Source organism: Collinsella aerofaciens (assembly GCF_020181355.1).
Lineage (GTDB): Bacteria > Actinomycetota > Coriobacteriia > Coriobacteriales > Coriobacteriaceae > Collinsella.
In genome coordinates this window covers 2,071,898-2,129,568 of the sequence record NZ_CP084004.1, presented here as the reverse complement: position 1 = coordinate 2,129,568, position 57,671 = coordinate 2,071,898, and the positions used below count along the sequence as shown (strand labels likewise).

Below are 57,671 nucleotides of genomic sequence, written 5' to 3'. Positions count from 1 at the left end.
ATGACGGTTCCACTGATAGCTCGCCGAATATCATCCGCGAGTACATGGAGCGCGACCCCCGTGTAAAGATGATCGACAAAGCCAACAGCGGCTACGGCGACTCGATGAACCGCGGCCTGGAGATGGCATGCGGCGAATACGTGGGCATTCTGGAGTCCGACGACTTTATGTTTGAGGATTCGCTCCAAAAGCTGGTCGCCAAGGCCGATGCTGAGCATGCCGATGTGGTGAAGGGCGACTTTTACCAGTATTGGTCCACGCCCAGCGAGCGCCGTGAGCTGTTTGGGATTATCGACGAGCATATGACGGGCGCCGCGTATCGCCCTGTCGATCGCCCGGGCATCTTCTACCGCAAACCTTCCATTTGGTCGGCTATCTATCGGCGCGAGTTCCTCAACGACAATCAGATTCGGTTCCTTCCCACGCCGGGTGCCTCGTATCAGGACGCAGGCTTTAACTTTAAGGTTTGGGCTTGCGCCGAGCGCGCCGCGTTTATTGCGGACCCCATTTTGTGCTATCGCCAGGATAACGAGAAGAGCTCCGTTAATTCGCCCAACAAGGTGTTTTGCGTGTGCGACGAATATGCCGAGATGCAACGTTTTTTGGACGAGCGTCCCGAGCTCAAGGCTCAGCTCCAGGGCATTTTAATGCGCATGAAGGTCGATACGTACCGTTGGAATGATGAGCGCCTGGTCGATGAGCTGCGTGGGCAGTTTTGGGAGAAGGCTTCACCCGAGCTCAAGGCCGACTGGGATGCCGGTCGCTTTGACCTGTCGCTGTTTGATCCACGCGGCGAGACCGATTTGCGCCTGATGGTCAAGTCGCCCCGCGCCTATATCGATTCGCGCTTTGACTTTAAGAAGCCGGGCAAGCTCAATACGTTTAAGCACTACTTTAAGATTGGCGGCCTGCCGCTGGTCTGGCGCGTGCTGACGTATCAGCGCACCTACGGCGACAACCCGCACCCTGATGACGTTCCGGCCGCACTGTAGGAGCGAGTGATTATGGTTACCCCCAAGATTTCCGTTGTCGTTCCCATCTATAAAGTGGAGGAGTGCCTGGCCTGGTGCCTGGACTCCCTGCTTGCGCAGGATATGCTCGATTGGGAGGGCGTGCTGGTCAACGATGGCTCACCGGATGGCTCGCGCGATATTGCGGCCGCTTATTGCGAAAAGGATGCGCGCTTTACGCTGGTCGATAAGGAGAACGGTGGCCTGTCGAGTGCACGTAATGCAGGCATCGCTGCGTCCACGGCGCCTATCGTCGCGTTCTTGGATTCCGACGACCGCTTTACGCCCGATGCATGCCGCGTGATCGTCGATACCTTTGAGTGCGAGGACTGCGACGTTTTGACCTTTGGCGCGAATCCGTATCCGCTGGAGGCGGGGTATCCGTGGCTTAACTATGTGCTGAGCCCGCGCGATGTGTCGTTTGAAGGCTATAGCTCCGACCTGCTGTTTAAGGAAGCTTCTCGCCCCTTTGCATGGCGCACTGCCTGCAAGCGTGAGTTTTTGCTGGGTAACGGGATCGTGTTCGACGAAACCGTTAAGTATGGCGAGGACCAGGTCTTCGATTTTGCCGTGTACGGTCGTTCGCGTAAGACCGCGCTTATCTCGAACAAGCTGTATGACTACCGCGTAGCGCGCAAGGGTTCGCTCATGGACACCATGCGCTACGACGACGAGACACGTCTGCTGGAGCACGTGAAGATTTACTCCGCGGTGCTGGCTGACTGGCAGCGCGACGGTCTCGATGCTCAGCATGCCGATGACCTGGCGTACTTCCTCTGCGATCTGGTGCTGTACGATGCGCTCAGGCTGTTGAGTACGGACTGCGGTAAGGTGTTTGCTGCCGTTGCCACGGCGCTTGCCGGTTCTGCCGCGGGCAGCGATGCTGCGCTCGCACAATGCGCTCCTTCTGTTGCTGCTATGGTGCGTGCGGCGCTTACCAGCAAGGCCCCCAATGCCCGTGAGTGCAAAAAGCTCATGTTCGATTACGACGTCTTGAGGTTTGGGCGCCTGGGTGCCTGCAAACGCATGGCAGCGAACGCCCTGGGAAAGCGAGAAGTGTAGATGAGTATCAAGCGTTTGGCGCTTTGCCGCAGTCAGGGCCGTCTGTTTGTGCTGCTTCGTTTTGCCGGTCAGGATGTCGCCGCGCTTATCGAGCGGGAGGGTTCTCAAGCGTTTGCCCATGCGACGACGAGCGGCTCTTGTGTGCCGTCGCTGGTGCTCCCGGTCGATCACGGCCGCGTGCTGGCGCTTTGCCCTTCCGTTTCCGATTACGAGCGCGAGCTCGCCGTCTTGGTGCTTCCGTTTTTGGATGGCTCGTCGATGGATGTCGTTTTTGCATCCGGTGGCCAAAGGTTGGGCTCCATTCGCCTCGATAGCCGCGTGGCCAAGCTGGAATCCAAGATTAACTACAAAGCAAAGCCTGCGCTGTGTGCGCTTATCCGCGATGCGCAGCGTGGCGAACACTGCGGCTTCTACGAGATCGATGCCACTCGCTATTTGCCGGCAGACGCCGGCGCGGTGTGGCGCTATGAGGTTACTTGGGCGGGAGACCTCCAGTGCGCGCCTGAGCTCCAGATCTTCGATGCGCATATGAATGCCATCGATGCTACCGTGCATGTGTTTGAGTCGCAGATCGATGTGCCGCAGCGCAACGGATGCCGCGTCAATAAAACGTATCTGAGCGTTGAGATGCCTCAGGATATACGAGATTTTGTCGCGATTGTGAGCGACCCCACAGAGCAGATCCAGAGCGGGTTTTGCGCCATGGATGGTCGCCTGTACAACGGCATGGTCGATGACAGTTGGAACCGCATGAAGGACGCGCGTGCAGACGACGCAGCTTATCGACGTTGGTTTGAGCGACATCGCGCAAAGCCGGGCGATTTGGCGTGCCAGCGTGTCGCTTCGGCGGCCTTTGCCTATAGACCGCTCGTGAGCATTGTGGTGCCGTGCTACAAGACTGATCGGGAATACCTGCGCGAGCTGCTGAACTCGGTGCTAGCCCAGAGCTATGACAACTGGGAACTGCTCCTTATGGATGCCTCGCCTGAATGGGATGCGGTGGCCGCCCTTGTGGCAGGTGCCAACGACGAGCGCATCCGTCGCATCGAGCTTCCCGGCAACGGCGGCATTGTGGTCAACACCAACGCAGGTATCGAGCAAGCGACGGGCGACTACATCGCGTTCTTGGACCACGATGACATTCTGGAGCCGGACGCGTTATTCCAGTATGTTTCCGCGCTGAATAAGGCGGCCGAGGGCGAGCGCCCCCAGGTCCTGTTCTGCGACGAGGACATGTTCCAGAAAACGGGGGAGTGGGGTCAGCCTGTCTTTAAGACGCAGCTCAACGTCGATCTGCTCTATAGCCATAACTGCGTGACGCATTTCCTGATGGTGGAGAAGGCGCTAATCGATCGTATTGGCACGTCCCCAGAAGACGTTGCGGGTGCCCAGGACTACGACTTGACGCTTCGCTGCCTTGCAGCCGGCGCGCGCTTTGAGCACGTTGCGCATGTGCTGTATCACTGGCGCGTGCATCCGGGATCGACCGCCGACGGCTCTGCCGATAGCAAGCCGTATGCTATCGAAGCCGGCCGTCTTGCGCTGCAGCGCCACTTTAACGCGCTGGGCATTTGCGGAACGGTCGAGGAGACCGAGACGCCGTTTGTCTATCGCATGCGTTATGCGCTGCCGGAGTCTGCGCCGCTGGTGAGTATTGTGATTCCCACCAAGGATCACATTGAGACGCTCGATGCCTGCGTGATGTCGATCGCTCAGAAGGCAACGTATGCCAATTACGAGATCGTCTTGGTGGAGAACAACAGCAAAGCCCCGGAGACGTTTGCGTATTACGAAACCCTGCCAGAGCGCGTGGCTGTAGTATCCGAAGGCAAGGGTAACGCACGTGTTGTGTACTGGCCGGGCGAGTTCAATTACTCTCAGATCATCAATTTTGGTGTGAAGCACGCCAGGGGCGACTACCTGCTGCTGCTCAACAACGATACCGAGGTCATAAGCCCCGACTTTATCGAAGAGACGATGGGCTATCTGCAGCGTCCCGATGCGGGCGTGGTGGGCGCCAAACTCTACTTTGCCGATCATCTGGTGCAGCATGCCGGCATTTTGGTTGGCGTGCGCGGCGCACTTGCCCATGCCAACCAGGACTTCTCGGCAAAGCGCGAGGGCTATCTTGCCCGTGCTGTGCGACCGGGCAACTTTAGCGCCGTGACGGGCGCCTGCCAGATGGTGCGACGCGACGTATTTGAGCAGGTCGGAGGCTATAACGAGGAATTCGCCGTCGGCTTTAACGACGCAGACTTTTGCCTGCGCGTGTGGGAGGCGGGCTACCGCACCATCTTTACGCCCTATGCCGAGCTGTACCACTACGAGTTCACCTCGCGCGGCAGGGAAGAGGCCAACGAGGAAAAGCTGCGCCGTTGGAAGCGCGAGCAGGCGCTGTTCATGCAACGCTGGCCGGAGTTCTTCCTGACGGGTGATCCGTGGCTCGGGCCGAACTTATCCTCCGACAGTGAGTACTTCTCGCTTTAGTGCGAGGTGACGTGAAAATCCAGCATAGGGTGCTCAAGGGCTGTGAGGGCGTTGGGTTTTTGCTAAATTTCTGGAGTTTGATTCGTGGAGCCTACGCTTAGCTTTTCTTATACGTGTCGATGCGATTATTGGAATTTCAAGTGCAGTCCGCTTGTCTAAGGGTGAAACAGCATGAGATTATCGAGAACGATCGTAATAGCGTCATCCATCGTTGCGGCTATCTCGTTTATTTTCTATATTTGCCCTCTAAACGCGGTCATTTTAACGGATGAACAGATGAACGAGGTTTTGTTGGCGGTTTTAGGCGCAGGAATATCATCTTTGTTTGTCGGCACAATTGAATACTGCGATCGCTGTCGGGAGCTTGAAGATCGTTTTTTATTTGGCATTCAGCCGTTATTGTCTGAGCTGGGCGGAATGGATGAATGCTACATTGAGCATCTACCTCGATGCGAAGACACCTTGGGACTTCTTTTGGCTTATTACGAGGAGGAAGAGTCATGCGTCTCCCAATTGCTTTGCATATCGGATGATAGGCATGAACAAAGGGATTCTTTAATTCAGGCAATTGAACATTGCGAAAGGGCTGAATGCGAGCGCTACTACTCAGATGAAGATTCTCATACGCGACGATATCTGCTTCATTTGGAGAATAGAATTCGAAAGTCAGTAGGATCCTATCTTCGATTGGAGGCTAAATTTCCCTCTGAAGACGACGTTTACGTTCTGAAATCGAAATTCGCCTACTTTCCTGGTTCATGGAAACTTAAACAGATATCTGCTATCGCTAGGAAAATTAATGCAGTTCGCGGTGATTATCAGGATGTTATCGGGAAATGTAATCTTTTTGACTCCGGTGATTGCGGCTACTTCGAGTTACTCGACGCTGTCAAAAAGTGTGAAAAGGAACAGACGCGATACGACCGAGAAGGAATGGCGTGGATAGATCGCGACGCATATGAACTCTATCTATTGGTTTATGAATTTGCTAGTAGGTGTCGTTCTCCCTATGCAGAAAAGTATGAAGAGGAGCCTTGGTGGGTGTAAGTGCGATAAAAAACTTCTTTCTTGGGGGAGGGTTTCTGCACCGTGTGCTGGACAGTGGCTCAGGTCGGGTCAATTTACGATGTTACTCGACTCAAAATGAGATAGCGAGAGGATACTCCTCCTAATTCTGTGGAAGCTAATGCAAATGTTGTAACGAGCTCAAGGCAAGATGGACGGCGGCGTGCCATGATGTATTTGCATGAGCGTCCGGCTGTTTAATAGGAATTTAAAGTTAGGATAAAATCAATCTGTTATTTCATCAAATACGCTGGAGAGCGCAATGAATAGTCCTATTCGTCAACAAGATATGTGCGATCAAAAGCCTTGGCTTACTCCTTGGGAACAAGTCTCCCATCTTAAGAGCAGGGGTGTCCGTTTCCGCTATATGAGCGAGGCAGAGGCAGTCGAGTATCTGACGAAGAACAACAATTACTTTCGCTTGCGCTCGTACCGCACCGGATTTCCAAAGGTTTCTGATGGAAAACGCAAGGGTGAATATGTCAACTTGGATTTCAAGATGCTTGTTGACCTTTCGATTATTGATATGTTGCTTCGAAACGAGATGATTTCACTCACTCTTGATATCGAGCACTTCTGCAAAGTTGACTTGCTGGGCAGGATAGAGCAGCATGCCGAGGACGGTTACGAAATCGTTCAAGACTATTTGAGCGAGCAGGATACATTTGATAGCAAGGGGAATGTGACCAACTGGGTTAAAAAAGAGATTTCACGTTGTGAGTCGAGTGCCTATTCTGCAGGCATTCTTGCAAAATACAGTGGTTTTAATATGCCTGTCTGGGCCTTTCTGGAAGTTATTACCTTTGGCGCCTTTAATTCATTCATTTTGTTTTGCGCCAAACGGTTTGACGATGATGAGCTTCGCGATAGGTTTTATTTGCTTCGCGCGGCAAAAGATCTCCGCAACGCGTGTGCTCACAATAGTTGCATTCTTAATGGTCTTGCTTCGGGCGAGAATGCCCGAAGGGCAAATAACGGCGTTATGAAGGCATTGAGCAAAATAGATGGGGTTGGCTCTTATCAGCGTAAGGCAAGGATGAGCAATGAGCGAATACGTCAGATTGTCACAACGCTATATCTGCACAAAGAGGTGTCGTCTAAAGGCGTTATTAAACACAAAGCACGATCGCTTTCCAAGTTTATTTCTAGGGCAAATCGCAACATCAACTATTATAAAGGTGCGGAGGTCATCACTTCCTCCTTCTCGTTTTTGTCGAAAGTGATCGGCGCATGGTATTTGTGTGACGCTGAAGATATGCCTTCTTGCGATTCCTAGGCATCTGGTGCAAAATATTTCCACTTCGAAAAGCGGTTCGGCCGTTTTGCAAGGGGGCTTCTCTTTATGGGACGCCCTCTATTTTTATGCCGCGCCAATCGGAAGATATTTCATTTTCGGCTACTGCATTTATTCTATCTCCAACGGTACTTGCGGAACTGCGTAGATCGACATTGATGATGTACTAAAAACCAGTGTTTTTGCCGCCGGTTACCACCGTTCATGTGTTCCTTGTACTCCGTTTGCTTAGTCGATCTTTACTGGCTCAAAGCTCCTATATGCCAATGCTGTTTGCTGCAAGCGATACCCTTATTTTTGACCCTCGCAATTTAGATGTCGTTCATCGGGCGGCCTTTGCGGAACCTTATATAGGAGGAGTATTGAAACATTGTTAGGGCGACTACCTACACCATCTTTACGCCCTATGCCGAGCTGTGTCACTACGAGTTCACCTCGCGCGGCAGGGAAGAGGCTAACGAGGAAAAGCTGCGCCGCTGGAAGCGCGAGCAAACGCTGTTCATGCAGCGCTGGCCGGAGTTCTTCCTCAGCGGCGATCCGTGGTTGGGGCCGAACTTATCCGATGAGAGTGAGTATTTCTCGGTCTAAGGCAATGGTATTTAGGAAGTCCTTAACTTTCTTTCGCTTTGAGCTTGGAAGAAAGCAATGGTGGGCTACTAACTAAGACAAATTACGAAAGCTCGATACTTCCGCGATAAGTTTATACAGGCTTATATAACTCGATATTATCCGATATAGTCTAGATTTCGAATGGTGTGTCAGGAGTTCTCCCTTAGGCATTTTGCGGCTATAGGGACAAGGTCGAACATCGTGTGAACGACATCACCCGTGTTTGCAATGGTTGCCGTGAACTTGCCGTTTCCAAAATCCATCAGATGGTAGAGGTTGATCGTCAGATCATGCTGTGCGGCGATTCTTAGAATCCAGTAAGCGCAATTGTCGCTACAGGTTGTGGCGTTGTATATGTTCTGAGGCATGAAGTACATGAGCAGCAGCGTCTTAGTTCCGCCCGATAGCCTTTCCGGTGGGATAATGCCAAGGATCTTGGTGTTTATTGCGCCGGGTCCAACCACGTCGCCCTTATCAATGGATTTAATAATTCTCTGCGCAAAAGCATCTTGAAACCATTCGGGCGAATAGATGTTATCGAAGTAAACCGACGTATTATAGATAACGTTTTCCATATCACCATAGTGAATTGTTAGCACGTTGGTCCCTTCGACTTACTGGTTAAGCATTTGGTGAGATTGATTGTATCGCAGCGTATGAGACGGACGATATTTGCTGGTAACGCATTTGATTGATAACTATTGATAAACAAGTCTTGTATTCAGTGCCTGTTTTGTTTGTCCGTGCTTGAACCCAAGTTGCTTTGAAGGTCTATATTTTAGAAAAGAGTCCACGAGCTAAGCTTCGTGTGGCGGCACGTAAAAGCTGTACTGTGCTTGGGCAGGTTAAAGTCCAAGACGATTAGATATTCGAGAGGATATCGAGCCCGCACCGGGGAGATAAGGTGAGTCCGCGCCGAGGACTATAATTCCGGCGACAACTAGGTTTCCGTGAGGATGCCGCGGCTGACAGCCACCAGAAAACCGCCTCTTTGATTATCAGCCGGGGTTATCTCGGCTTTTTTGATTGGGACGGTTGTTATATTGCTGAATCTTTAGGGGATGAAGACTGTCTTTCAAAGGCTCACGATGTGCATCTGGTCACTCATATCTTTTCGAGACAGAACGATAAGAAGCTATATGATTCTCTCTTGTTTAAAGATGGTGAGTTCGATGATTCCCAGATTCCAAGAACTATTAGGTCTCTCCTAGATCCCTCTCTTCTTGCTCATTAGAAGATTCAAAGACGCGCGCGAGCGTTGCTTACTGGTGTTTGATTCATGAAGACCACGCTCTACTTTTCTTGAATGCGTAAGCCAGGTTACTCTGTCGATGAAGCCCCAGACGCCTCTGATGTAAGCGAAACATTGGGGCATTTTGCTGTATTTCGCGGCTGTGTACACGCTTTCGTCGTCCGCCGCGTACTTAAACGAATTGCGTGTTTCAGTGGATTTTCGTGTCACTGGCGCTTGCGCTGTTTGGGGCGCCGCTAATTGCTTCAAAAACTAGAGCTAACACTGTGTTCATGGAAGGACGAAAAGACAAAAGTTTGCTGAGACGTAACCTGCTTTTCATAAGAGGATGTTTCCATCTGCCTTTATAACAATTCCCGTGCTTCGAATAACTGGACTTCCGATGCACAGGAGATTGTAAGATAATCTTCTCTTAGTAACATTATTTGTGACGGGGGATCCGATATGAAAAAGGCATTGCGTGCCTCAACAGCTTTTTCTCTTGCTGGTCTTTTGACCATTTCATCCTTGATGGGTCCTGTGGCTGCTGCCTACGCTGCGAGCAATGTCCCGTCTGCGGACGCTGCCGTGGACGCTGCTACTGCAGACGATGGTGGCGCGGCCTCGCGTGATGCGGGTTCTGTCGATGTCGACGCTGCTGATGATTCATCGCCGGCAACGAACGTTGACGAATCGGCTGATGAGGATTTTGGCGTTGATGTATATGAGAACCATCAGCAGGCTGAACCGGTCGATTCCTCTTTCCAATATGTATATCTTGCCTACCCGAGCCTTCCCAGCGGGACTGATCAAGTTGTCGCCTTTGCTACTCCCGATGACGGCGACATCCTTGCTTCCGCAACGCTTAACTATGTAAGTGCCAATGGAGTACAGGGAACCACGGTTGCATCTGAATCCGCTGGTAATTCGGCTGCTTTTGTATTCGGCTCGACGTTGAAATCCAATACTTACTTTCTGACTTCGATAACCTATGTTTTGCAGGATGATGGCACTGAACATGTAGTGGATCTCACTGACAGGGATTATTCGTTTACGATTATCGATAGCTCCATGAATTCTGAGAGCACTTCTGTTTACTATGCGGACGGCGATGGCAATGCCGTTGAAGCCCAGTCGATTCAGCAGGCATTGGAATGCGCCGATTCGCCCGATGGCATTTCCACCTATGCTGAGCGCTCCGCGCGTAATGTGGGGGTTATTGCACTTGACGCGGGACATGGCGGGGTGGATTCTGGCGCTCAGGGTAATGGCAAGAGTGAAGCCGATCTTACCTGGAAGATCATGACAGCCTGCAAAAATAAACTTGAAGCTTACGGCTTTAAGATCGTTCTTGCGCGCGAGCAGTCTGGCTACTATCCCAGCAATGATTATCTTTATCGCGTACAGCGCTGCATTGATCAGGGCGCGCAGGCCTTTGTTAGCTTTCACATCAACTCTGGGTCTTCTGGAGCTCACGGCGCAGAAGTTTATGCTCCTACCGCAAATGGCACCGACTACACGCAGGTCTCTGTTGAGCTTGCCAACAAGGTTATGAACAACCTTGCTGCTATGGGACTAACATACCGCGGCGTATTTCAAATGGAGGTAGGCGACGAGTTCGCCGTTATCCGCTGCGCTCGCGAGCAGGGAATTCCAGGTATTCTTATCGAGCATGGTTTCATTTCGAATTACGGTGATGTGGCCAACTATTTCTCGGACGATGGTTGCCGTCGTCTGGGAGAGGCTGACGCTGCTGCTATCATCGCGCAGTTCCCGCATCCCTACTCCGTCAATGGAATTTCCTTCTCGGAAGAACTGGGACATGCGGGGTCAACGGTAAAAATCGGTGTAAATGTTAGCGGCAAGACTGATGGCCTTAGATATAAGTTTGTTTGGCATAGGGCTGGGTCTGATTGGAGTGATTCCAATTGGGGTGTAATCGGTCAAGACTTAACTTCGCCGTCGATTTCTTGGACCCTGCCCCAGGCTGGTGAATATGAGATCTATGCTGATGTCATTGACTCCAATGGGTATGTGACTAGCACTTCTAAATACAAAGTTGTTAATTGGTCTCTTGAGTCGCTCGAAGTCTCGGGCTCCGCCCTCTGCGGCAAGCCGGTCAAGCTGCAGGCCAAGGTGTCCGGCGACGCCTCCGGCCTCAAGTACAAGTTCGTCTGGGAGAAGGGCGGCTGGGCCAAGTGGGGCGTCGCCCAGCAGCCCTCCGCTTCCTCCTCCTGCGAGTGGACCCCGACCGAGCCGGGCGAGTACACCGTCTACCTCGACGTGATCGACGGCTCCGCCGAGAGGCACCTGACCCGCAAGGTCACGGTCGGCGAGCGCTACTCCGTCGAGTCGCTCGAAGTCTCGGGCTCCGCCCTCTGCGGCAAGCCGGTCAAGCTGCAGGCCAAGGTGTCCGGCGACGCCTCCGGCCTCAAGTACAAGTTCGTCTGGGAGAAGGGCGGCTGGGCCAAGTGGGGCGTCGCCCAGCAGCCCTCCGCTTCCTCCTCCTGCGAGTGGACCCCGACCGAGCCGGGCGAGTACACCGTCTACCTCGACGTGATCGACGGCTCCGCCGAGAGGCACCTGACCCGCAAGGTCACGGTCGGCGAGCGCTACTCCGTCGAGTCGCTCGAAGTCTCGGGCTCCGCCCTCTGCGGCAAGCCGGTCAAGCTGCAGGCCAAGGTGTCCGGCGACGCCTCCGGCCTCAAGTACAAGTTCGTCTGGGAGAAGGGCGGCTGGGCCAAGTGGGGCGTCGCCCAGCAGCCCTCCGCTTCCTCCTCCTGCGAGTGGACCCCGACCGAGCCGGGCGAGTACACCGTCTACCTCGACGTGATCGACGGCTCCGCCGAGAGGCACCTGACCCGCAAGGTCACGGTCGGCGAGCGCTACTCCGTCGAGTCGCTCGAAGTCTCGGGCTCCGCCCTCTGCGGCAAGCCGGTCAAGCTGCAGGCCAAGGTGTCCGGCGACGCCTCCGGCCTCAAGTACAAGTTCGTCTGGGAGAAGGGCGGCTGGGCCAAGTGGGGCGTCGCCCAGCAGCCCTCCGCTTCCTCCTCCTGCGAGTGGACCCCGACCGAGCCGGGCGAGTACACCGTCTACCTCGACGTGATCGACGGCTCCGCCGAGAGGCACCTGACCCGCAAGGTCACGGTCGGCGAGCGCTACTCCGTCGAGTCGCTCGAAGTCTCGGGCTCCGCCCTCTGCGGCAAGCCGGTCAAGCTGCAGGCCAAGGTGTCCGGCGACGCCTCCGGCCTCAAGTACAAGTTCGTCTGGGAGAAGGGCGGCTGGGCCAAGTGGGGCGTCGCCCAGCAGCCCTCCGCTTCCTCCTCCTGCGAGTGGACCCCGACCGAGCCGGGCGAGTACACCGTCTACCTCGACGTGATCGACGGCTCCGCCGAGAGGCACCTGACCCGCAAGGTCACGGTCGGCGAGCGCTACTCCGTCGAGTCGCTCGAAGTCTCGGGCTCCGCCCTCTGCGGCAAGCCGGTCAAGCTGCAGGCCAAGGTGTCCGGCGACGCCTCCGGCCTCAAGTACAAGTTCGTCTGGGAGAAGGGCGGCTGGGCCAAGTGGGGCGTCGCCCAGCAGCCCTCCGCTTCCTCCTCCTGCGAGTGGACCCCGACCGAGCCGGGCGAGTACACCGTCTACCTCGACGTGATCGACGGCTCCGCCGAGAGGCACCTGACCCGCAAGGTCACGGTCGGCGAGCGCTACTCCGTCGAGTCGCTCGAAGTCTCGGGCTCCGCCCTCTGCGGCAAGCCGGTCAAGCTGCAGGCCAAGGTGTCCGGCGACGCCTCCGGCCTCAAGTACAAGTTCGTCTGGGAGAAGGGCGGCTGGGCCAAGTGGGGCGTCGCCCAGCAGCCCTCCGCTTCCTCCTCCTGCGAGTGGACCCCGACCGAGCCGGGCGAGTACACCGTCTACCTCGACGTGATCGACGGCTCCGCCGAGAGGCACCTGACCCGCAAGGTCACGGTGGAGGGTACTCCAATTATGGGAAGTCTGCAGACTTCAGTTGATGCTATGGTGAACTTATATGAATCAACAGGACATACATATCCCTCAGACGCATTTGTTTCAAAGGGAGCACCTACTATTCGTGATTTTTGTTCATTAATTGTCGAAGCCGCTGTTTCTGAAGGGGTTCGCCCGGAAGTTGTTTTTGCTCAGGCCATGCTTGAGACTGGATGGTTGCAATTTGGAGGTTCCGTAAAGCCGAATCAGTGCAATTTCGCCGGACTGGGCGCCGTCAATCAACAATCGGGAGGCGCTAGATTTGACGATGTATATCAGGGCTTGCTTGCCCAAGTCCAGCATCTTAAAGGATATGCTACTGGTGCGGCGTTGAATAACACTTGTGTGGATCCTCGATATGAAGTCCTTCAGTCTAAGGGTTTTCTCGGAGTTGCGCCATATTTGGAAGATTTAAATGGCCGCTGGGCTGTTCCGGGTGACACGTATGGTCAGAATATTGCGCGCATTATTTCTTTAATTGGCTAATATCAATATGAATTCTCTAGGTCGACTGCGCTGGTTGTAGTCGACCTTACTTGTATGGTAAATCTTGGCCTTAAATTGTTACTTGCTAGCAATATTATGTTGGAGTGAACTATCGGGGAGGTTCTATATGCATTTCTTTAGAAGTAAGGCTGTCCGTGTCGCTTTTTTCTTCTTTTATTTCTGTTTGGCCGTAACTCCTTGCTTTGGTTTGAGTGAAGCGGGCCTGTCTCCATCACAGATTGAAGATTCAACACGGGCCGATGATTTAAGTGCAACTTCGCCGGTTTCAGAGGACTACTCTGTCGACGGCCTCTCGGCAAAGGCGTCCGATGGAGGGTCTCCTCTCCTGGGCGACCGCTGCTCGCTCGGCCTGACCGCGTCCGGCAACTCGGGCTCGGTCCGCTATAAGTTCGTCTGGGAGCAGGGCGGCTGGTCCAGGTGGGGCACCATCCGCCAGCTCGGGCCCGAGGCCTCCTGCGATTGGGTGCCGGAGGTCGCCGGCGACGTCAACATCTTGGTCGACGCCGTCGATTCGGCCGGCAACGTGAGGACCTGGAGGTTCCCCGTCAGGGTGGATGCCTGTCGCCTTTCCGTGAGCGGCGGGGATACGCTCGAGTGGAGCGGCGGAATGAAGGTCAATATCTCCGCCGCGGCGGCTCCCGGCGCAAAGATTAAATTCCTTTGGGAACGGGGCTCATGGTCCAAGTGGGGCGTCATCCAGGCAGCATCTGAGTCCGCCGCCTGTACCTGGACGCCCCCGTCTTCCGGCTCCTATACTCTCTATGCCGACGTCACGGTCGGCGGGCTCACGTCGACGTCAAGACTCCCCGTTCGCATCTCAGAGGACTACTCTGTCGACGGCCTCTCGGCAAAGGCGTCCGATGGAGGGTCTCCTCTCCTGGGCGACCGCTGCTCGCTCGGCCTGACCGCGTCCGGCAACTCGGGCTCGGTCCGCTATAAGTTCGTCTGGGAGCAGGGCGGCTGGTCCAGGTGGGGCACCATCCGCCAGCTCGGGCCCGAGGCCTCCTGCGATTGGGTGCCGGAGGTCGCCGGCGACGTCAACATCTTGGTCGACGCCGTCGATTCGGCCGGCAACGTGAGGACCTGGAGGTTCCCCGTCAGGGTGGATGCCTGTCGCCTTTCCGTGAGCGGCGGGGATACGCTCGAGTGGAGCGGCGGAATGAAGGTCAATATCTCCGCCGCGGCGGCTCCCGGCGCAAAGATTAAATTCCTTTGGGAACGGGGCTCATGGTCCAAGTGGGGCGTCATCCAGGCAGCATCTGAGTCCGCCGCCTGTACCTGGACGCCCCCGTCTTCCGGCTCCTATACTCTCTATGCCGACGTCACGGTCGGCGGGCTCACGTCGACGTCAAGACTCCCCGTTCGCATCTCAGAGGACTACTCTGTCGACGGCCTCTCGGCAAAGGCGTCCGATGGAGGGTCTCCTCTCCTGGGCGACCGCTGCTCGCTCGGCCTGACCGCGTCCGGCAACTCGGGCTCGGTCCGCTATAAGTTCGTCTGGGAGCAGGGCGGCTGGTCCAGGTGGGGCACCATCCGCCAGCTCGGGCCCGAGGCCTCCTGCGATTGGGTGCCGGAGGTCGCCGGCGACGTCAACATCTTGGTCGACGCCGTCGATTCGGCCGGCAACGTGAGGACCTGGAGGTTCCCCGTCAGGGTGGAGAGAAATCTATCTAACTTCACTTCAATAGATTTGAAATCTGATTCATCCAATTTGTGCGTAGGGGATACGCTTTCAATTACACCTCGGATTACCATCCGAAAGAATAATCAGATTTCATACAAATATGTTTGGATGCGGAACAACTGGGCTGAATGGGGTGTGATTGACTCCGGCAGAGGTAAATCCTCAATTGACTGGAGAGTCGATAAATCTGGCGCTGTCACCGTTTTTGTTGATGTTATTGATGAGGCCAACGATCAGACGATGACCTCGAAGACTGAATGCTCGATTGGCTCCGAGAAGTGGAATTACGAGTCCTTGAGTTCTTCTGCAACGCTTGTCAGGCCTAATGAAAGCACTGAGATCGATGCCAGATGCTCGGGTGATACTAATTACTTACAGTATAAGTTCGTCTGGAATAAGAATAATTGGGCTGACTGGGGCGTTGCTCAACAGGGCACAAGTTCACACTTGCAATGGGATCCAAAAGACGCCGGAGACTATGAATTGATCTGTGACGTTTCGGGGTCAGATGGAGTTGTCCAAACAAAAAGAACAATCATTAGCTGTTGGGATTTCTCGAGGATTACTGCAATTTCGACTGATGGCAATAATTCTTGGGGAGTTCGAGCTGATTTGGGAACGCTTGCAGCTGAAAAATCTGGGCAATTTCAGTTTAAATTTGTTTGGGCCAAGTCCGACTGGAGTAAATGGGGTGTTCTAAAAGAATTTTCCAGTGTGAATGACGCTTATTTCAATCCCTCTGCACTTGGATTGCAAGATGGTTATTACGATCTTTACTGCGATGTCTTGCTTCCTGATGGCACTCTCCAGTCGAAGTCGACTCAGATTTACTACAGCCCATTTGGCAGCTCAACGGTTTTGGGGGTTAGTCGTATTGGACTCGTCACTTGGCTTACGTCGCATCAATTTGATGGCTATTATTTAGGAACGAGATATTCCGGTGGCTCCTCCTATGATAGTTGCCTTTACCCAAAAGGTGCCCCGAGATGGGATGGCTATACTGGCATGAATTGCACTGGCTTCGTGGCTCATGCTTATGCTGCGGTTGGTGGCGATGTCAATCGTATTGCGCAGAATAATAATCACTCTCCTTGGGCTGGGGGGCCAGGCGGTGGCGGCTATATTAACGCTTGGAGATGGTATGGCTATGCTCGAGATTTGGGATGCAAAATGTATGAGTTCCGTACTGTCCAAGATATGCTAAATAGTGGTTATGCTCAAAAGGGAGATATTATCTTCTTTAAGACTGACGGATCAATCGACTGTCATATTGGGTTCTTCTGGGGAGATAATCCGCATGACAATGAAATGTGGCATCAAATTCTGCCTGGGAATTTAATCGGACCCTGCTTTAACAATGCGAACAAAGGAGAGGTTCGGCAATCGGTTGTTCTGATTAAATAGTGCTTTAATTTCTGAATGGTATTTGAAGCAACTAATTGTGAAACGGTGATTCTGATAAGTAGCGCAAGCAGAAGACTTACTGGCATAATAATTACATATGGTTATATACTGGCTCAGGCTTTAGTCGGCTTTGTATATGTTCCGATGTTGTTGCAAAACATTGGACAAGACGAATACGGACTCTATCAATTGATAGGTTCTATCATGTCTTATATAGTTTCCATTAATGGGATTTTGTCTGCCGGTGTTGGGCGTTTTTATTGCAAGTATATGGCAGAGGGCAAAAATGACTTAATGGAGAATACTCTCGCAATAGCTAGGCGTCTGTACTGGGTCCTATCTGTGTTCGTGATGCTAATAAGTTGCGTTCTCGCCGTGGTTGTTCGGTTTGTATATTCAGCCAGTTTTACAAACTCACAGCTTGATGAGTGTTCCGCAATGCTTGTTGTATTAGGGATCAACACAATTGTTATCATGAACAACACTATTAGCGTTGCGGCGATAACTGCTAATGAAAGGTTCGTTTTTTTGAAGGGCTCGCAATTGGCCGCCCTAATAGCTCAGCCTTTCATTGTGTATGGACTTACGACAATTTTTAAGAATGCATTAGCCGTATGTTTAGTTGTGCTTGTTACAAATGTGTTGTGCGCGGTGAGCCAGCGTTTGTTTGCTAAATATAATCTGCATATTAGTTTCAGATATCATGGCTGGGACATGAAACTGGCTAAAGGATTGCTATTTTTTAGCGGCGCGATTGTATTGGTGACGATTGCTGACCAGATTTTCTGGAAAACCGATCAATTAATTGTCGGCTATTATTTTGGTGCTGCCGCCGTTGCGGTATATTCTGTTGGATCTCAAATCTACACGATTTATATGACAATCGGTACGGCAGCCTCTTCAGTTTTTCTTCCTCGAGTTTCAGAACTGTATTGCCAGAATAAGGATATGTCTGAAATTTCGGATCTCTTCATTAAAGTCGGTCGCATTTCCTTTATCGTCTGCGGATTTGTTCTTAGTTTATTTATTGTTCTGGGGAAAGATTTCATCATTATTTGGGCTGGTAAGGACTATATAGACGCTTTCTATATCGCCTTGATCGTAATGGTTCCATTTACCATTGACTTAATTCAGAACCTGGGACTTACCATAATGCAGGTTGCGAATGTTTACCTGTATAGGGGGTATATGTATCTTGCGATTGCGCTTGTCAACGTGGTCGTGACGATTATATTGCTCAAGCTTATGGGCATAGTGGGCGCAGCAGTTTCAACAGCCATCGCTATGGTTATAGGTAACGGTTTCTGTATGAATTGGTATTACTCTGAAAAGCTTGGGTTGAACATAAAGAAATTTTGGCTTGAAATTGCCAAACTTTCCGTCTTGGTTATTGTCGGTACGGGGGCTTTGCTGCTGCTCTATAACCTAATTAAAAGCCTTTTATCTGGCCTTGTGGTGGTTTTGGTGTCTGCAATAATTTATTTCTTTATCTATTTCTTCTTGGTTTTGATGTTTGGGCTAAACGAATCCGAAAAGACGAGCATATCTGCATTTATCAAGCGATAATCTGCGACGCTTATTAAGCAGAATAGCCTAATGTACTTTCATTACTTTTATGACCAACCGGCTTGCCTGACATTTGATTATCGAAGGCTAAGTCGGTTGGTTTTACTACTCGGTGCCAGGAAAAATGAGCGATGACAACAGGGCGATTAGCTAAGGATTTTCAGTATCAATAGTTTTAGCTGTTCACAACAGCGTATTACTACTCGAGATAACAAATAGTGCTTATTCTTTGCCGCAAGGAACAGTAAATAGCTGTCAGGTCTGTAGGTGCTGCAAGGGACATCAGCTTTAATTGAGGGATTAAATAAGGCCTCTGAAATTGAAACAAAGTTACGTTTTTTGGTCTCATTATTGTCACTGAGCTCGTTGATCGATAGGAGATAAAGATACTGTTCCGTTCTTGTTTTCCATGCCAGCCTTTCTGTTTCTTCTCCCCAACGAGCAGCGATTTTCACTAGGCTTGAGGTGACGAAGGTTAAATCTGAAAGCTGTTTTTCCTTATAGCTGTGTGTTGCACTTTGTCCGTTTTGACAATTGTAATAATACAGCGCATCACTTATTTGTAAAACCGATCTGGCTGAATCGACTATGGGTATCATTTGCAGAAAATCTTCTGCAAAATCGATTCTCTTTGTATCGGTATTGCTTAAATCGTCAATCAGACAGTTTCTTTTGATTGCCTTTCCCCAAATTGAATTGAGCTTCCCTCGTGCCAAACATTTTCTGACTTCGGCGAGATCGTCACCTTCATAGATGCCAGACGGAAGGGCGGGATTGATAAACGGATCGTTTGAATAGTCTGGGTTTCTTGTATAGCTGAAACAGATTATGTCTGGATTGCACTTATCGATTTCGCGAGCAAGAATAGATAGGGTATCGAAGCGCAAAGAATCATCCGCATCAACAAAGACCAGGTAATCTCCGGCGCTTATCTCCGCGCCTTTTCGCCTGGCCTCATATACGCCCATATTATTTTGTCTAACGTAATGAGTATTGTTGTGAGATTCACAAAACACTTTGCAGACACTTTCAGTAGCGTCTGCTGATCCATCATTGATGAGAATAATTTCATAGCCATCATATGTTTGTTGGTAGATGGATGATAGCGTTTCCGGCAAACTGGATGCCGCATTATATGCAGGGATAATAATTGAAAACAGCATTTAGTCCCTTTCCGTATTGGAAGAACAAGATGGTTAGTTAGAAAGCCCGTTTACAATGTCCCTGTATAAAATAAATTGACGCTTGGCAATGGCCTTCCATTGAAAGTGTTCAATTGCATACTTTCTAGCTGCATTTGCAAGTTTACAACGAAGTTCATCGTCATTGAACAGGGTGAGAATTGCGTTAGAAATGGCTTCGAGATCAGATTCTACACCGATTCCAATTCCTTTATTGTTCGCTGTTTCTTTCCATGTGGTTCCCTCGGTAACAATAATTGGGAGGCCATATGCTAGTGCTTCCAAAACAGACGTCGGGAAACCTTCAGTGCGTGAAAGTTGGATATAAAACTGCGATTGGAGAAAAGCGTCCGCTTTAGATTGACCATTAACTGGACCATTTAATAAAACAATATCGGATACTTGATTGTCGGCAATAAGTAGTTCCAGTTTGGCCATAGACCCATCTTCGTCTGGACCGTAGATGTAGATTTTAGCTCCGAGCCCTCTTAGCTCATCAGCAATTAGCGGCAAACTTTTGATCAGTAGATCAAGACCTTTGACCTCTATATCTAGGCGGCCAATAAAAAGCGCGATGCGGCTGTCTAAGTTTGAGGCTTTGGCTTTTGGGATGCTAACACCATTTGGAATAATGCTTGCTTTCCTATGTTTAAAGCCGTTTGAACTCATCGCCTCTTTTTCCGATAGAAAATGGATACAATCAGCATTGCGGATAAAGGCGTTATAGAAGAAAACATTAAGCAATTGTTTAGCTAAATGATGCTGTTCTTGCGCCACATATGTTAGAGACCCATGTGGCGTGATGATGTATGGGATCGCACGTCTTCTGAGCCAATGGCTTAGTTTAATGTGATCCGGCCTATATATCTCATGAAATATTACGAGTGACGGATTGCAAAACGGTTCAGGAAGTTTTTCTATGCATGACTGATGGAAGACGGGATATTTCGCATCTTTAGGCCTGTAGTTTGTAAGATTTAATAGAGCTATATTCATGTCCTTTATTTCTGACTGCTCATTTAGGTATTGAGGCACCACTGTAGACACGCCAGAAGCGAAATCACTTGTAATATATGCCACATGAAGGACTATTAAACTATCGGTAGTTTTCATTAGCGTTTGCTCCCGCAGCGGTGTTGGAGGTTTTAGTTGACAGATTCACAGTTGGTTTCAGTGCTCATGCCTTGTTATAGGGAGAGCGCCAAAGATTTTACTGAGGCACTAGTGTCTATTTTAAAGCAGACCTACCATCGAATCGAGGTGGTTGTTGTTTTTGATAATCCAGATGACAACACACTTTACGATATTGCTCAAAACTATAGCTCTCATGACAGCAGGATTTGCCTCGTGAGAAATGAACGCAATCTTGGTCTTGCTGCATCTTTGGAAAAGGCGTTCAAGGTCTCACGCGGTCAGTATATCTGCCGAATGGACTCAGATGACATTTCTGAGGCGCAGCGCATTGAACGGCAGTTGTCGTATCTTGAAGAACATGAGCTTGACCTAGTGGGTTCTTATTTGAACGCCATTGACGAAGACGGTAGTCAATTATATCTCGTTGATTCAATTCCAAGTTCGGGTGAAGGCGTTAGGCGTTCTCTTATGATTAGAAATTGCGTACCTCATCCGAGTTGGTTTGGAAGAAGGTCTGTATTTGAAATGGGGTATCGGTCTGTTCCGCTAGCAGAAGATTATGACTTGCTGTTGCGTGCCGAGCTGGAAGGGTTCACTATTGGAAATGTTCCAGAGCCGCTCATTCGATACAGAATGACTGTTAATAGCATTTCGCGTAGCAATTTGTATAAACAGTTCGTTGTTTCTCAGTGTTTACGTTCAGCTTTCAAAGAGGGTCGATCACTGGATGTCGATAAGATTGATACAATCGTCGCCGAGCGGTTCGATCGGCGCCGAGCTGAGAACTATCTAAAGGCAAATACATTATTTAATAATGGGTTGAGAAGTATTCATTCTGGTAATCGAGCAAAAGGTATTTCCCAATTGCTTCAAATCCCATTTTGCTCTAAGTCGTATTTAATGAATGTCATTAATATGGCGCGTGTGGTTACAATTAAAACTTTTGAGAAAACCTCGTAGTTGTGCACCTACGCTTAGAGAGACATGGCGTAACCATGCAGTTCACACTCGGAAGATTGCTAGCTTTGAAATCTAGGACGAGGTTTGTTGCGGGGGCTCTCGATGCCGTGTGTACCATTCGTGGTTGATTCCCGATCTAAGCTGAACACGCTGCGCAGATAGTCCGTACCCGCGGCTAGCCGAACGCCCCCGCGGCCCCCATGGACCCCGGGGATTCCGTTTCCCCAGTTGAAGGAACGGTGGATATGTGTTCGATAGGTCCGGTGACCATTCTCCGCCCTCAGTTTGGCATCTCTTTCCAGACTCAGCCGGACGGTCGGTCCGCCTATTCCGTTTTGCCTTTAGGCTAGGCCAGCGAGGCGTCGCGCCTCTCTGCGCGCGCCCTCTCGATGAGGCTCGGCGTCAGTTCGAGTCTTCCGATGGGCACGTCCTCCAGGCTGTAGGCGTCTGGCGCCGCCTCCGCATCGCCGCCGAGCATCACCCTGGAGGCGCGCGGGCGTCCAGCTCCTGCTTCTTCTGGACCGTGTCCCTTTCGTGTCTGGTGAGCCTGCCGTAGACACTCGGGGTAGCCTTCTCGGAACCCTTTTTCTTCTTTCCGGACATGCCGTCCTTCGAGCTCCCGGGGCCAACCGGTTCGGCTCTCAGGGTAACGGGTTCCCACATTCATCCGTACATGTACGGATGAATGTGGGAAGTGTTCGGATTAAGTTGATAATCAAGGGTGCACCATTCGTTGTGTCTATTTAACCATTTGTATATCTCTCGCTATAATAATGAGAAAAACTAGAGATCGGTTTATGTGTATATGACTCCCAAAACTCTTATCGCTATTCCTGCTTATAATGAGGAGGAATGCATAGAAAAGACGATATGCGAGCTCAGGCAAATTGCACCTGAGTTTGATTTTGTTGTTATCAATGATGGGTCTCGAGATCGAACGCTAGCTATCTGCAAGAATCTTGGTTGTGACATCATTGATATGCCCATTAACTGTGGTTTGACCGTTGGGTTTCAGACGGCTGCGCGTTATGCGGTTGATCATGGATATGACTATATGGTTCAGTTTGATGCTGACGGCCAGCATTGTCCAGAATATATAAAGGTCCTTGTTGATAGGGCTCAATCTGATGGATCAGATATTGTCATTGGCTCTAGGTTTGTAAGCGTGCGCAAAGACAAGACGCTTCGCATGATCGGCTCGCGTATGATTACGGTGCTAATAAAGATTCTGACAGGCAAGAGAATCAGTGACCCCACGTCTGGATTTAGGCTATTTGGGCGGGATATTCTTAAGAAATACTATTACGACAATACCTTAAATCCGGAACCAGAATCTCTCGCTCTCTTTTTGAAGCAAGGGTATTCCATTTCAGAGGTACAGGTTAAGATGCGCGAGCGTCAAGGTGGCGAGAGCTATCTTAACCCTGTTAGGTCTATGCAGTATATGGTTCGTGTTTTCGTTACGCTCCTTGTCGTTCAGTGGTTTAGGTGATCCATTTGCCGGTCTCTCTTCGTATTTTGCTTCTTGTTTGCGCTGTTTTGGTATTCGTGTTTGTATTGCGCAAATTAAAAAAATCCCAAATGCAAGTTTTGGATTCTCTGTTTTGGCTGCTATTCAGCGTCAGTTTTGTAATTTTGGGCGTTTTTCCACAAGTTGCAATGTGGCTTTCGAGTCTATTTGGTTTCATGTCGGCTTCTAACTTCGTGTTCCTTTACGTTATTGCCGTTCTTGTGGTCCGTGATTTCTGCAATTCTCTTCGTCTCTCTCGACAGGAAGAGCGTTTAAACTCGCTTGTTCAGGCTGTTGCGTTAAGTAGGGAGAAGGAAAAGTAGGCTATGCGTTTCGCTTTGGCGTATAAATCATCTGGATGTGAATTTCCCTACTTATATTACTTTCAACAGTTGTGAACAGTGCTTGGTGCCCATACTTGTCATCCAGATGACTGGGAACGATTCTTCGAGGGCCCTTGCAGCTTGATTTGGATAAAGGTGAATTAGCTCCGTGTTGTCTCGATGCGTAAACCAAAAGCAAATAATGAAAGCCGTCTTCGTTGCTCTTCTCTTTATTGTCGAGCTTCTGTGCATGAAGCACTTTTATGTGAACCACTCTGTCTCACAGCTGTTTGTTTTAGTGCTCTATTGCGTCGTTGTAGATGTTGCCATTTGGCAATCATATTGTGTCTTCCTTTCCTCAGATGATGAAAAAAAGCGTGGCAACTGTCCTGGTCGCTGCGCTCAATTATTAGTCCTGTTGCTTGCGGCATTTGCTGTGGCGGTCATCTGGGAGGGCTGCACCGTTCTTGGCTCGCCGGCTTCTCATTTCTCGAATATTGCTGACTGGAATAAAAAGCGGCTCATTTTCTTTTTTCTAATTTTCTATTGCGCAATACTCTATTTATTCCAAAGCGGCTTTTCTCTGAAAGCGTTGTTCCATTCTGTCTCGGCGAGGGTCAAGGCTACCGACTACGTTTCCCTGCTGATTATCGCATTCTTTATTGTTTTTGGCTGCTCTACGATTGCATTCGTGAATGGGTTCATTAATGCTGTTGTTTATTTCCTGCTGGTAATCATAACTTCGGTTTTCACGGCTTGCTCGGGCATTCGAAAGGGAAACTCTGCCCTTCCCGTCACTTTCTTTATCGCTGCATTCTCAATTGGTGTGTTCCTTGTGGTGAGCACTCCGATAACGACGGGTATTTCATGGGATGATCAAATTCACTATTCCAATGCCCTTTCGACATCTTATTTATTTGAAACTCAAAAAACTGATACGGATATTTACTTTACTGACGAAGCGGTCCGTCGTGCGCAGGGCTATGAAGAGCCCTCTCTTTCCCATTTTGATCGAGCGGAAATTCTTGAGCATGCTAGGGAGCTGAATAGCTCCTATAGATCTGATATCGCTTCTGGTCATGTGCAAGTTAACAAGCATGAAGAATTCGTTTATACGCTTAGCAGCATTGGGTATATTCCCTCGGCAATTGGTCTTTGGCTCGCTCGCCTTCTGCATTTCGATTTTTCTTCTATGATTCAATTCGCTCGGATTTGCAATTTATTTAGTTACTGTCTTGCAATTGCCATTGCAATCAAGGTTACGCCCTCGAAAAAGGGACTATTTGCTTTTGTGGGAATGCTGCCAACCTCGATCTTTCTTGCGTCGTGTTTCTCATATGATGCATGGCTCATTTCGTTTACCATTCTCGGTTTTGCTTATTTTTTGAGGTATGCATGGGGTGATTTAAATGAATTTACAGTTCGCAATATATCACTCGCATTTTTATTTACCTTTTTAGGACTCGCAGTCAAAGCTGTGTATTTTCCGATAATCGGTCTTTTCTTTATGGTTCCGCGAAATCGTTTTGTTAGCTCGAAACAACGAGTTCATTACTATGCTGCCGTGTTTGTTTTGGGCTTGATTGCTTTTGCCTCCTTTGCGCTTCCGTTCTTGTTTTCAACGGCTAGCGGATCCAACGTTGGCGATATGCGAGGCGGCTCCGATGTCAACTCTGGTCAGCAAATCGCTTTCATTCTCGCCGATCCATTGCGCTACGCTGAAATACTCGCCAATTATTTTTCAACTTATTATTTAAATCCGATAACCTCTTCTGGATATGCATTGAACTTTGCATACCTTGGATCGCTTGCTGCTCAGATTTCTGTAAATGCAATCCGTGGGTTGGTTCAGGTACTTCCAGCTGTTTGCCTATTATTGTTTGGGCTTTTTTCGGCAGATTCGATTAGCGTTAAGCATATTGGTCTCGCACAATTTCTTTGGGCCTCATTTGTGTTTTTGTTTACGGTGATTTTGGTGGCAACTGCACTTTATGTGTCTTTTACTCCCGTTGGATTGGGGACAGTTAATGGTTGCCAGAGTCGCTACCTTTTGCCACTTCTGGTTCCGTGCCTATCGTTTATTCTTAACCAGAGCCGCTTGGTCTTTGGGGACAGTAAACGATTCATATTGATATGCCTCGTATTCCCTTTTGCTTTGGCTACGATTTGCGAGTTTGTTTTAGTTGTTGGAAAGTGTTGCTGATATGGGCATAGTTTTTAATACCGAATTTAACAATAAGCTAAATTGCCGTGGCGACGGCAAACTATATATACTGTATGAAGCCGCATCCGTTTTCCCGGATGCCGTGGAGTCGCAATCACCCAATGGGCAAATTCTGCCCGCAAGAATCATCCCTTTTTCAGAGACTGAATTTATTGTTGTCCTTGCCGATTTTGGTGTCGACCAATCGCTGTCTTTCTTTAGCGGAGATAAAATAATTTATCAGCGTCGCATCAATCCTGGCAAGTTTTCGATTGAGTCGAAAGTTAACGGCTTGCTGCACGCGGAGCATTGTGGACGATTTCGCAATATTGACCGTTCTGGCGTGCATGCGCTCGCTTCTATCCAAATTGAGAGCTTTATTCCCTGCGTTGATGGCGTAATCGTTAGAGGTGTTCTTTCGGGTACTGATTGCCTTGAGGGTGATCGTATTATCGCTTTTAATGAAGAAGCCTGCGTTGTTGGGGAATCTTTGTTATTTAATAACTTAATAGCCGATGCGAATCCTTGTTTAACAAATTTCTCGCTTCATATTCCTGAGGTCGGGGATAGCCTGTGCATTTGCATGCACAGGGCTTCTGGTCATCTGGATACGTTTATCAATCTAAAGAAAGATATGCTCAAGGAGCTTTTGGATGAGGTCGATCGGAACCATGTGTCCGCATTCGATCAACCCCGTTATTTGTCCTGGTTTTCTGGGCGCAGATTGACTGGATCCGATTCGCGGGTACAAGCGCAAATAAAATTTGCATACCAGCCCTTGTTTTCAATCATCGTTCCTCTATATAAGACTCCCTTGAATTTCTTCAGGGATATGGCTGATTCTGTCATTGCTCAGACGTATTCGAATTGGGAACTCATCCTGGTTAACTCTACGCCAGATTACGATGGCCTTAGCGACTTGGTCTCCGAGTATGTGACTGCAGACTCTAGAATTATAGTGACTAATCTTGAGGGCAATCTAGGTATCACTGAGAACACCAATGTCGGAATCAAGATGGCCAAGGGAGACTACCTCTGCTTTTTCGATCATGATGATGTTCTCGAACCGAATATCTTGTTTGAGTACGCCTGTGCTTTAAATCAAAATGCTGAAATCAATCTTCTTTATTGTGATGAAGATAAGCTATTGCCTGACGGGTCCTTGGCTCATCCTACTTTTAAGCCGGATTTTAGTCTTGATATGGCTCGTGACAACAATTATATTTGCCACCTTCTTACTGTTAAAAGGGCATGTTTAGACAGAATTGACCTTTCTAACAGCGAGTTGGATGGCGCCCAAGACCATGCCATGGTGCTGAAGATTGCCGAACTTGGTGGGACGATCCATCACGTTCCTAAAATCTTGTATCACTGGAGAATAAGCGAGAATTCGACTGCGGGTAATTCCGATAGTAAGCCCTATGCAACCCTTGCTGGAATAAAAGCGGTTCAGGAGCACCTTGATAGATGCGGTATCAAGGCGACTGTGGTCAACTCTCATAATCGTGCTTTTAGATATAGCCCTATTTATGATGTTTCTTCATCTGAGTCCTGTTCATTAATCGTTACCACCCGCGGCAATTCTTCGGTTCTTTCGACTCTTGTATCTTCAATCAATGACACCGATTTTGATGATCTTGAAGTTGTTTTCGTGTGCTCGCAGGATGCGGAAGCTGCTGTTCAGCAATCGATCTCTGGACTTCGTTGTCGCTATATCGTTCACGCGCTTGATGACCCGTTTAATATATCTACATGGAGAAATGCCGGTGCTCTTGCCGCGCATGGCGAGCAACTCGTCTTTGTTCATGACGATATTCAGGCACTAGACTCCTTGTGGTTAAAGACTCTCGTTGGTTTTTCCCAACGAGAGGATGTTGGCGTTGTTGGAACAATGACGTGCGATCTTGACGGCATTGTGCAACAGGCAGGCCTGTCTTATGTTGGAGAATCAATCGTCAACCTATCGCAAGGCATTCATCGCTCTTCTCCTGGCTATATCTATATGCCATTGACCGTGAGGGATGTATCGGCGGTGAGTGGAGTCTGCTTAGCTATTTCACGCGAACATTTTAATCGTCTGGGTGGTTTTGACGAGTCGTATCTTCTTGACTATTCGGATGTTGATATTTGCTTCAAGTCTTCTCAGGCTGGGTTAAAGGTGATCTATACACCAGAGGCATGTCTCTACCATTTGGCATGTGTTGACAAATCCCTTGATAGTAAATCTCGCTCTCATAAGCATTTTGAGGATAAGGCACGATTGCTGCATAACTGGTCCGAACGATTCTCTGAGGGGGATCCATGGTTCTCCGTTAACTTTTCTCGAGATCCCAAGCGCGCAGCGTTATATAAGTTCGATCCTTTTGACTACGAAGCGATTTGAGTGCTTTAAATGAAACAAATTGCCTGGATAATATCTCCGCCGGCAAAGGGTTCTGGCGGCTTTCGAACCATCTGCAGCAAGGCTTCCTTTCTAGATTCTCGTGGATATGAGAACTACTTTTACATTATGCCGGGCTGTGAAGCATACAAAAGTGCTCATAGAGTTCAGGCCGAAATAAAGGATTGGTTTGATTATTCGCCTAAAGAAGTTCTTGTGGCACCGAGTGTGCCCGAGGATTTTTTTGCAGTAATCGCCACCGCTTGGAATACGGCGCACTTTGCATCTATGCAGAAGTGCGCCCATAAGTTCTACTTCATTCAGGATTTTGAACCTTGGTTCTATCCGATGGGGGAGATGTATCTAAATGCCGAAGCAAGTTATCGTTATGAACTAAACCCCATAACGATAGGCAGATGGCTTTCTAAAAAAGTTGAACCCTATTATTCGCATGAAGTCCCATATTGTGATTTTGGCGTTAGCGATATATATACTGCGCAGGAACAAAATCTAAGCAGAGAGTATGCCGTCTGTGCTATCTATCAATCCAATAAGGATCGACGTTTGTCTGGCATGTTGCTTGATGCAATTAAATTGCTTCTCAAGCTCGACGATGCAGTTGTCGTTTATTTATACGGCGAAGACGCAATGCCTCCCATTCATGATCCACGCGTACGCGGCCTCGGCATCTTGACTGCTGATGAATGCGCCTCGCTTTATGCCAAGTGTGTTGCCGGCGTATCGTTGAGCGTGACTAATCCCTCTCGCCTGCCTTTCGAAATGCTTGCATCGAAGCTCTCGGTAATTGAAATAAACCGTGAGAATAACCTACTCGACTTTCCGGAGGGCACCATCCACCTCGCTGAGCCCTCTGCTTGTGGCATTGCTTCTTCTATTCTTGAGGCTCTTTCAGGCTCAAAATGCGATTCGCCTAATAGATTTAGCTGTACGTCGATTAAGCGTGAAAATGAAATGTTCTTCGAGGCCTTTACGCGTTATCTGAATGAAGAGCCATCCTTGGCTAGCGGGAAGTCCGCCTTCGGGAATGTGCCAAAAACTGAAGAACAAAGTAAGGTCTTCTTGCTCAGCGATCGTCTTGCTGATGCTCGATTGCTATCGTCTGCCATGTCTCAAACGCTTATCCAAGCTTCTTCTGTTGATTTGACTGTGCGTTTTGAGTCGTCTTTGATGCCTGCGGATGTTCGCGCAGTTGTTTGGCGCGCCCTTGATCAGTCTGATATTCGCTGGATTAGTCTTGAATCTAGGGACGGCCATTTTGCGGGGCATGTTCCGCTGTTTTTAAATGATGATGAAGAGGCCTATCTTCGCATTCATATATACTCTTTTGCGGAAGACGGCAAAAATCCGCTTTGCGTCGCCGAGCTAAGCCAACTTGTCTGTCTTTCGCCTTCTCGCAACGCTCATCCTGTTGTTCGTTCGGTTGAAAGTGGCGCATGCAGCGTGTCTGCCGTTTTTAACCTATCTGATGAATATTGTGAACCGTGTCAGCCTTCTGCATCGACGGGTGTCGTTGGCGGTCACGTTGCTCTACTCAAACGTTTATTTCGGAGAAACTAATGGCGCGCTTTAACCAATGGACTCAGCTACTTAAAGCCTCTGCGACATCACGCAGGCACGATGAAAAATCCGATGGTGTTAAGCAGGAACGCTATCTCCTTTTGGATACGGCTATGGGAAGCGAGAACTCTGGTGACCATGTGATCATGGATGCCTGTGGCTGTATCGCGGATCAAATCTTTGGTGCTGCGTTGCCCCATGTGGCAACGCACTATTATTCCAAAGAGCTTGAAATGTATCCTGAACACGTAAAGCTGTTGTGCGGCACAAATATTCTGTATACGCATATGGCTGATCAGCAGCAATGGGCGCTTGCCAAGCGGTTGGGCAATAATAGAAACGTTGTTTTGTTCGGCGTGGGCATGTCTGACATTGGGGTGGACGATGCGATCGACGCCTATACAAAGAAGTTCTATAAAACCTTGCTATCCGATGAATATCTTCATAGTGTTCGAGATGAAATGACTAAGAAGAGGCTTAACTCTATTGGCATAGAGAATGTTCTTAATACCGCATGTCCGACCATGTGGTCGTTAACCCCATCTAAGCAACTTGAGATTTCCTCTAAGCGTTCTAAAAACGTTGTTACGTCAATTACCGATTATTGTTTCGATGCGGAACGTGACCGTAAGATGCTGGAATTGCTGTCGTCGGAATACGAAAAGGTAACGATCTGGGTTCAAGGAAGCCATGATGTTGATTGGTGTCTTGATCAAATAGCCGATCTGACGCAATTTAATGTTATTGGCCCCAATATCGAAGACCTTAATCGTGTAATTGAAACCGAGGAATTTGATTATGTGGGGACGCGTCTCCATGCGGGCATTCGCTGTTTAAATGGAGGACATCGCTCCCTAATCATTGCAATTGATAATCGAGCCCGTCAGATCGGTGAGGATACGGGGCTTCCCGTTCTTGAACGCGAGGACGGCTATCTCCTTAAAATAGCTGATTGGATAAACCATCCCGTTAAAACTGAGATTAATCTTCCCTGGACGAGCATCGATAAATGGAAGAAACAGTTTAATTAGCTGTATTCCTTGGCTATTGCTTTCCCTGTTTCTTATCGTGTGATGCCTTTGGCGTTTCCCCGATTATCCAACCCATATTTGTGACTCGAATTAGATTCGTCAACATATAGGCGACTGATCCAAATCCAATCAGGTTAATTGCTGCCATCGCCATTGGGGCTATGTTGGGCCAGTAGGTAAAAGAAATGTAAACCAGTGGAGAATGAAAAAGATATATTCCCATACTGTTTTTGCTAATCTTTTCGGTTAGTAGGTTTGCCTTTTGGGGGATGACGCAATAAATTGATGCAACCGCCATGCATGTAAGGGCGGTGGAAGCAATGGGGGGCACAACTTGTTTTAGTAAGTTTACAAGGAATAATAGTATTAGGACTATTGATAGGCTTTTACGCCTTTTATAACTCTCGAACCATTTGTTTGCTTCCAAGTAGTGGATTGTTAGGCCAAGCGCAAACCATATCGCATTTGCTTCTGCCAAATTGATATACCTGTTCGCTGATGGTATTCCAAAATGGTAAAGATAAATTGAAGCGCCGAAAACTATCGGAACCTTAAAACTTGTTAGAGGGCTCTTTTCGAGTATTTGAAAGATGCACGACGTGGTTGCTGTAATGAAAAAAAGAGTCGGGAGAAACCAAAGGTGACCGTTGTCTTCGCCCAACAGAATTGATTTAAAGATGATGTGCGATATAGTTTGGCCATTGTAATAGGGATACTTAACGAGCATCCTGATGGGGAAGAGCCAACATATTCCAATCATGATATAGGGGATAATTAAGCGTTGAGCTTTTTTAATGATCTGACTGATAAAATCGCTTGATCGATTCCAGCTCCATAAAAAACAAAAGCCAGATAACGAAAAGAACAAGGGCATCTGGATTCCGTTTATTAAGAATTTGAGATTATCCAACAGAATTGATTTTTGTTCAGTTGGATAATATCCCCACGCACTTGAATACAGAATAATGCTGTGGCCTAGGACTACAAGGAATATTGCAAGGGCCCTCACGTTCGTTATGTCGTCTCTACGGGTTGTGTCCTTGCGGTTGTTCATCAATTGCTTCTTTCGTTAATATTGAGAAGGATTAACTTAATAGAATATCAAACTCTTACTAACCGCTCGATTTATAACTATTTTCGATTGTAGAGGACGGAATATATGAAAGGCATCATCCTCGCCGGCGGGTCCGGCACGCGCCTGTACCCGCTCACGCTCGTGACCTCCAAGCAGCTGCTGCCGGTCTACGACAAGCCCATGATCTACTACCCGCTGTCCACCCTCATGCTGGCGGGCATCCGGGACATCCTGGTCATCTCCACGCCGACGGACCTCCCCAACTTCGAGCGCCTGCTCGGGGACGGCTCGCGCTACGGCGTGAACCTCTCCTACGCCGAGCAGCCGAGCCCCGACGGCCTGGCGCAGGCCTTCACCATCGGCGAGGAGTTCATTAACGGCGAGCCGTGCGCCCTGGTGCTGGGCGACAACATCTTCTACGGCAACGGCCTGTCGCGCCACCTGACGCGAGCCGTCCAGAACGCAGAGTCGGGCAGGGCCACGGTCTTCGGCTACCACGTGGACGACCCGGAGCGCTTCGGCGTCGTGGAGTTCGACGGCGAGGGCAGGGCCGTCTCCATCGAGGAGAAGCCCGCCGAGCCCAAGAGCTCCTACGCCGTCACCGGCCTGTACTTCTACCCGGGCGACGTCGCCGCCAAGGCCCACGAGGTCAAGCCGTCGGCCCGCGGCGAGCTGGAGATCACCGACCTTAACCGGATGTACCTGGAGGAGGGGACGCTGTCCGTGGTGACCCTGGGCCGCGGCTACGCGTGGCTGGACACCGGCACCATGGAGAGCCTGCACGAGGCCGCTGAGTTCGTTCGCGCCGTGGAGCACTCCCAGGACCTGCCCGTGTCCGTGCCCGAGGAGATCGCCTGGGAGAACGGCTGGATCACGACCGCCGAGCTGGAGGAGGCCGCCGAGGCCTACGGCAAGTCGGTCTACGGCCGGCACCTGAAGAAGGTCGCCGCCGGCGAGATCGTCAACAGCCCGCGCGAGTATTAGCGCCGGCTTGTTTTCTTTTAGGGGCCACCGTTTATCTGGTGGCCCTTTTCGTTATGATTACGTTGACCATAAAGACAATATGATTGGGAGTGGATGTGTTAAGCGTCTACTTTGGCGATATGCCAGAAGCGATTTACAACACAGCGACATATTTCAAAAACTCTTACCGGTCTTCTTGGATTACGGATCCCTATGCAGTCTCGATAATTAAAGATGTCGATCGATCGGATGTTGTCTCCGAAAACCTCATCGAAAGCCCTGTGCTTGGGTCCATTTCCCCACTCCAGCTTTCTGGTGGCGTGAAAACGCTGCTGCTTATGAGATTTGATCGTAAGCATATTTTTAACGCTTCTACCTGTGGTGATAACTGTGCCAAGTGGATTCTCGATATGGCGAAAGACCGCAAGCTCGTTGTGAATCTCTATCATGTGATGGACTTTGGCCGCGAGGATTTTAAAATTAAAGTCGTGAATAGCGGCCGAATCGTTCACAACATGGCCGAATTGATTCACGAGTCGATTCCGTATCTGTAGGTGCTGCTTATGAACGGTTCGCATCTCGTTAAGATTTCCCGCCGCAGGGGAACCAAGTACACATTTACCATCAAGCGGAACATCACTATTGTGCGTGGCGATAGCGGCACGGGTAAGACGACACTGTTTGACATGGTCGCAGACTACATGCGAACGGGCGAGCAGTCGGGTGTTTCCTTGCAATGCGATTGTCCCTGTGTCGCCCTGACCGATTATGATTGGCGAAACCAGCTTTCGTCCGTTCATGACTCGATTGTATTTGTCGATGAGGGCTTAAAAGAGATTCATTCTGATGAGTTTGCCCATCATGTGCTGTATTCCTCGAATTATTTCGTGCTGATCTCAAGGGCTGATTTCCCTAATCTTCCGTATAGCGTGGATGAGATTTACAAGATTAAGACGAGCGGAAAATACCATTCTTTCGTCCCTGTTTATCAAGATCGTGGGAATCATCGTTATGCTATTTCCCGGTCGGCGCCAAAACAGGACTTTTCTATCCTTCTATGCGAGGACAGTAAGTCTGGTTTCCAGTTCTTTGAACGGCATTTCGCTGACAGTGAGCTTTCCTGTGCTTCTGCCATGACGAACAGCGCGATTTTGGGCTGGTTGGATCAGCATCTCGACGATCGCGTGTTTGTTGTTGCGGACGGAGCGGCATTTGGGTGCTATGCGGACCGTGTCCTTAAGCTGCAAGACATTCACCGCGATGCTGTTACGGTTTGTCTTCCCGAGTCGTTTGAGTGGCTTCTGCTGAGCTCCGGCGTAATTTCAGGGTTAGATGCCAAAGCGGTTTTGCAAGAGCCGGAAGCGTTTGCAGACAGTGAGAAGTTTAAAAGCTGGGAGGACTTCTTCTATAAGTACTTACGCGATAAAACTGGGAATTCGGTCTTCCGGTATGACAAAGACAGCATTCCGGAAGCTTTTTGTGGGGGAAGTAATTCTGCGAAGGTTATGGCTCTTATCGCATGCCGAAATGTCCGATAGTTTTGTTGAATAGTGTCGCGGCGTCACTTCCTGCGGCATACTAAAGAAGCTGTACTTGCTTCAGATTGGATTTTCATGTCTGAGATTTTTGAACCTAAGAACATCATCGTCACGGGCGGCTGCGGCTTCATCGGCAGCAACTTCGTGCACTACGTGGTGAAGAACCACCCCGAGGTACACGTCACCGTCCTGGACAAGCTGACCTACGCCGGCAACCCCGAGAACATCGCCGGGCTGCCCGCGGACCGCGTGGAGCTCGTCGTGGGCGACATCTGCGACGCCGAGCTTTTGGACCGCATCGTCCCAGGCCACGACGCCATCGTGCACTACGCCGCGGAGTCCCACAACGACAACTCCATCGCCGACCCCGAGCCGTTCCTGCGCACCAACGTGGAGGGCACCTTCCGCCTGCTGGAGGCCGTGAGGAAGTACGGCATCCGCTACCACCACGTCTCCACCGACGAGGTCTACGGCGACCTCGCGCTCGACGACCCGGCGAAGTTCACCGAGGAGACGCCGTACCACCCGTCCTCGCCGTACTCGAGCACCAAGGCTTCCTCCGACATGCTCGTGCGCGCCTGGGCCCGCACCTACGGGCTTCGCACCACGATCTCCAACTGTTCCAACAACTACGGCCCCTACCAGCACGTGGAGAAGTTCATCCCGCGTCAGATCACCAACATAATCGACGGCGTGCGCCCCAAGCTCTACGGAAAGGGCGAGAACGTCCGCGACTGGATCCACACCGAGGACCACTCCTCGGCCGTCTGGGACATCCTCACGAAGGGCGAGATGGGGGAGACCTACCTCATCGGCGCCGACGGCGAGAAGAACAACATCACGGTCCTGCGCATGATCCTGGAGGCGATGGGACGCGACCCCGAGGACTTCGACTGGGTCGCCGACCGCCCCGGCCACGACCGCCGCTACGCCATCGACTCCACCAAGCTCCAGCGCGAGCTCGCCTGGAGGCCGGCGCACACCGACTTCGCCGAGGGCCTGAAGGCCACCATCGACTGGTACGTGGAGAACGAGTCCTGGTGGCGCCCGGCCAAGGAGGCCACCGAGGCCCGCTACCGCGCCCAGGGGCAGTAGGCCGAACCCCGGCGAACCGCACCGCGGGGCGCCCGCGCGGGGCCGCAGGGCATGGGGATGATCCTGCGTCCCCGCGCGGGCGCCCGCAACCTGAACCTCTTCGATAGGAGCTTTTCCCATATGGCAGACATCGCATTCGAGAAGGACCTCTCCGTCGCCGAGACCGGCATCGGGGGCCTCAAGGTCGTCGACCTGGCCGTCCACGGCGACTCGCGCGGCTGGTTCAAGGAGAACTGGCAGCGCGCCAAGATGACCGCCCTGGGCATCCCCGACCTCAGGGTCGTCCAGAACAACATCTCCTACAACGACAGCCGCGGCGTCACCCGCGGCATCCACGCCGAGCCCTGGGACAAGTTCATCTCGGTGGCGCGCGGCTCGGTCTTCGGCGCCTGGGTGGACCTGCGCGAGGGCAGCGCCACCTACGGGAAGGTGTTCACCTGCACGCTCGACCCGAGTAGGGCCATCTACGTCCCGCGCGGCGTGGGCAACTCCTTCCAGGCCCTGGAGGACGGCACCGCCTACACCTACCTGGTGGACGCCCACTGGTCGCTGGAGCTCAAGAGGACCTACACCTTCGTGAACCTCGCCGACCCCGAGCTCGCCATCGAGTGGCCCATCCCTCTCGACGAGGCCACCGTCTCCGAGGCCGACCTCAACCACCCGATGCTCGCCGATGTCGTCCCCATGGCGCCGAAGCGCACCCTCGTCACCGGCTGCAACGGCCAGCTGGGCCATGCGGTCCGCGCGCTCGCCGAGGAGCGCGGCGTGGCCAAGGACTTCGACTTCTGCGACATCGACACCTTCGATATGTCAGACCCGGACGCCTACACACAGTACGACTGGTCGCTCTACGGCACCGTGATCAACTGCGGCGCCTACACCGCCGTGGATAGGGCGGAGACCGCCGAGGGCCGCGCGACCGCCTGGAAGGCCAACGCCACCGGGCCGGCCCTCCTCGCCCGCACATGCTCTGATCACGGGATCACCCTCGTCCACGTGTCCAGCGACTACGTCTTCGACGGCACCGCCGAGGTGCATGACGAGGGGGAGCCCCTCAGCCCGCTGTCCGTCTACGGCCAGACCAAGGCCGCCGGCGACATCGCCGTGGCCGGGTGCCCGCGCCACTACATCATGCGCTCCAGCTGGGTCATCGGCGAGGGCCGCAACTTCGTCAAGACGATGAAGGGCCTGTCCGACCGCGTCGCCGACCCCGAGGACGGGCTCGAGCAGGTCACGGTCGTTGACGACCAGCTGGGCCGCCTGACCTTCACGCGCGACATGGCCGAGGCCATCTTCCACGTGCTGGGGACGCACGCCCCCTACGGCACCTACGACTGCACCGGCTCCGGCACCGTCAAGTCCTGGGCCGATATCGCCCGCGCCGTCTTCGAGGCCGCCAACGGCAACGGGGACAGGGTCGTGCCGGTATCGACCGCCGACTACTACGCGAGCGCCGAGGGCCCCGTCGCCCCGCGCCCGGTCCACTCCGCGCTCGACCTGTCCAAGCTCGAGGCTGCCGGCTTCCACATGCCCGACTGGGAGGAAGAGCTGGGGGAGTACATCAAGACGCTCTAGCCGCTATTAACTTTTCGAGAGTAAAAGCCGCCGTTCTTTAACGGCGGCTTTTCTTGTTGGTGGCTATCTGCGCAGTGGTGCCAATAGTATTTTGCGGAAGATCTACCTCTCGCTTGGCATGGAAGTAGGGTGGCCGGGCTGGTCGTCGTAGGCGTATTTGCTGTACACGTTGACCTCCCACTGCTTTTTTTCGACCTTTGCTACAGAATCTAGGATGAAGCCGGTCGCAAGGCTCAGGCCGCACAGGAACATAAACGAGGCGGCGAGCACAGCGGTGGGGAAGCGCGGGACGAGGCCGGTCTGGAAATATTCGACAACGATGGGCATGCCCAGGGCGAGGCCGAATACCGCGAACAGAAGCGCAACGAGGCTGAAGAACTTCAGCGGGCGGTAGTCCTTGAACAGCGTGCCGATCATCGCAACGACTTTAATGCCGTCGCTCACGGTGTTGAGTTTGGACTCGGAACCCTCGGGACGGTCGCGGTACTCGATGGGCACATCTTTGATGCGCCAGCGGTGGTCGACGGCGTGGATCGAGAGCTCGGTTTCGATCTGAAAGCCCTCGGAAAGCACTGGGAAGGTTTTAACGAACGGGCGGCTCATGGCGCGGTAGCCTGTCATGACGTCATCGAAGCTGTAGCCATAGATCCACTTGATCATGGCGCGGACCAGATTATTGCCAAAGCCGTGGAAGGCACGCTTGTTCTCCTCGGCGTAGGTGCCGTTGGAAAGGCGATCGCCTACGGTCATGTCGGCCGTGCCGTTAAGGATGGGCTCGCAGAGGGCCTTGGCCGCCTCGGCGGGGTAGGTGTCGTCTCCGTCGACCATCAGGTAGCAATCGGCGTCGATATCGCGAAACATCTGGCGGCACACGTTGCCCTTTCCCTGACGGGGCTCAAAGCGGACTGTGGCGCCGTGCTCGGTGGCAATGCGTGAGGTATCGTCCGACGAGTTGTTGTCATAGACATAGACCGTCGCCTGCGGAAGTTCGCGGTGAAAGTCGTCGATGACTTTGCCGATCGTGAGCGCTTCGTTGTAGCAAGGGATGATGACGGCGATGGATTCAGAATTCACTTAATGCTCCTTATACATTCAATCCTAGAAAGTATAGCCGTTTGGGCCTGGCATCCTAAGATGTGGGTTAGTTCTCCAGTTTTGTTGCGCGAATCGTTTGCATGGCCGTCGGGTCTATACTGTTCGTTTGTCAACGATTACGAGTAAAGGAGTTGCATCCGTGTCGGATCAGACAAAGCAACAAGAAACTCGCAGTCTGCCTGCGACGTTTGCTAAGAACGAATTTGAGAAGGACGCGTTTATCCTTCGTCAGCTGGTTACCAAGGATTTTAAGATCAAGTATCGCCGTAGCGTTCTGGGCGTCGCATGGTCGGTGCTCAACCCGCTGCTGATGATGATCGTCATGGCCATCGTGTTCTCGACGATTTTTGGCCAGGGCCGCAATGGCTCAATGACGCCCGAGATGTACCCGCTGTACTTGATCGTGGGTAACATCACCTTTGCCGTCATGTCTGAGTCTACTAACCAGGCCCTGACGTCGATCGTGGGCGCTGCCCCTCTGCTCAAGAAGGTTAAGGTGCACCGCTGGGTTTTCCCGGTGCAGAAGGTGCTCTTCTCGCTGGTCAACTTTGCCTTCTCGCTGGTCGCCGTCGCCATCGTCATGCTGTGGTTCCGCGTTATGCCTTCTTGGCACCTGATTCTGTTGCCGGTCTGCCTGCTGCTGCTTATGTGCTTCTGCATGGGCCTGGGCATGATGCTCTCTGCCCTTACGGTCTTCTTCCGCGACGTTATGCATCTGTGGAGCGTCGTCATTACGGCGTGGACTTACATTACGCCCATCTTCTGGACGACTGACTATATTGCGCAAATGCCGCATCTCGTGCGTATCTTGATGTATGCGAACCCCATGTTCAACTACCTGCAGTTTATGCGCGATATCTTCCTGTTCCAGACTACGCCCTCGCTTATGACGTTTGGTATGTGCGTCGCTTGGGCGGTTCTTGCGCTTATTATTGGCTATACCGTGTTCCATAAGTCCGAGCGCAAATTTATCCTCTACATCTAAGGAGTGCTGTGATGACTGAATCTGTTGTTGATTACAGCGAGCAGCCTCTGGCTGTCGAGGTCGACGACGTCACCATGATCTTTAACATGGCGTCCGAGTCGCTGACCAACCTCAAGGAGTACTTCATTAAGCTTGCCAAGCACGAGCTGTTCTTTGAGGAGTTTAGGGCGCTTAAGCACATCTCGTTTGATATTCATCGCGGCGAGGTTGTGGGTCTGGTCGGCACCAATGGCTCCGGCAAGTCTACGATGCTCAAGATTATCGCTGGCGTTCTTGAGCCTAGCGAGGGCAGCGTTAAGGTGCACGGTAACATCGCGCCGCTGATTGAGCTTGGCGCCGGCTTTGACCCCGAGCTGACCGCCCGCGAGAACATCTATCTGAACGGCGCCCTGCTCGGCTATACCAAGGAGTTCATCGACGCCAACTTTGACGGCATTATCGAGTTCGCTGAGCTGCAGAACTTTGTCGATATGCCGCTTAAGAACTTCTCTTCGGGCATGGTGGCGCGTATCGCCTTTGCAATCGCGACGATTACCGAGCCCGATATTCTGATCGTTGACGAGACGCTGTCCGTCGGTGATGTGTTCTTCCAGCAAAAGTGTGAGGCCCGCATCCAGCACTTTATCCAGAGCGGCGACGTGACGGTTCTGTTCGTTTCGCACTCTATGGAGCAGGTTGAGCGCATCTGCCAGCGTGCCGTTTGGATTGAGAAGGGTGACCTTCGCATGGACGGCCCGGTCGATGAGGTCTGCAAGGCGTACCGCGAGCAGTTCAACTAGGTTATAATTACTTGCGCCTGACAGGCTTGTGTTTGCTTGGGCGTGCGGTTATTTGCTCCATTAGCTCAGTTGGATAGAGCAGGGGACTTCTAATCCCAAGGTCGACGGTTCGAATCCGCCATGGAGCACCATCGTTTATTAAGCCCAGACCGCTTGGTGGTCTGGGCTTTTTTCATCTTGTGTGTTGCTGGAGCCGAGCGCGAGCAAGCCGCTGCTGTTTGTTGGGGTTGGCATTTTACTTTTCGAGATGCTCTTTCAGCAGCTCCAACGCGTGGGCGTAGCCCTTCAGGCCCTCTCCGGTGATGGTGGCGAAGCAGGCCAGACGGGCGTAGCTCACCTGGCGGAAGTCTTCGCGGGTCTCGACTGCGCTAATGTGGACCTCCACAGCCGGGATGGCGACGGCTTTGAGCGCGTCCAGGATGGCCACGCTTGTGTGCGTGTAGGCGGCCGGGTTGATGACGATGCCGTCGACCTTTCCGTAAGCCTCCTGGATCTTGTCGACGATGCTGCCCTCGTGGTTAGACTGGAAGACCTCGACCTCGTCGAAGCCCTGTGCGGCACCCGCTTCCTGGCAGATCTGCACTAAGCGATCGTAGTTGTCGCTGCCGTAGATGCCTGGCTCGCGAATGCCGAGCATGTTGAGGTTGGGGCCGTTAATGACGAGTGCTTTCATGGTTGCTTCCTTTGCAGTTGAAAAACCACCACAAAGGTGCCTGCCCCCTTTGTGGTGGTTTTGGTTAGAGAGCGGGTGGGAGGGTGTCGAGGAGGGCATGGGCGGTGTTGGCGGCGCAGTCGCGTGAGTCGATGATGTAGTCGGCCCAGGCGCGGTAGCGCGGCATACGCTGCTCGGCCAGCTTGTCGATGCCGTCGCGCGCGGTGATGGGGCGGCCCTTGTGGGCGAGCTCGTCGAGCTTGCGGTTGAGCATCACGATTTGGCTGTTTTGGTGCAGCAGAGGGTAGTTCTCGTCGCGCGTAACCACGCCGCCGCCGGTGGAGAGCACCAAGCCGCTGCGCTTGGAGATGTCGGCCAGCGCTGCCGTCTCCTGCTCGCGGAAGGCCGCCTCGCCGCACTTGATGATAAAGTCGGCGCAGGGCATGCCCAGGCGCTCCTCGAGGGCGCGATCGAGATCGATGTGCTCGCGGCCCGTGAGCTGGGCGATCTGCTCGCCCACGCGGGTCTTGCCCGAGCCCGGCATGCCGATCAGCGCGATGTTCTGTTCGCGGCGTGACAGGCGCTCCGTTACGTCCAGGATCCTCTCGCGCGGGGTGGCTTTGCCGGTATAGCGCTCGACAGCTTGTGCCGCCTGGGCAACAAGCATAAGCAGGCCGCCGATGCAGGGGATGCCGCGGCGCTCGGCCTCGAGCATCAGGCCCGTGCGGGCGGGGTTGTAGACAATGTCGATGACGCCCTCGAGCGCATCGAGGCCTTCGAGCGTGCAAGGCGCGTCGGGGCAGTGGGGGAACATGCCGGCAGGCGTGCAGTTGACGAGCAGGGCGGCGTCGGACTGCTGCGCGATGTTGCTGTAGTTGACTTCGCTCGTGCGACCCACGGGTACGACGATGGCGCCCATGTCTCCCAGCACCATACTTGCCGTGGTGCCGGCGCCGCCGGTGGCACCGAGCACGAGGGCCTTCTTGCCGGCAACCTCAACGCCCAACTCCTCGACCAGGCACCGAAAACCAAAGTAGTCGGTGTTGTCGCCGCGCAGGCGACCGTCAGGTAGGCGTGTGATGGTGTTGACGTTGCCCATGCGCTCGGCCAGGGGACTCAACTCGTCCAGGTAGTCCATGACGGCGCGCTTGTAGGGGATGGTCACGTTGGTGCCCTCCCATTCGTCGCCGGTCATAAAGGCCTGGAGGTCCTCGGGCTCGCGCTCAAAGCGCACGTACTCAAGCCCCGCGAGCTCCTTGTAGATGGTCGGGGTGTAGCTGTGGCCCAGCACACGGCCCAGTACGCCGTAGGGACGGGTTGCGGCGGTATCGGTCATCTAGAGCACCTCCGTGTAGCTGCCAAAGTAGGTGAAGCTCTCGCATACGTCGTCGATGGAATCGAGCAGGTCGTCGAGGGCCTTGCTGCCAAAGGGGCAGTCCAGATCAAAGTAGAACATAAACTCAAAGTCGTGGCCGGGGATGGGGCGGCTCTCGAGTTTGATGAGGTTGATGTTGAGCGCGTAGAAGCGCTCGAGCACGCGATAGAGGGCACCCGGCTCATTGGCCGTGGTGATCATGAGCGAGGTACGGTTGGCACCGGGATAGACGCGTGGCTCGCGGCTGATGACGACAAAGCGTGTGTAGTTGTTGTCCGAGTCCTGGATGTTGGACTCCAGCACCTCCAGGCCATAGAGTGTCGCGCAGCTGCGCGATGCGATGGCGGCAACATCGGTGCGCCCGGAGCTGGCGACCATCTCGGCCGACATGGCGGTGTTGGGGTACTTGGTGGCGTGCAGGTCGTGGGACTCGATAAAGCCGGCACACTGGGCAATGGCTTGGCCGTGGCTGTAGACCTCGCGCACGTCGGCGAGCTTAGTGCCGGGCTTGACGAACAAGTTGTGGTCGATCTTGAGGCGAAGCGAGCGCACGATGTGGAAGTCGAACTGGGCGAGCAGGTCGTAGACGGCGTTGACCGAGCCGGCGGTGGAGTTCTCGATGGGCAGCACGCCAAACTCGCAGAAGCCGTCGCGCACAGCGCGCATAACGCCTTCGAAGGTCTCGAAAAACGCGATGTCGGGCACGTCGAAGAGTTTGCACGCGGCGATTTGGCTGTAGGCACCTTCGACGCCCTGGCAGGCGACGGTTGCCGTCTGGGGGAAGGGTGTGTCAAAGGCTGCGGCCATGGCATGGGCCTTTTGCGACACCGTGATGCCCTTGAGCTCGTTGATGTAGCGCTGCTGCTCGGCCTTGCTCATGCTCATGAGGAGACGGAACAGGGTGATGGTCTGCGCCTTGTAGCGCTCGGGCGCGCGGCTGGCGAGGTTGTTGAGCTTGGAGCGCTCACGGGCGGGGTCGAAGACGGCCTTGCCCATCTCGATTTTTGACTTGGCTACCTCGGTGGCAATGTCCATACGCTCGACAAAGCTGTTGAGGAGCGTGGTGTCGATGTCATCGATGGCCTGGCGAATATCGGCAAGGTCCATAGGGACCCCTTTCGTGAATGGTTGCCTGGGGTAGTTAATTTGGGACGGGGCTTTTTTAGCTACCCTTTGACTGTCGGCGAATTGATGGGTGCCAGGGCAAATATCAACTGGCATATGGGGGTAGCTAAAATAGCCCCGTCCCAAATTAACTACCCTTGGGGTGGGTGGACTAAAGCTGGGCGGCGTCCTCTAGGAGGGCGTCCCAAATCGCGAGGGCGGCGGCTGCTTCGGCTACAGGGACGGCGCGCGGGACGATGCAGGGATCGTGGCGACCGTGGACCGAGAGTTCGACATTTTCCATGGCGTCCATGTCTACGGTCTGCTGCTCGCGGCCAATGGAGGGCGTCGGCTTTACGGCCATGCGCCACATGACGGGCGCGCCGGTGGAGATGCCGCCCAGGATGCCGCCGGCGTTATTGGACTCGACCTCGATCTCGCCGGTCTCGGCATCGATGCGATACGGATCGTTGTTCTCGCTGCCGCGCATGGCGGCCACGGCAAAGCCCATGCCAAACTCCACGCCCTTTACAGCGGGAATGCCAAAGGCGATTTGCGCGATGCGGTTCTCGATGCCGTCGAACATGGGGTCGCCGATGCCCGCGGGAAGCCCGTAAATGCCGCACTCCACGATGCCGCCGATGCTGTCGAGCTCGTCGCGCGCGGCCAGAATCTCCTCGCGCATGCGGCCGGCTGCGGCGGCGTCAATGCACGGCAGATCGTTCGTAAGGATTGCCTTGCGGTCGGCCTCGCGATAGACCATATCGTCCATCGGCAGGTCGGAGATGCCGCCGATCTGCGCGACGTGCGCCATGACCTGAATGCCGCGGGCCTCAAGTGCCTGCAGCGCAATGCCGCCGGCGATGCATAAGGGGGCCGTTAGGCGGCCGGAAAAATGCCCGCCACCAGCGACATCGTGCATGTTGTGATACTTCACGCGCGCAGGGAAGTCCGCATGTCCGGGACGGGGCTTGCGGCGCAGCTCGGTGTAATCATTGGAGCGCGTGTTGGTGTTCTCGATAATCGCGGCGATGGGCGCGCCGGTGGTATGTCCATCGATCACACCGGCGATGATATGCGCGGCGTCGGCCTCGCGGCGTTTGGTTGCGGTCTCGTCGCGGCCGGGGGCGCGACGGTCGAGGAAGGTCTGCAGCTTCTCCTGGTCCACGGCGATGCCCGCCGGGATGCCATCGAGCGAGCAGCCGATAGCGGGGGAGTGCGATTGGCCGAAGATGCTTAAGTGCAAGACGTTGCCAAAGGTCGAGGACATGCTATTCCTCCTCGAGTGTGACCTTGCCGCCCAGCAGGCGGTAGTGGTCGAAAAAATCGGGATAGGACTTGTTGACGGCCTCGGCGCCGTGGATCACGACCTCGCCGGTGGCACGGCTCGCGGCGATGGCGGCCATCATGGCGATGCGGTGGTCGTTGTGCGAATCGACCTCGCCGCCGGTAAAGGCATCGACGCCCTTGATGATGAGGTCGTCGCCGGCAATACGCACCTGCGCGCCCAGCGCGGTGAGCTCGCGGGTGGTGGTGGCCAGGCGGTCGGATTCCTTGATACGCAGGCGGGCGCAATCGCGGATAAAGGTGCGGCCCTGTGCCAGCGAGGCCACGGCCGAGATAACGGGCACCAGGTCGGGAATGTCGTGGGCGCTCATCTCAAAGCCGGCGAGCTTGTCGGACTGCACGGTGGCGGCGTTGGTGGAGCGCACGATGCGGGCGCCAAAGCGCGAAAGCGCGGCAAGCACGTTGCGGTCGCCCTGTGCGGAGCTCAGGGACACGCCCTCGACGGTGATGGGGTCGGTGCCGATAGCGCCGGCACACAGCCAAAAGGCAGCGTTGGACCAGTCGCCCTCGACGGCCACGCTGCCGGGCGTGCGGTACGAGCCGCTGCTCACGCGGAAGTTCGTGACCTCGGGCTGGCCGTCCTTGGCCGGAATGCGCTCGACGTTGACCTCAACGCCAAAGGCCTTCATGGCCTGGATCGTTAGGTTGATGTAGGGGCGGCTCTCAATGAGGCCAGTCACCTGCACACAGGAGGGCTGGGCGAGCAACGGGGCTGCCAGCAGCAGGCCGGAGATATACTGCGAGCTTACGTTGCCCGGCAGCACAAAGGTGCCCGGGCGCATGCGTCCGCTTGTCTTGAGCGGAAAACCGCCCAGACCCTGTAGGTCGCAGCCGGCGGCGATAATCTCGTCCGAGAGCGGGGACAGCGGGCGGGCGCCAAGGCGGCCCTGGCCCACGAAGGTGGCATCCGCACCCAGCGCGCAGGCGACGGGCAACATAAAGCGGAGCGTGGAGCCGCTTTCGCCGCAGTCGAGCGTGCCGCCGGCAAGGGCCTTGAGCAGGCCAAACTCAACACTCTTCATAGTGGGATGGACCTGGAAGCCATCCTCGACGGTCTCGATGCGAGCGCCCAGTGCCGTAAGGCAACGCACCGTAGCCTCGATGTCGGCGCAGGTGGTGTTGCAGGTAACGTGCGTCTCGCCGTTGGCAAGCGCGGCGCAGATGATGAGGCGATGCGCCATCGACTTGGACGCGATGGCGGGAACGGTGCCCTTAAGCGGGGACGGGGTGATGCGGGCTAGCATGCGAATGCGTCTCCCTTCTGGCCGAGGCCCTCGGCAATGAGTTCGTGGAAAGTGGAAAGCGGCGTGCGGTCGATGCTGCAGCGGCCGATGCCGTGCGGAATCACCAGGTCGATGGTGTCGCCCGCGCGCTTCTTGTCGTGGAGCGCCTCGGCAAAAACGGCATCGGCATCTAGGTCGCAGCGGGTCTTGAGGCCATGGCGGGCGCAGAGCTCCTCGATACGACCGGGCAGTGCAGCATCGCAAATGCCGTGCAGAGCCGCGGCGCGCGTGATGATGCCCATGCCGATCGACACGCAGTTGCCGTGTCCGAGCTCAAAGTGCTCGCAGGCCTCGACGGCGTGTCCGGCGCTGTGTCCAAAGTTGAGGAGCTTGCGCTGGTTGATCTCGCGCTCGTCGGCAACGACCACGGCGCGCTTGATGTCGATATTGCGGGCGATGATGAGCGCTACGCGCGCCACATCGCGGTTGAGCAGCTCCAGCGTGAGTGGGGTCTTCTCCAGCTCGGCGAAAAGCTCCGGGTCGGCGATCACGGCGTGCTTGACGACCTCGCCGCAGCCGTCGGCGAACTGCTCGGGCGTGAGGGTGGCCAGGCACCCCACGTCGGCGATAACCACGCTCGGCTGCCAAAAGGCGCCGGCCAAGTTCTTGCCTGCAGCCAGGTCGATGGCGGTCTTGCCACCCACCGACGAATCCACCATGGCGAGCAGGCTCGTCGGGATCTGCACAAACTTGCAGCCGCGCATGTAGGTGGCGGCCACAAAGCCCGCCACGTCGCCCACGACGCCGCCACCGAGTGCCACGATCACGTCGGAGCGCGAAAGCTCGTGCTCTGCCACAAACTCCATAATGGCAACATAGGTTTCGGCGCGCTTATGGGCCTCTCCGGCCTCGAAGGTGCAGATGCTCACCTCGTAGCCTGACGCCTCCAGGCTCTGCTTAACGGGCATCTGGTAGAGCGGGCCCACGTTGGTGTCCGTCACGATGACGGCCTTGGTACCGCCGGCAGTGGCGCGCACGAGTGGTCCCGCCTGCTCCAGCAAAAACGTGCCAACATGCACCTGGTAGGGGCGTGCAGTGTCGATATCGATGGTAATCGCCATAAGCTTCGGTCCTTTCGACCTGGCGTGATAGGTGGTCTAGTGGGAGGTCTCGTCGTCGAGCGCGCGCTTAATGCGGTCGCCCTCGGCAAGGAGATTCTCCAGATAGCGCTGGTCGCGGTCCTTGAGCGCACGGCTGTAGGCGCCGAGCGATTCGATCAGATGGTCGATCTCGTAGGCGAGCGCGTCGGCGTCGTCGATCATGAGCTCGGACCACATTTGCGGGTTGAGGTGCGCCACGCGGGTGAGATCGCGGTAGCTACCGGCCGAAAAGCCGTGGTGGACCTGGGCGGTGGGGCTTTTGACGTAGGCGTTGGATACCACGTGCGCAAGCTGGCTCGTAAACGCGATGACGCGGTCGTGCTCGGCGGCGCTGGTCACGCTGAACTTGCCAAAGCCCAAGGGGCGCACCATCTCGCGCACCTGGCCCAAAAGCTCCAGCTTGAGCGCATCGTCTACCGCGGGCGGTACGAGCACCAGCGGGGCGCCCTGGAACAGGTCGGCACGAGAGTTAGCGTAGCCCGAGAACTGGGTGCCCGCCATGGGGTGCGCGCCCACAAAGTAAAAGCCGTGCTCGCGGGCAAGCTCAAAGGCGCGCTCGCACACGATGCCCTTGACGCCCACCGTGTCGATCACCACGGGGCCCATGATGGCCTCGGTGTCGGTGGCGTCGGCGAGTGCCCGGGCATGCGCCTCGAGCCACTCGATGCAGGCCTCGGGGTAGCAGGCAAGGACGATGATGTCGCATTCGCCGAGTGTCTCGTCGTTGAGCTCTCCGGCGACAGTGCCCATGCTGGCGGCCGTCATGACATCATCATCGGGGTCCCAGGCCAGCACGCGGACGCCCGTCTGCGCATAGCCGCGGGCAAAGCTGCCGCCGATGAGGCCCAGGCCCACGATGCCCGCGCATTTGGGACCGCCCTGGTTAACGCGCGCGTTTCTCACCGTACCCATGGGCTACTCCATGGTCTCTTGGCAGACGACCTCGCGGATGGCGCGAATGCGGCGCATGGCGTCGTCGAACTGGTCGGGGGTGAGGGCCTGAGCGCCGTCGGACCATGCGCGGCTGGGCTCGTCGTGGACCTCGATCTCCAGGCCGTTGGCGCCGCAGACGGTCGCGGCGAGCGCCATGGGCTCAACGTAGCGGGTGTAGCCGGTGGCGTGGCTGGGGTCGGCGACGACGGGCAGGTGCGACAGGTGGTGCAGCACCGGCACGGCGTTGAGGTCGAAGGTGTTGCGGGTGCGGGTCTCGAAGGTGCGGATGCCGCGCTCGCACAGGATAACGTTGTCGTTGCCCTCGCTCATGATGTACTCGGCGGCCATGAGCAGCTCGTCGATCGTGCCGGACATGCCGCGCTTGAGCAGAATCGGGGTCTGGGTCTTGCCGACCTCCTTGAGCAGGGGGAAGTTCTGGGCGTTGCGGGCGCCGATTTGCATGACGTCAATCTTCTTGTCAAGGAAGACCTGCACGTCGCGTGGGTCCATGATCTCGGTGACGATCGGCATGTCGAGCTCGGCGGATGCCTCGCACAGCAGGTCCAGGCCGGCGGGACCCATGCCCTGGTAGGCGTACGGGGAGGTGCGGGGCTTGTAGGCACCGCCGCGCAGCATCGTGGCGCCGGCGGTCTTCACGCGGCGGGCGATGCGGATGAGGTTCTCGCCCTCGACGGAGCAGGGGCCGGCGATGACCTGGAACTGGTCACCGCCGATTTTGACGCCGTGGCCGCAGTCGATGACGGAGTCCTCGGGGTGGAACTTGCGGTTGGCACGCTTGAACGGCTCGGAGACGCGCTGCACGCGCTCGACGACGTCCATGGACTCGAGCAGGAACGGGTCGATCTTGGTCGTGTCGCCCACCAGGCCGATGATGGTCTCATTCTCGCCGCGCGAGACATCGGTCTTCAGGCCCTTTTTCTCAATCCAGCTGACGATATGGCCGACGGCCTCGTCGCTGGCGCTCTGCTTTAAAATTGCAATCATGGTGTGCCTCTCACCTCGATGGATAACTTTTGCAAAAACGGCCCGCATCGCGAGCCGTGTATATGGTGCATGTGAGTTTATACTATCTGACTCGCTTTTGCCTTCTAAAGTGGGCCGTTGCGCCTCGTCTCCCACGGAATTGCAAAGCTTTTTCTTTTATTTTGATAGCCCGTGGCGCACTTGGGTATAATGCCAAACGTTGGCCCTATTAGCTCAGGGGATTAGAGCGTCTGCCTCCGGAGCAGAAGGCCGTTGGTTCGAATCCAACATGGGGCACCATCGAACGTAAGACCGTCCGAACCTCGCATGATCCGGGCGGTTTTTCTTATACCGACGCGACGTGATGGGACGTGGTATGGCAGCAACGGATATCGAGCGCGGACTCTCAACCGCCGAGGTCGAGGAGCGTATCGCCGCCGGTAAAATAAACCGCAACATGGAACTCAAGACCAAGTCGGTCAAAGAGCTCATCATCGAGAACCTCTGCACGCTGTTCAATTTGATCAACGTGATCTTGGCTTTCCTGGTCATTTTGACCGGTTCGTTTAAGAATCTGACGTTCCTGTTCGTGGTGTTCTTGAACACCGCTATTGGCGTCATTCAGTCCATGCGTTCCAAGAAGATGGTCGATAAGCTCACGCTGCTGACCTCCAAGAAGGCCATCGCGGTGCGCGACGGCGCCGAGGTGGAGCTCGGCCTGGACCAGATCGTGCTCGACGACATCATCCGCTTGGGGCGCGGCGACCAGATTCCCGCCGACGCCGTGGTGGTGTCGGGCGAGGCGCTCGTGAACGAGAGCCTGCTGACGGGCGAGAGCGACCTTATTAAGAAACAGCCAGGCTCTGAGCTCATGAGCGGCAGCTTTATCGACTCGGGCCTGCTGCGCGCCCGCGTGATCCATGTCGGCGCCGACAACTACGTGGCCAAAATTAATAACGAGGCCAAGTACGTCAAAAAGGTTAATTCCGAGATCATGAACGCGCTGAACGCCATCGTGCGCTTTGCGAGCATCATCATGATCCCGCTCGGTTTGGCGTTGTTTGCCTCGAGTGTGAGCGAGCTGTGGGATGCCGCGGGAACCCCGGGCGATAGCGCGCTTTCGTGGTGCTTCTCCGAGCTGTTGGCCGGTTATGTGCCTTCGTCGGCGCTGCTGTCCACGGTGGGCGCCCTGCTGGGTATGATCCCGCAAGGCCTGGTGCTGCTGACTTCGTCGGTGCTCGCCATCGCCACGGTGCGCCTGGCCCGCCGCAAGGTGCTGGCACAGCAGCTCTACTGCATCGAGACACTCGCTCGCGTCGACGTGCTGTGCCTGGATAAGACGGGCACCATCACGTCGGGCCGCATGGAGGTCGAGGGCACGTATCCGCTGCCGGTTGAGGGCGTGAGTCTAGGCGCCGGCTCGGACGAGGCGGCCGTTCCCGTCGATACCACGGTGCTCGATTTTGCACTGGCTAACGTCGCGCGTGCGACTTCGGCCGATGCCAACGAGACCTGCCAGGCGCTGCTCAACTATTACGCCGACCGCCCGGTCGAGGTGTCTGAGCCGCTGTCGGTCATTCCGTTCTCGTCCTCCAAAAAGTGGAGCGGCGCGTCGTTTGCGCAGGGCTCCTATGTGATGGGTGCGGCGCAGTTTGTGCTCTCTGATCGTGTGTTTTCGCAGGTCGAGAACCGTGTCGCCGAGCTTGCCGATACCTGCCGCGTGCTCGTGGTGGCGCGCGTGGACGGCTTTACGCCCGATGGCGATATGGTGGGCGAGGCCGAGCCCGTGGGCTTTGTGACCATCCGCGATGAGATTCGTACCTCGGCGGCCGAGACCATCGGCTACTTTAACGAGCAGGGCGTGACCCTCAACGTGATCAGTGGTGACGACCCGCGTACGGTGTCGTCGATCGCGTGCGTGGTGGGCGTGCCGGGGGCGGACGCTTATGTGGACGCCACGACGCTCGATACGCCGGCCAAGCTCGATGCCGCAGTGGACCGCTACCATGTCTTTGGTCGTGTGACCCCGCAGCAGAAGCGCGAGCTCGTGCAGGCGCTCAAGCGCCGCGAGCACACCGTGGCCATGACGGGCGACGGCGTCAACGACGTGCTGGCGCTCAAGGAGGCCGACTGCTCCGTCGCCATGGCGGCCGGCTCCGATGCCGCGCGCAACGTGGCCGAGATCGTACTCGTTGACAACGACTTTGCCTCGATGCCCGCCGTGGTGGCCGAGGGCCGTCGCTCCATCAACAACCTGCAGCGTTCGGCGTCGCTGTTCCTGACCAAGACGCTGTTCTCGATGGGCCTGGCGGCGCTGTGCATCGCGCTGCCGCCGTACCCCTTCGAGCCCATCCAGATGACGCTCATCAACTTCTTTTGCATCGGCGCGCCGGGCTTTGTGTTGGGCCTGGAGCCCAACAATGCTCGCGTGAAGGGTGCGTTTTTGAGCAACGTACTCAAGCGTGCACTGCCGGCGTCGATTGCGGTCATTTTGGCTGCGGCACTCGATATCTTTGTGGCGCGCGTGTTTGGCTTTAGCCAGCTCACACTGTCTACGATGTGCCTGCTTACGTCGTGCGCGGCGAGCGTCAGCCTGATCTGGCGCATCTCACAGCCTCTCACGCCCTTACGTGTGGTGCTCTTTGTGTTTGTAGTCGCCGGCATCCTGGTGGGCGTTATCGGATTCCCGGAGCTGCTGTCTATTGCTAACCTGTCGATGGGCCAGATGGTTATCTTGGCTGTCATCGTGGTCTTTATCTGCTCGGTGTTCTTTAAGCTCGCCACGATGATGGATTCGCTCAAGCCGCGTCGTCGTCATGCCGCAACTGGTTTTGGCCGCGGTGTGCGCGTCCGCCTGGGTCGCGGTGGCGGCAAGGTGAGCTCGACGGGCTCGACGGCCGAACGTTTTGCCAAGCGCGTCGCCGCCGACATGGCGCAGCGCCGCGAAGATCGCACCGCTCGCGAGGCCGAGGTCCGCGCACTCGAGGGCGTGGCCCAGGCCCAGCCCAAGAAAAAGAAGAGTACCGGAGCTAAGCGCTCTCGTGTGACCAAGTCCGCCCAAGGCATCAAAGTCTCGATGCCAAGCAAAAAGAAGAAGTAGCTACGCGCCCTGGCGATGTTGAATTGGTGCCTTGTTCCTGTGGGGCCGTGGCGATGTTATGCTCTAACCTCGATTGTTTGAATTGCTTCGAAAAGAGGATGCCGTGATCTGCCCGCATTGCCTTAAGACTATCGAGGACGGCGCCTCGTTCTGCCCCTACTGCAACGCCTATGTGGGTCCGGGCGATGGTCCCGAACACACCGAGTTCGTGTTCTGTGAGGGCTGCGGTGCCCGTCTTTCTCCGCATGATCGCACGTGCCCCAAATGCGGACGCCCTGCTCCGGGTATCCTCTCCGAGGACGCGGCCGCATCCGACCTGGCAGCGGGCCGCACGGCGGGCTTTCCGCGCCTAACGCAAGAGCAGATCGATACCGAGGTGCCTCATGCGCCGGCCTCTGCCGCTGCGGTGCTTTCGGATGCCGCCGACCCCAACGAGACCTGCGTGCTGCCGGCCTTCGATAAGGATTTCGGTATCCCCAAGGTCGATATTCCCACGCCCGTTTCCCTGCATGACGATGCTCAAAAACCCAAGCGCAAGGTGCATCCCGACGAGGACGCCTATCACAAGCACAAGCGTCATATCCCCAAGCCGCTCATCGTCATCGCGGTCCTTGCCGTCGTTTGCGGCGGTGCCTATTGGTTCGTGACGGCCGATCCCATGGGTGTCATGCCTGCCTTCTACGACCAGTTTGGTCAGGCTGCGCAGACGACCTTCCCCACGCGCCAAAAGGGCGAGGCGACTGAGGACGATACCAAGCAAGACGATTCTGCCGAGGTGGTCCAGGAAGAAACCGTGCTGACCGATGATCAACTCTATACCAGGCTCGACGGTCTGTATCAGACCATCGTGTCCTACGGTGACGAGGACCAGATTGGCGAGGTCATCGATTCCTTTAACAACGGTTATCTCCGAACGCCGCTGTCCACCCGTCAGGAGCTGTCGCAGAGTGCCTACGCCCTGCGCGACCAGATCAAAAAGACGCAAGATGAGCTCAACAACCTTAAGTATCAGGACGATACGGTCTATGCGGACGACATCGCCCACTTAAAGCAGCTTGCCGAGTGGATGTACGAACGTGTCGACGTGATCTGCCAGAGCTGGGATATCTCGCTGGCCATTCCTGATGGTGAGTCGATGAGTTCCCACCAAAGCGAGATCCTGGCGCCCATCGCGCAGGGCGGCAACAGCGCGCTGAACCAGTACGACGCCAATGTGGGCTCCTGGAAGCCGCAGCAGCGTTCCTATAATTAGTTCGCCATAGTCGGCATAACCTACGTGCGCAATTGATGTAAGCGCATGCTTATTGCTACAATTCGTACAAATATGCTTTAAACGCACGAGGAAGGAACCACATGTTTGGTTTTAAGAAAGAGCTCTACACGCCCGAGTATCAGCTTGCCGGCGACGAGTGCGCCGTTATCGAGACGTCGAAGGGTACCATCAAGGTCAAGTTTGACGGTGAGGGCGCTCCCATTCATGTCGCGAACTTCTGCGAGCTTTCCACGATGGGTTTCTATGATGGCCTTAAGTTCCATCGCTATGTGCCCGGCTTTGTCATTCAGGGCGGCGACCCCAATACCCGCGATATGTCCGGCGCCGACGTCGCTGCCGGTCTTGAGGGCCCTGACGGCATGCCCGGTACCGGTGGTCCCGGCTACTGCATCAAGGGCGAGTTTGCCACCAATCCGCGCAACAGCCATGTCGATGGTGCCCTTGCCATGGCGCGCTCCATGGACCCCGATTCCGCGGGTTCGCAGTTCTACTTCTGCCTGGGTGCCCAGCATAACCTCGATTCCGGTTACACCGTCTTTGGTACCACGGTCGAGGGTCTCGATGTGATTTCACAGCTGCGTGCCGGCGACGAGATCGTCCATGTCGAGATCGTTCACGAGTAAAGGGGACTTCCTTGAATAGCCAGCTGATCCAACAGGGCCGCGCCGCTTACCGCGCGGGTGATTTTTCCGCTGCAGCCCAGATGCTTGGGGCGGCAAAAACTCCCGATGAGATTATGGGCGAGGCCGATCACCTTCGTGGTAACGCCTTGATGCACCTGGGCATGTATGCCGAGGCCGCCGAGGCCTACGCCGCTGCCCTCAATGACGGCACCTACGGCAAGCGCGGCGCGCTGCTCACCAACCGCGGCAAGGCACTCGCCGCCGTGGGCGACTACACGACGGCCGCCCAGGCGTTCTCTGCTGCTACGCAGGATGCTTCCTATGCCACGCCGTTCAAGGCCTATCTGGGCCTGGGCAATGCGCTGTTCCAGTCGGGCGACTATGCCAACGCGGGTACTGCCTTTCGTCAGGCCGCCATCGACGGCGCCAATCCGGCTCCTGCCGCCGCACTCGGCGAGCTCGGTCGTTGCTTCATTAAGCTTGGCCGTCCGGCGGATGCCGTGGAGACCTACCGCACGGCTATCGACTTTGCCGGTCCCCGCGACGACACGCGTGCGCTCAACGCCGGCATGGGTCAGGCGCTTTCTGCCGCCGGCCGCCCCTCCGACGCACTCGACGCCTTTAACGCCGCTACTGCCGATGGCATCTACCAGCTCACCTCCGAGCAGGCCGATGAGCTTGCCCGCGTGCACGATTCGCTTGCCGCGCTGTCTGCCCAGACGGCTATGGCCACGGCTCCGGCGCCCGCGATGGACGCTCCTGCCGTTGATCCGCTCGATCCTACGGGCGCGACCGGCCAGTTTATGCCCGATCCCTCGGACACCGGCTTCTTTACGCTGTCCGAGTCCGAGATGGTCCAGCAGGACCGTCAGGATCGTAAGCAGGCCAAGGTCCGTCGTCGCCATCGCCACACGGGCCTCAAAGTCTTCATCGTGCTGCTTCTGCTCATTTTGATCGCCGCGGGCGGTCTGGGCTTTGCCTACACGCGCGGCTTTGGCTTCCCGTCTCAGGAGTCTGTCGTTACCGATCTGTTCCAGGCTGCCGGCGACGGTGACACCGCAAAGGCCGAGTCTTGCCTGGCCTCGAGCCTGTCCGAGGACGCCAAGTCGATGATCATCTCCTCGATTCCGCAGGGTGCCACCGTGTCCGTCGAGGGTATGGATCAGTCCATGACCGAGACGACCGCCAAGGTTAAGGCTTCGCTGTCCAAGGGCGGCGAGCAGGAGTACACCGTCAAATTCGTGCGCTCCGACAACCATATCGGCTGGGCCGTTTCCTCGCTCGATATGGATTTCTCGGCTGCTGACAACCAGTAGTGACCTTATGGGATTTAGCTTTGCCCGGCGCTTCACCGCAAGTGAGGTGCCGGGCTTGCGCTAGTATGATGAGCTAGTAGTTTTCCAGCAATCATCCAACACATCAGGAGTTGCGTTGTTTTCTTTGATGGATATGTTCTTCGGTAGCTATGCGGGCGATCTTGCCATCGACCTCGGCACCGCAAATACGCTTGTCTCCGTGCGTGGCAAGGGCATCGTCATTCGCGAGCCCTCTGTTGTCGCCATCGACAAGAACGACGAGCGCATCCTCGCGGTCGGTATCGAGGCAAAGCGCATGCTCGGCCGTACGCCCGGCAACATCGTGGCCGTTCGTCCCCTGAAGGACGGCGTCATCGCCGACTTCGATGTTACCGAGGCCATGCTCCGCTACTTTATCGACAAGGCGTCTGAGAAGCGCTATCCGTGGACCCCGCGTCCGCGCGTTGTCGTCTGCGTTCCCTCCGGTGTCACGTCTGTCGAGAAGCGTGCCGTCTTTGAGGCTACGATCCAAGCCGGCGCTCGCCAGGCCTATCTGATCGAAGAGCCTATGGCCGCCGCTATCGGCGCCGACCTGCCCGTCGAGGAACCCACCGGCTCCATGGTCATCGACATCGGTGGCGGTACCACCGAGGTTGCCGTTATCGCTATGGGCGGCATCGTCGTCTCGCAGTCCATCCGTATTGCCGGCGACGAGTTCGATCAGGCCATCCTCACGCACGTTCGCGATGCCTACAACCTTGCCATCGGCGAGCGTACGGCAGAGGACATCAAGATCAAGGTCGGTTCCGCCGTGCCGCTCAAGGACGAGCTCGACGTCGAGGTCAACGGCCGCGACGTGATCACCGGTCTGCCCAAGACCGTGCGCATCGAGAGCGAGGAGATTCGTCGCGCGCTCAACAAGCCGCTCGACGAGATGGCCAAGGCCGTCAAGGACGCCCTCGATGCCACGCCGCCCGATCTTGCCTCGGACCTTATGTACTACGGCATTTTGCTGACTGGTGGCGGCGCGCTGCTGCGCGGTCTCGACGTGCGCCTGCGCGATGAGACCGGTGTTTCGGTCAACGTCAGCCCCACGGCGCTCGATAACGTCGTTAACGGCTGTGCCCGCGTGCTCGAGGCCAATGCGTTTGATGGCGGCTTCGTCCAGACCAATGCTTAATTTCCAAAAGGTGGATTCCATTTGGCACGATCTTCGGGTTTCTCCACAAATCTGAATACCAAGCGACAATCAACGGGTATGCGCCCGTTGATTGTTTTCAGCCTGATTTCGGTGTTGCTGCTCACGTTTTACATCCGCGAGGGCGAGGCAGGGCCGATTCATGCCGTGCGTTCGGGCGTAACGACGATTACCTCTCCGGTGCGCTTTGTGGGCTCGGCTGTGGCGGCTCCCTTCAATGCGATTGGCAACGTGTTCTCTAACCTAACGGCGTCGCAGGACACGCTCGACGAGCTCAAGAAGCAAAATGAGGAGCTGACCTCTAAGGTCGCCGAGCTTTCTGAGGCTCAAAAGACTGCCGAGCGCCTGGAGGGCCTGGTCGGGCTGCAATCGACCTACAATCTCAAATCGACCGCAGCTCGTATCGTTGGTGCCTCCGGCGATGCCTGGACCTCGACCGTTACCATCGACAAGGGCTCTGCCGACGGCCTTACCATCAACATGCCCGTGACGAGTTCTGCCGGTGTTATCGGCCAGATTATCGAGGTATCGGCCAAGACCTCTACCGTGCGCCTGATTGGCGACGAGAACTCGGGCGTGTCCGCCATGGTGCAGGACACGCGCGCCCAGGGTATGCTGCAGGGTCAGGCTGACGGCACGCTGCGTCTTGAGTACGTGAGCGTCGACTCCGATGTTAAGGTTGGCGATATCATCGTGACCTCTGGCATCGGTGGCGTGTTCCCCAAGGGCCTTCCGCTTGGCACCGTCTCGTCGGTTGAGAAATCGGCAAACGACGTGTACTACACCATTGTGGTGCGCGCTCAGACCACGGCCGAGAACAACGAGGAAGTGCTGGTCATCACCTCGCTGACCGACGAACAGTCGGCCTCGGATGAGGACGTGAGCACGGCCAACAGCACGCCGCAGGGAACGTCGCGCGATGCTGTGACCAAGACGAAGGACGAGAGCTCGGATGACAGTTCCGACACGTCCGAGACGACCGATTCTGGCTCGAGCGAATAGGGGGCATGTCCATGGATCTACACGAGCAGGGGATGAGCTCCCGCACGTTTGTAATCGCCGCCATTGTGTGTGTGCTGCTGCAGGCAGGCCTGGCACCGCAGATCTCCATTGCGGGAGGTCGCGTCAACTTCATGATTATCCTGGTGTGCCTAAGCGTGTTCTCGGGCGACCCGACCCGTGCCGTCGTGTGCGGTTTTTGCAGCGGCTTGTTTTATGACCTGTCCGCTGCCGTGCCGGTGGGCGTTATGTCGCTCCTGCTGACCGTGGGTTCTTTTGCCCTGGTGCACAGCGCCGTCGGTCAGACGGGCGGTACCCCGAGTGCGCGCGGCGTCACCGTGGGCGCCTTTGCGCTCGTCATTAATGTGATCTACAGCATCATCTTGCTGTTTATGGGTTTGGAGACGAGCTTTGTCGTGGCGATCTTCGGCCATGCGCTGCCGTCCTCGATCCTGACGGGTCTGGTTGCCATTCCGTTTTTGATGTCCGGCGTCGTGCCGCAGTCCGGCTATGGATTCTCCGCACGTGGCGGACGCCAGACGGGTATGCGCTTTAAGCCCAAGACCCGCAAGCTCAAATAGGGGAGGCCCGTAGATGTCTTCCCAGATGACGGTTATTATCGCCGGTATCGTGCTGGTTGTGGCCATCGTGGTCGCGCTGGTCATCATGCGTCGTGGCGATTCCCGTTTTACCTACGATACACAGCATGGAACGGCCCCGCGCGCCACCGAGGGCGAGGGCAATACCGCGGCGACCGCCTTTAAGGGCCGCTTTTCCATCCTCACCACGGGTGTGGGCGCGATGTTTGCGGCACTTGCCGTCAAGCTGTGGGGCATGCAGATGGTCTCATCGGACTATTACGAGAAGCAGGCCAATAGTAATCAGACTCGCACCGTTACCACACCCGCTGTGCGCGGCCGCATCCTCGACCGCAATGGCGTGGCGCTTGTCCAGAACCGTCCCTCACTTGCTGTCGTGGCCTACCGCGACCTTGCCGAGGATGAGGTTCTGGTTCGCCATCTTGCCAACGTGCTTGGAATGCCTTATGTGGCGGTCCTTCGCAATATTCAGGACAA

At 54.7% G+C, this 57,671-nt stretch carries 44 protein-coding genes and 2 tRNA genes (2 of these 46 running past the window's edge); 32 read left to right on the top strand and 14 right to left on the bottom strand.

The genetic code is table 11. The features are described 5' to 3' along the window. From LCQ44_RS09290 to LCQ44_RS09270, 5 genes are all read left to right on the top strand, one after another. Positions 1-992, top strand: the 3' portion of a protein-coding gene (locus tag LCQ44_RS09290) for a glycosyltransferase family 2 protein (protein ID WP_225093678.1). Its footprint begins 127 nt before the window's first position; only the last 992 of its 1,119 coding nucleotides appear in the window; the start codon falls outside the window, past its left edge; the stop codon is at positions 990-992. A 12-nt stretch (positions 993-1,004) separates the two neighbouring features. After that, a complete protein-coding gene (locus LCQ44_RS09285; RefSeq protein WP_225093677.1) occupies positions 1,005-2,072 on the top strand; it encodes a glycosyltransferase family 2 protein in 1,068 nt (355 codons plus the stop codon). Continuing rightward, complete coding sequence (locus LCQ44_RS09280) at positions 2,073-4,559, top strand: glycosyltransferase family 2 protein (RefSeq protein ID WP_225093676.1); 2,487 nt, start codon at positions 2,073-2,075, stop codon at positions 4,557-4,559. 276 nt (positions 4,560-4,835) lie between these two features. After that, the gene (locus LCQ44_RS09275; protein WP_225093675.1) at positions 4,836-5,606 is read left to right on the top strand and encodes a hypothetical protein; all 771 of its coding nucleotides are present in this window, start codon (positions 4,836-4,838) and stop codon (positions 5,604-5,606) included. A gap of 280 nt (positions 5,607-5,886) precedes the next feature. Next, positions 5,887-6,900, top strand: a complete 1,014-nt coding sequence (locus LCQ44_RS09270) for an Abi family protein (RefSeq protein ID WP_225093674.1) — start codon at positions 5,887-5,889, stop codon at positions 6,898-6,900. A gap of 776 nt (positions 6,901-7,676) precedes the next feature. Here the strand turns inward: LCQ44_RS09270 and LCQ44_RS09265 are convergent. Beyond that, entirely contained in the window at positions 7,677-8,126 is a 450-nt protein-coding gene (locus tag LCQ44_RS09265; RefSeq protein ID WP_225093673.1) for a DUF4869 domain-containing protein, read from the bottom strand. A 1,172-nt stretch (positions 8,127-9,298) separates the two neighbouring features. On the opposite strand from LCQ44_RS09265, the gene LCQ44_RS09260 reads away from it, so the two are divergent. The 3 genes from LCQ44_RS09260 to LCQ44_RS09250 all read left to right on the top strand — a co-directional run bounded on the left by LCQ44_RS09260 (position 9,299) and on the right by LCQ44_RS09250 (position 17,924). Continuing rightward, entirely contained in the window at positions 9,299-13,249 is a 3,951-nt protein-coding gene (locus tag LCQ44_RS09260) for an N-acetylmuramoyl-L-alanine amidase (RefSeq protein ID WP_225093672.1), read from the top strand. Between the two features lie 127 nt (positions 13,250-13,376). Beyond that, complete coding sequence (locus LCQ44_RS09255) at positions 13,377-16,358, top strand: NlpC/P60 family protein (RefSeq protein WP_225093671.1); 2,982 nt, start codon at positions 13,377-13,379, stop codon at positions 16,356-16,358. A 15-nt stretch (positions 16,359-16,373) separates the two neighbouring features. After that, positions 16,374-17,924 carry an oligosaccharide flippase family protein gene (locus LCQ44_RS09250; RefSeq protein WP_082437869.1) on the top strand — a complete coding sequence of 517 codons (1,551 nt, stop codon included), beginning with the start codon at positions 16,374-16,376 and terminating at the stop codon, positions 17,922-17,924. Positions 17,925-18,070: 146 nt separating this feature from the next. Here LCQ44_RS09250 and LCQ44_RS09245 read toward each other — a convergent pair whose 3' ends face one another. Both LCQ44_RS09245 and LCQ44_RS09240 read right to left on the bottom strand, forming a co-directional pair. Beyond that, on the bottom strand, positions 18,071-19,087 hold the full coding sequence (locus tag LCQ44_RS09245) for a glycosyltransferase family 2 protein (protein WP_118094994.1): 1,017 nt from the start codon (positions 19,085-19,087) through the stop codon (positions 18,071-18,073). 33 nt (positions 19,088-19,120) lie between these two features. Further along, on the bottom strand, positions 19,121-20,218 hold the full coding sequence (locus LCQ44_RS09240; protein ID WP_118094996.1) for a glycosyltransferase: 1,098 nt from the start codon (positions 20,216-20,218) through the stop codon (positions 19,121-19,123). A 36-nt stretch (positions 20,219-20,254) separates the two neighbouring features. Between LCQ44_RS09240 and LCQ44_RS09235 the strand changes: the two genes are divergently transcribed. Continuing rightward, positions 20,255-21,199, top strand: coding sequence for a glycosyltransferase family 2 protein (locus LCQ44_RS09235; RefSeq protein WP_118094998.1), 945 nt, complete (start codon positions 20,255-20,257; stop codon positions 21,197-21,199). A 477-nt stretch (positions 21,200-21,676) separates the two neighbouring features. Here LCQ44_RS09235 and LCQ44_RS10030 read toward each other — a convergent pair whose 3' ends face one another. Then, positions 21,677-21,802, bottom strand: a complete 126-nt coding sequence (locus tag LCQ44_RS10030) for a hypothetical protein (RefSeq protein WP_263633898.1) — start codon at positions 21,800-21,802, stop codon at positions 21,677-21,679. Between the two features lie 202 nt (positions 21,803-22,004). On the opposite strand from LCQ44_RS10030, the gene LCQ44_RS09230 reads away from it, so the two are divergent. The 6 genes from LCQ44_RS09230 to LCQ44_RS09205 all read left to right on the top strand — a co-directional run bounded on the left by LCQ44_RS09230 (position 22,005) and on the right by LCQ44_RS09205 (position 30,224). After that, positions 22,005-22,691 (top strand): glycosyltransferase family 2 protein, encoded by a 687-nt coding sequence (locus tag LCQ44_RS09230; protein WP_225094252.1) that lies wholly within the window; start codon positions 22,005-22,007, stop codon positions 22,689-22,691. Beyond that, positions 22,688-23,032: a DUF2304 domain-containing protein gene (locus LCQ44_RS09225; RefSeq protein WP_225093670.1), complete on the top strand. Its 345-nt coding sequence runs from the start codon at positions 22,688-22,690 to the stop codon at positions 23,030-23,032. Before LCQ44_RS09230 ends, LCQ44_RS09225 begins: the two co-directional genes overlap by 4 nt. Before the next feature lie 202 nt (positions 23,033-23,234). After that, complete coding sequence (locus LCQ44_RS09220; protein ID WP_225093669.1) at positions 23,235-25,235, top strand: DUF2142 domain-containing protein; 2,001 nt, start codon at positions 23,235-23,237, stop codon at positions 25,233-25,235. A 1-nt stretch (position 25,236) separates the two neighbouring features. Beyond that, complete coding sequence (locus LCQ44_RS09215) at positions 25,237-27,618, top strand: glycosyltransferase family 2 protein (RefSeq protein WP_225093668.1); 2,382 nt, start codon at positions 25,237-25,239, stop codon at positions 27,616-27,618. A gap of 9 nt (positions 27,619-27,627) precedes the next feature. Beyond that, on the top strand, positions 27,628-29,193 hold the full coding sequence (locus LCQ44_RS09210; protein ID WP_225093667.1) for a rhamnosyltransferase WsaF family glycosyltransferase: 1,566 nt from the start codon (positions 27,628-27,630) through the stop codon (positions 29,191-29,193). Next, on the top strand, positions 29,193-30,224 hold the full coding sequence (locus LCQ44_RS09205) for a polysaccharide pyruvyl transferase family protein (protein ID WP_225093666.1): 1,032 nt from the start codon (positions 29,193-29,195) through the stop codon (positions 30,222-30,224). Before LCQ44_RS09210 ends, LCQ44_RS09205 begins: the two co-directional genes overlap by 1 nt. Positions 30,225-30,237: 13 nt before the next feature. Here LCQ44_RS09205 and LCQ44_RS09200 read toward each other — a convergent pair whose 3' ends face one another. Further along, positions 30,238-31,278, bottom strand: coding sequence for an acyltransferase family protein (locus LCQ44_RS09200; protein WP_225093665.1), 1,041 nt, complete (start codon positions 31,276-31,278; stop codon positions 30,238-30,240). A gap of 105 nt (positions 31,279-31,383) precedes the next feature. On the opposite strand from LCQ44_RS09200, the gene rfbA reads away from it, so the two are divergent. The 5 genes from rfbA to LCQ44_RS09175 all read left to right on the top strand — a co-directional run bounded on the left by rfbA (position 31,384) and on the right by LCQ44_RS09175 (position 36,470). Continuing rightward, the gene (rfbA, locus tag LCQ44_RS09195) at positions 31,384-32,283 is read left to right on the top strand and encodes a glucose-1-phosphate thymidylyltransferase RfbA (RefSeq protein ID WP_225093664.1); all 900 of its coding nucleotides are present in this window, start codon (positions 31,384-31,386) and stop codon (positions 32,281-32,283) included. 95 nt (positions 32,284-32,378) lie between these two features. Beyond that, the gene (locus tag LCQ44_RS09190) at positions 32,379-32,816 is read left to right on the top strand and encodes a DUF4869 domain-containing protein (RefSeq protein ID WP_118095008.1); all 438 of its coding nucleotides are present in this window, start codon (positions 32,379-32,381) and stop codon (positions 32,814-32,816) included. A 9-nt stretch (positions 32,817-32,825) separates the two neighbouring features. Then, positions 32,826-33,800, top strand: a complete 975-nt coding sequence (locus LCQ44_RS09185; protein ID WP_117583268.1) for a hypothetical protein — start codon at positions 32,826-32,828, stop codon at positions 33,798-33,800. Positions 33,801-33,875: 75 nt separating this feature from the next. After that, the gene (gene rfbB / locus LCQ44_RS09180; protein WP_225093663.1) at positions 33,876-34,895 is read left to right on the top strand and encodes a dTDP-glucose 4,6-dehydratase; all 1,020 of its coding nucleotides are present in this window, start codon (positions 33,876-33,878) and stop codon (positions 34,893-34,895) included. A gap of 120 nt (positions 34,896-35,015) precedes the next feature. Then, positions 35,016-36,470, top strand: coding sequence for a sugar nucleotide-binding protein (locus tag LCQ44_RS09175; protein WP_225093662.1), 1,455 nt, complete (start codon positions 35,016-35,018; stop codon positions 36,468-36,470). 102 nt (positions 36,471-36,572) lie between these two features. Here the strand turns inward: LCQ44_RS09175 and LCQ44_RS09170 are convergent, their stop codons facing one another. Beyond that, positions 36,573-37,544 carry a glycosyltransferase family 2 protein gene (locus tag LCQ44_RS09170; protein ID WP_117654851.1) on the bottom strand — a complete coding sequence of 324 codons (972 nt, stop codon included), beginning with the start codon at positions 37,542-37,544 and terminating at the stop codon, positions 36,573-36,575. Between the two features lie 160 nt (positions 37,545-37,704). Between LCQ44_RS09170 and LCQ44_RS09165 the strand changes: the two genes are divergently transcribed. The 3 genes from LCQ44_RS09165 (at position 37,705) to LCQ44_RS09155 (ending at position 39,460) form a co-directional block, all read left to right on the top strand. Continuing rightward, positions 37,705-38,550 (top strand): ABC transporter permease, encoded by an 846-nt coding sequence (locus tag LCQ44_RS09165; RefSeq protein WP_022094778.1) that lies wholly within the window; start codon positions 37,705-37,707, stop codon positions 38,548-38,550. A gap of 11 nt (positions 38,551-38,561) precedes the next feature. Next, the gene (locus LCQ44_RS09160) at positions 38,562-39,329 is read left to right on the top strand and encodes an ABC transporter ATP-binding protein (RefSeq protein ID WP_006236046.1); all 768 of its coding nucleotides are present in this window, start codon (positions 38,562-38,564) and stop codon (positions 39,327-39,329) included. Positions 39,330-39,383: 54 nt separating this feature from the next. After that, a tRNA-Arg gene (locus tag LCQ44_RS09155) sits at positions 39,384-39,460 on the top strand. A 104-nt stretch (positions 39,461-39,564) separates the two neighbouring features. On the opposite strand, the gene aroQ is transcribed toward LCQ44_RS09155, so the two are convergent. The 8 genes from aroQ to aroF all read right to left on the bottom strand — a co-directional run bounded on the left by aroQ (position 39,565) and on the right by aroF (position 48,128). Further along, positions 39,565-40,002, bottom strand: a complete 438-nt coding sequence (aroQ, locus tag LCQ44_RS09150; protein ID WP_099431841.1) for a type II 3-dehydroquinate dehydratase — start codon at positions 40,000-40,002, stop codon at positions 39,565-39,567. A gap of 64 nt (positions 40,003-40,066) precedes the next feature. Next, a complete protein-coding gene (locus LCQ44_RS09145) occupies positions 40,067-41,317 on the bottom strand; it encodes a shikimate kinase (protein ID WP_225093661.1) in 1,251 nt (416 codons plus the stop codon). Next, complete coding sequence (pheA, locus tag LCQ44_RS09140; RefSeq protein WP_225093660.1) at positions 41,318-42,463, bottom strand: prephenate dehydratase; 1,146 nt, start codon at positions 42,461-42,463, stop codon at positions 41,318-41,320. It abuts the gene before it with no gap. Positions 42,464-42,632: 169 nt separating this feature from the next. Continuing rightward, on the bottom strand, positions 42,633-43,730 hold the full coding sequence (gene aroC, locus LCQ44_RS09135) for a chorismate synthase (protein WP_225093659.1): 1,098 nt from the start codon (positions 43,728-43,730) through the stop codon (positions 42,633-42,635). Between the two features lies 1 nt (position 43,731). Beyond that, positions 43,732-45,051 (bottom strand): 3-phosphoshikimate 1-carboxyvinyltransferase, encoded by a 1,320-nt coding sequence (gene aroA, locus LCQ44_RS09130; RefSeq protein WP_225093658.1) that lies wholly within the window; start codon positions 45,049-45,051, stop codon positions 43,732-43,734. Continuing rightward, the gene (gene aroB, locus LCQ44_RS09125; protein WP_225093657.1) at positions 45,045-46,151 is read right to left on the bottom strand and encodes a 3-dehydroquinate synthase; all 1,107 of its coding nucleotides are present in this window, start codon (positions 46,149-46,151) and stop codon (positions 45,045-45,047) included. Before aroB ends, aroA begins: the two co-directional genes overlap by 7 nt. Positions 46,152-46,187: 36 nt before the next feature. Continuing rightward, on the bottom strand, positions 46,188-47,102 hold the full coding sequence (locus LCQ44_RS09120; RefSeq protein WP_225093656.1) for a prephenate dehydrogenase: 915 nt from the start codon (positions 47,100-47,102) through the stop codon (positions 46,188-46,190). Positions 47,103-47,105: 3 nt separating this feature from the next. Then, on the bottom strand, positions 47,106-48,128 hold the full coding sequence (gene aroF / locus LCQ44_RS09115) for a 3-deoxy-7-phosphoheptulonate synthase (RefSeq protein WP_225093655.1): 1,023 nt from the start codon (positions 48,126-48,128) through the stop codon (positions 47,106-47,108). A gap of 202 nt (positions 48,129-48,330) precedes the next feature. Between aroF and LCQ44_RS09110 the strand changes: the two genes are divergently transcribed. The 9 genes from LCQ44_RS09110 to mrdA all read left to right on the top strand — a co-directional run. Next, positions 48,331-48,407, top strand: a tRNA-Arg gene (locus tag LCQ44_RS09110). Positions 48,408-48,483: 76 nt separating this feature from the next. Further along, positions 48,484-51,207, top strand: a complete 2,724-nt coding sequence (locus tag LCQ44_RS09105) for an HAD-IC family P-type ATPase (RefSeq protein ID WP_225093654.1) — start codon at positions 48,484-48,486, stop codon at positions 51,205-51,207. Positions 51,208-51,310: 103 nt separating this feature from the next. Then, entirely contained in the window at positions 51,311-52,459 is a 1,149-nt protein-coding gene (locus LCQ44_RS09100; RefSeq protein WP_225093653.1) for a zinc ribbon domain-containing protein, read from the top strand. A 101-nt stretch (positions 52,460-52,560) separates the two neighbouring features. Then, a complete protein-coding gene (locus tag LCQ44_RS09095; protein ID WP_006236059.1) occupies positions 52,561-53,103 on the top strand; it encodes a peptidylprolyl isomerase in 543 nt (180 codons plus the stop codon). An 11-nt stretch (positions 53,104-53,114) separates the two neighbouring features. Then, complete coding sequence (locus tag LCQ44_RS09090; protein WP_055309859.1) at positions 53,115-54,419, top strand: tetratricopeptide repeat protein; 1,305 nt, start codon at positions 53,115-53,117, stop codon at positions 54,417-54,419. A 127-nt stretch (positions 54,420-54,546) separates the two neighbouring features. Further along, positions 54,547-55,578, top strand: coding sequence for a rod shape-determining protein (mreB, locus tag LCQ44_RS09085; RefSeq protein WP_006236061.1), 1,032 nt, complete (start codon positions 54,547-54,549; stop codon positions 55,576-55,578). Between the two features lie 78 nt (positions 55,579-55,656). After that, positions 55,657-56,598 (top strand): rod shape-determining protein MreC, encoded by a 942-nt coding sequence (gene mreC, locus LCQ44_RS09080; protein ID WP_138374991.1) that lies wholly within the window; start codon positions 55,657-55,659, stop codon positions 56,596-56,598. Positions 56,599-56,609: 11 nt separating this feature from the next. Continuing rightward, positions 56,610-57,176 carry a rod shape-determining protein MreD gene (locus LCQ44_RS09075; protein ID WP_022094761.1) on the top strand — a complete coding sequence of 189 codons (567 nt, stop codon included), beginning with the start codon at positions 56,610-56,612 and terminating at the stop codon, positions 57,174-57,176. 13 nt (positions 57,177-57,189) lie between these two features. Next, positions 57,190-57,671 carry the 5' portion of a penicillin-binding protein 2 gene (gene mrdA, locus LCQ44_RS09070; protein ID WP_138374980.1) on the top strand. It continues 1,588 nt past the right edge of the window, so only the first 482 of its 2,070 coding nucleotides appear in the window; the start codon lies at positions 57,190-57,192; the stop codon falls past the right edge of the window.

Excerpts from the sequence above, each read along its gene's own strand:
- LCQ44_RS09285 (WP_225093677.1), top strand. The coding sequence starts at position 1,005 with ATGGTTACCCCCAAGATTTCCGTTGTCGTTCCCATCTATAAAGTGGAG.
- LCQ44_RS09280 (WP_225093676.1), top strand. The coding sequence starts at position 2,073 with ATGAGTATCAAGCGTTTGGCGCTTTGCCGCAGTCAGGGCCGTCTGTTT.
- LCQ44_RS09275 (WP_225093675.1), top strand. The coding sequence starts at position 4,836 with ATGAACGAGGTTTTGTTGGCGGTTTTAGGCGCAGGAATATCATCTTTG.
- LCQ44_RS09270 (WP_225093674.1), top strand. The coding sequence starts at position 5,887 with ATGAATAGTCCTATTCGTCAACAAGATATGTGCGATCAAAAGCCTTGG.
- LCQ44_RS09255 (WP_225093671.1), top strand. The coding sequence starts at position 13,377 with ATGCATTTCTTTAGAAGTAAGGCTGTCCGTGTCGCTTTTTTCTTCTTT.
- LCQ44_RS09250 (WP_082437869.1), top strand. The coding sequence starts at position 16,374 with ATGGTATTTGAAGCAACTAATTGTGAAACGGTGATTCTGATAAGTAGC.
- LCQ44_RS09245 (WP_118094994.1), bottom strand. The coding sequence starts at position 19,087 with ATGCTGTTTTCAATTATTATCCCTGCATATAATGCGGCATCCAGTTTG.
- LCQ44_RS09240 (WP_118094996.1), bottom strand. The coding sequence starts at position 20,218 with ATGAAAACTACCGATAGTTTAATAGTCCTTCATGTGGCATATATTACA.
- LCQ44_RS10030 (WP_263633898.1), bottom strand. The coding sequence starts at position 21,802 with ATGTCCGGAAAGAAGAAAAAGGGTTCCGAGAAGGCTACCCCGAGTGTC.
- LCQ44_RS09230 (WP_225094252.1), top strand. The coding sequence starts at position 22,005 with ATGACTCCCAAAACTCTTATCGCTATTCCTGCTTATAATGAGGAGGAA.
- LCQ44_RS09220 (WP_225093669.1), top strand. The coding sequence starts at position 23,235 with ATGAAAGCCGTCTTCGTTGCTCTTCTCTTTATTGTCGAGCTTCTGTGC.
- LCQ44_RS09215 (WP_225093668.1), top strand. The coding sequence starts at position 25,237 with ATGGGCATAGTTTTTAATACCGAATTTAACAATAAGCTAAATTGCCGT.
- LCQ44_RS09210 (WP_225093667.1), top strand. The coding sequence starts at position 27,628 with ATGAAACAAATTGCCTGGATAATATCTCCGCCGGCAAAGGGTTCTGGC.
- LCQ44_RS09205 (WP_225093666.1), top strand. The coding sequence starts at position 29,193 with ATGGCGCGCTTTAACCAATGGACTCAGCTACTTAAAGCCTCTGCGACA.
- LCQ44_RS09200 (WP_225093665.1), bottom strand. The coding sequence starts at position 31,278 with ATGAACAACCGCAAGGACACAACCCGTAGAGACGACATAACGAACGTG.
- rfbA (WP_225093664.1), top strand. The coding sequence starts at position 31,384 with ATGAAAGGCATCATCCTCGCCGGCGGGTCCGGCACGCGCCTGTACCCG.
- LCQ44_RS09185 (WP_117583268.1), top strand. The coding sequence starts at position 32,826 with ATGAACGGTTCGCATCTCGTTAAGATTTCCCGCCGCAGGGGAACCAAG.
- rfbB (WP_225093663.1), top strand. The coding sequence starts at position 33,876 with ATGTCTGAGATTTTTGAACCTAAGAACATCATCGTCACGGGCGGCTGC.
- LCQ44_RS09175 (WP_225093662.1), top strand. The coding sequence starts at position 35,016 with ATGGCAGACATCGCATTCGAGAAGGACCTCTCCGTCGCCGAGACCGGC.
- LCQ44_RS09160 (WP_006236046.1), top strand. The coding sequence starts at position 38,562 with ATGACTGAATCTGTTGTTGATTACAGCGAGCAGCCTCTGGCTGTCGAG.
- aroQ (WP_099431841.1), bottom strand. The coding sequence starts at position 40,002 with ATGAAAGCACTCGTCATTAACGGCCCCAACCTCAACATGCTCGGCATT.
- LCQ44_RS09145 (WP_225093661.1), bottom strand. The coding sequence starts at position 41,317 with ATGACCGATACCGCCGCAACCCGTCCCTACGGCGTACTGGGCCGTGTG.
- pheA (WP_225093660.1), bottom strand. The coding sequence starts at position 42,463 with ATGGACCTTGCCGATATTCGCCAGGCCATCGATGACATCGACACCACG.
- aroC (WP_225093659.1), bottom strand. The coding sequence starts at position 43,730 with ATGTCCTCGACCTTTGGCAACGTCTTGCACTTAAGCATCTTCGGCCAA.
- aroA (WP_225093658.1), bottom strand. The coding sequence starts at position 45,051 with ATGCTAGCCCGCATCACCCCGTCCCCGCTTAAGGGCACCGTTCCCGCC.
- aroB (WP_225093657.1), bottom strand. The coding sequence starts at position 46,151 with ATGGCGATTACCATCGATATCGACACTGCACGCCCCTACCAGGTGCAT.
- LCQ44_RS09120 (WP_225093656.1), bottom strand. The coding sequence starts at position 47,102 with ATGGGTACGGTGAGAAACGCGCGCGTTAACCAGGGCGGTCCCAAATGC.
- aroF (WP_225093655.1), bottom strand. The coding sequence starts at position 48,128 with ATGATTGCAATTTTAAAGCAGAGCGCCAGCGACGAGGCCGTCGGCCAT.
- LCQ44_RS09105 (WP_225093654.1), top strand. The coding sequence starts at position 48,484 with ATGGCAGCAACGGATATCGAGCGCGGACTCTCAACCGCCGAGGTCGAG.
- LCQ44_RS09095 (WP_006236059.1), top strand. The coding sequence starts at position 52,561 with ATGTTTGGTTTTAAGAAAGAGCTCTACACGCCCGAGTATCAGCTTGCC.
- mreB (WP_006236061.1), top strand. The coding sequence starts at position 54,547 with ATGGATATGTTCTTCGGTAGCTATGCGGGCGATCTTGCCATCGACCTC.
- mreC (WP_138374991.1), top strand. The coding sequence starts at position 55,657 with ATGCGCCCGTTGATTGTTTTCAGCCTGATTTCGGTGTTGCTGCTCACG.
- LCQ44_RS09075 (WP_022094761.1), top strand. The coding sequence starts at position 56,610 with ATGGATCTACACGAGCAGGGGATGAGCTCCCGCACGTTTGTAATCGCC.